The 57,671-nt window shown below is 42.0% G+C and carries 42 protein-coding genes (1 of these 42 running past the window's edge); 16 read left to right on the forward strand and 26 right to left on the reverse strand.

Going from position 1 to position 57,671, the window contains the following annotated elements; all coding sequences use genetic code 11:
* Positions 1-331: 331 nt before the first annotated feature.
* Positions 332-889, forward strand: a complete 558-nt coding sequence (locus K1M91_RS21310; protein WP_348983256.1) for an acyltransferase — start codon at positions 332-334, stop codon at positions 887-889.
* 502 nt (positions 890-1,391) lie between these two features.
* Here K1M91_RS21310 and K1M91_RS01385 read toward each other — a convergent pair.
* From K1M91_RS01385 to K1M91_RS01475, 19 genes are all read right to left on the reverse strand, one after another.
* Complete coding sequence (locus K1M91_RS01385; protein ID WP_232799767.1) at positions 1,392-4,538, reverse strand: heparin lyase I family protein; 3,147 nt, start codon at positions 4,536-4,538, stop codon at positions 1,392-1,394.
* Between the two features lie 59 nt (positions 4,539-4,597).
* The gene (locus tag K1M91_RS01390) at positions 4,598-5,533 is read right to left on the reverse strand and encodes a hypothetical protein (RefSeq protein WP_232799768.1); all 936 of its coding nucleotides are present in this window, start codon (positions 5,531-5,533) and stop codon (positions 4,598-4,600) included.
* Between the two features lie 132 nt (positions 5,534-5,665).
* A complete protein-coding gene (locus tag K1M91_RS01395) occupies positions 5,666-6,082 on the reverse strand; it encodes a VanZ family protein (protein WP_232799769.1) in 417 nt (138 codons plus the stop codon).
* A 21-nt stretch (positions 6,083-6,103) separates the two neighbouring features.
* On the reverse strand, positions 6,104-6,832 hold the full coding sequence (locus K1M91_RS01400) for a WecB/TagA/CpsF family glycosyltransferase (RefSeq protein WP_232799770.1): 729 nt from the start codon (positions 6,830-6,832) through the stop codon (positions 6,104-6,106).
* A complete protein-coding gene (locus tag K1M91_RS01405) occupies positions 6,819-8,027 on the reverse strand; it encodes an aspartate-semialdehyde dehydrogenase (RefSeq protein ID WP_232799771.1) in 1,209 nt (402 codons plus the stop codon). The genes K1M91_RS01400 and K1M91_RS01405 overlap by 14 nt, the downstream gene beginning before the upstream one ends.
* Positions 8,028-8,528: 501 nt before the next feature.
* A complete protein-coding gene (locus K1M91_RS01410; protein WP_232799772.1) occupies positions 8,529-9,872 on the reverse strand; it encodes a phenylacetate--CoA ligase family protein in 1,344 nt (447 codons plus the stop codon).
* Between the two features lie 25 nt (positions 9,873-9,897).
* Entirely contained in the window at positions 9,898-10,950 is a 1,053-nt protein-coding gene (locus K1M91_RS01415) for a glycosyltransferase (RefSeq protein ID WP_232799773.1), read from the reverse strand.
* A 9-nt stretch (positions 10,951-10,959) separates the two neighbouring features.
* Positions 10,960-12,297, reverse strand: a complete 1,338-nt coding sequence (locus K1M91_RS01420) for a hypothetical protein (protein WP_232799774.1) — start codon at positions 12,295-12,297, stop codon at positions 10,960-10,962.
* Positions 12,291-13,544 carry a hypothetical protein gene (locus tag K1M91_RS01425; RefSeq protein ID WP_232799775.1) on the reverse strand — a complete coding sequence of 418 codons (1,254 nt, stop codon included), beginning with the start codon at positions 13,542-13,544 and terminating at the stop codon, positions 12,291-12,293. The genes K1M91_RS01420 and K1M91_RS01425 overlap by 7 nt, the downstream gene beginning before the upstream one ends.
* Positions 13,545-13,606: 62 nt before the next feature.
* On the reverse strand, positions 13,607-14,848 hold the full coding sequence (gene wecC, locus K1M91_RS01430; protein WP_232799776.1) for a UDP-N-acetyl-D-mannosamine dehydrogenase: 1,242 nt from the start codon (positions 14,846-14,848) through the stop codon (positions 13,607-13,609).
* Between the two features lie 136 nt (positions 14,849-14,984).
* Positions 14,985-16,115 (reverse strand): UDP-N-acetylglucosamine 2-epimerase (non-hydrolyzing), encoded by a 1,131-nt coding sequence (wecB, locus tag K1M91_RS01435; RefSeq protein ID WP_232799777.1) that lies wholly within the window; start codon positions 16,113-16,115, stop codon positions 14,985-14,987.
* A gap of 388 nt (positions 16,116-16,503) precedes the next feature.
* A complete protein-coding gene (locus tag K1M91_RS01440) occupies positions 16,504-17,835 on the reverse strand; it encodes a UDP-glucose/GDP-mannose dehydrogenase family protein (protein WP_232799778.1) in 1,332 nt (443 codons plus the stop codon).
* A 359-nt stretch (positions 17,836-18,194) separates the two neighbouring features.
* The gene (locus K1M91_RS01445) at positions 18,195-21,146 is read right to left on the reverse strand and encodes a glycosyl hydrolase family 18 protein (protein WP_232799779.1); all 2,952 of its coding nucleotides are present in this window, start codon (positions 21,144-21,146) and stop codon (positions 18,195-18,197) included.
* 340 nt (positions 21,147-21,486) lie between these two features.
* Entirely contained in the window at positions 21,487-24,825 is a 3,339-nt protein-coding gene (locus K1M91_RS01450; protein ID WP_232799780.1) for a glycosyl hydrolase family 18 protein, read from the reverse strand.
* 367 nt (positions 24,826-25,192) lie between these two features.
* Positions 25,193-26,830, reverse strand: a complete 1,638-nt coding sequence (gene groL / locus K1M91_RS01455; protein ID WP_232799781.1) for a chaperonin GroEL — start codon at positions 26,828-26,830, stop codon at positions 25,193-25,195.
* A 59-nt stretch (positions 26,831-26,889) separates the two neighbouring features.
* Positions 26,890-27,183 (reverse strand): co-chaperone GroES, encoded by a 294-nt coding sequence (locus K1M91_RS01460; protein ID WP_232799782.1) that lies wholly within the window; start codon positions 27,181-27,183, stop codon positions 26,890-26,892.
* A 229-nt stretch (positions 27,184-27,412) separates the two neighbouring features.
* Positions 27,413-27,646, reverse strand: coding sequence for a DUF1107 domain-containing protein (locus K1M91_RS01465; protein ID WP_232799783.1), 234 nt, complete (start codon positions 27,644-27,646; stop codon positions 27,413-27,415).
* Positions 27,647-28,072: 426 nt separating this feature from the next.
* The gene (locus K1M91_RS01470) at positions 28,073-28,582 is read right to left on the reverse strand and encodes an FxsA family protein (protein ID WP_232799784.1); all 510 of its coding nucleotides are present in this window, start codon (positions 28,580-28,582) and stop codon (positions 28,073-28,075) included.
* Positions 28,583-28,974: 392 nt separating this feature from the next.
* A complete protein-coding gene (locus K1M91_RS01475) occupies positions 28,975-30,276 on the reverse strand; it encodes an anaerobic C4-dicarboxylate transporter (protein WP_232799785.1) in 1,302 nt (433 codons plus the stop codon).
* A 173-nt stretch (positions 30,277-30,449) separates the two neighbouring features.
* On the opposite strand from K1M91_RS01475, the gene cutA reads away from it, so the two are divergent.
* The 6 genes from cutA (at position 30,450) to K1M91_RS01505 (ending at position 36,006) form a co-directional block, all read left to right on the forward strand.
* Positions 30,450-30,770, forward strand: a complete 321-nt coding sequence (gene cutA / locus K1M91_RS01480) for a divalent-cation tolerance protein CutA (RefSeq protein WP_232800036.1) — start codon at positions 30,450-30,452, stop codon at positions 30,768-30,770.
* An 80-nt stretch (positions 30,771-30,850) separates the two neighbouring features.
* Complete coding sequence (locus K1M91_RS01485; RefSeq protein ID WP_232799786.1) at positions 30,851-32,644, forward strand: protein-disulfide reductase DsbD; 1,794 nt, start codon at positions 30,851-30,853, stop codon at positions 32,642-32,644.
* 14 nt (positions 32,645-32,658) lie between these two features.
* Positions 32,659-33,582 carry a LysR family transcriptional regulator gene (locus K1M91_RS01490; protein WP_232799787.1) on the forward strand — a complete coding sequence of 308 codons (924 nt, stop codon included), beginning with the start codon at positions 32,659-32,661 and terminating at the stop codon, positions 33,580-33,582.
* 116 nt (positions 33,583-33,698) lie between these two features.
* Positions 33,699-34,310, forward strand: coding sequence for a LysE family translocator (locus K1M91_RS01495; RefSeq protein WP_232799788.1), 612 nt, complete (start codon positions 33,699-33,701; stop codon positions 34,308-34,310).
* A 194-nt stretch (positions 34,311-34,504) separates the two neighbouring features.
* On the forward strand, positions 34,505-35,143 hold the full coding sequence (locus K1M91_RS01500) for a response regulator transcription factor (RefSeq protein ID WP_232799789.1): 639 nt from the start codon (positions 34,505-34,507) through the stop codon (positions 35,141-35,143).
* Positions 35,144-35,208: 65 nt separating this feature from the next.
* Positions 35,209-36,006 carry a hydratase gene (locus K1M91_RS01505; protein WP_232799790.1) on the forward strand — a complete coding sequence of 266 codons (798 nt, stop codon included), beginning with the start codon at positions 35,209-35,211 and terminating at the stop codon, positions 36,004-36,006.
* Between the two features lie 127 nt (positions 36,007-36,133).
* Here the strand turns inward: K1M91_RS01505 and K1M91_RS01510 are convergent, their stop codons facing one another.
* Positions 36,134-36,916, reverse strand: a complete 783-nt coding sequence (locus K1M91_RS01510; RefSeq protein WP_232799791.1) for a helix-turn-helix transcriptional regulator — start codon at positions 36,914-36,916, stop codon at positions 36,134-36,136.
* A 384-nt stretch (positions 36,917-37,300) separates the two neighbouring features.
* Here K1M91_RS01510 and K1M91_RS01515 point away from each other — a divergent pair, with 384 nt between their 5' ends.
* The 4 genes from K1M91_RS01515 to K1M91_RS01530 are packed head-to-tail and all read left to right on the forward strand — an operon-like array spanning position 37,301 to position 42,544.
* Positions 37,301-38,377, forward strand: a complete 1,077-nt coding sequence (locus K1M91_RS01515) for a substrate-binding domain-containing protein (protein WP_232799792.1) — start codon at positions 37,301-37,303, stop codon at positions 38,375-38,377.
* Between the two features lie 28 nt (positions 38,378-38,405).
* Positions 38,406-39,896 carry a sugar ABC transporter ATP-binding protein gene (locus K1M91_RS01520; RefSeq protein ID WP_232799793.1) on the forward strand — a complete coding sequence of 497 codons (1,491 nt, stop codon included), beginning with the start codon at positions 38,406-38,408 and terminating at the stop codon, positions 39,894-39,896.
* A gap of 26 nt (positions 39,897-39,922) precedes the next feature.
* Complete coding sequence (locus K1M91_RS01525) at positions 39,923-40,906, forward strand: ABC transporter permease (protein WP_232799794.1); 984 nt, start codon at positions 39,923-39,925, stop codon at positions 40,904-40,906.
* A 27-nt stretch (positions 40,907-40,933) separates the two neighbouring features.
* Positions 40,934-42,544, forward strand: a complete 1,611-nt coding sequence (locus K1M91_RS01530) for a glycoside hydrolase family 3 N-terminal domain-containing protein (protein WP_232799795.1) — start codon at positions 40,934-40,936, stop codon at positions 42,542-42,544.
* A gap of 53 nt (positions 42,545-42,597) precedes the next feature.
* Here the strand turns inward: K1M91_RS01530 and K1M91_RS01535 are convergent, their stop codons facing one another.
* The 6 genes from K1M91_RS01535 to K1M91_RS01560 form a co-directional block, all read right to left on the reverse strand.
* A complete protein-coding gene (locus K1M91_RS01535; protein WP_232799796.1) occupies positions 42,598-46,062 on the reverse strand; it encodes a hybrid sensor histidine kinase/response regulator in 3,465 nt (1,154 codons plus the stop codon).
* Positions 46,063-46,136: 74 nt separating this feature from the next.
* On the reverse strand, positions 46,137-47,276 hold the full coding sequence (locus K1M91_RS01540) for a 3-phenylpropionate MFS transporter (protein WP_232799797.1): 1,140 nt from the start codon (positions 47,274-47,276) through the stop codon (positions 46,137-46,139).
* A 64-nt stretch (positions 47,277-47,340) separates the two neighbouring features.
* Complete coding sequence (locus tag K1M91_RS01545; RefSeq protein WP_232800037.1) at positions 47,341-48,048, reverse strand: prepilin-type N-terminal cleavage/methylation domain-containing protein; 708 nt, start codon at positions 48,046-48,048, stop codon at positions 47,341-47,343.
* On the reverse strand, positions 48,041-49,156 hold the full coding sequence (locus K1M91_RS01550) for a pilus assembly PilX N-terminal domain-containing protein (RefSeq protein ID WP_232799798.1): 1,116 nt from the start codon (positions 49,154-49,156) through the stop codon (positions 48,041-48,043). Before K1M91_RS01550 ends, K1M91_RS01545 begins: the two co-directional genes overlap by 8 nt.
* Positions 49,153-49,854, reverse strand: coding sequence for a prepilin-type N-terminal cleavage/methylation domain-containing protein (locus K1M91_RS01555; protein ID WP_232799799.1), 702 nt, complete (start codon positions 49,852-49,854; stop codon positions 49,153-49,155). The genes K1M91_RS01550 and K1M91_RS01555 overlap by 4 nt, the downstream gene beginning before the upstream one ends.
* On the reverse strand, positions 49,845-50,411 hold the full coding sequence (locus K1M91_RS01560) for a GspH/FimT family pseudopilin (protein ID WP_232799800.1): 567 nt from the start codon (positions 50,409-50,411) through the stop codon (positions 49,845-49,847). The genes K1M91_RS01555 and K1M91_RS01560 overlap by 10 nt, the downstream gene beginning before the upstream one ends.
* Positions 50,412-50,631: 220 nt before the next feature.
* Here K1M91_RS01560 and K1M91_RS01565 point away from each other — a divergent pair, with 220 nt between their 5' ends.
* The 5 genes from K1M91_RS01565 to K1M91_RS01585 form a co-directional block, all read left to right on the forward strand.
* Positions 50,632-52,437: a DUF294 nucleotidyltransferase-like domain-containing protein gene (locus K1M91_RS01565; RefSeq protein WP_232799801.1), complete on the forward strand. Its 1,806-nt coding sequence runs from the start codon at positions 50,632-50,634 to the stop codon at positions 52,435-52,437.
* A 2-nt stretch (positions 52,438-52,439) separates the two neighbouring features.
* Positions 52,440-53,063 (forward strand): 3'-5' exonuclease, encoded by a 624-nt coding sequence (locus K1M91_RS01570; protein ID WP_232799802.1) that lies wholly within the window; start codon positions 52,440-52,442, stop codon positions 53,061-53,063.
* A gap of 311 nt (positions 53,064-53,374) precedes the next feature.
* Positions 53,375-55,324, forward strand: a complete 1,950-nt coding sequence (gene acs / locus K1M91_RS01575; protein ID WP_232799803.1) for an acetate--CoA ligase — start codon at positions 53,375-53,377, stop codon at positions 55,322-55,324.
* 243 nt (positions 55,325-55,567) lie between these two features.
* Entirely contained in the window at positions 55,568-56,020 is a 453-nt protein-coding gene (gene aroQ / locus K1M91_RS01580) for a type II 3-dehydroquinate dehydratase (RefSeq protein WP_232799804.1), read from the forward strand.
* A 202-nt stretch (positions 56,021-56,222) separates the two neighbouring features.
* Positions 56,223-57,671, forward strand: partial view of a hybrid sensor histidine kinase/response regulator gene (locus K1M91_RS01585; RefSeq protein ID WP_232799805.1) — the 5' portion only. The gene runs 357 nt beyond the window's last position; the window shows 1,449 of its 1,806 coding nt (coding positions 1-1,449); it begins with the start codon at positions 56,223-56,225; its stop codon lies beyond the right edge, outside the window.

Here is a 57,671-nt window from a genome sequence, read left to right on the forward strand (position 1 = left end):
TCAGGCTCATATCATTTCCTTAATCTATTGACGTTATTGTCTCAAAATTAAGTGTCCGATGGGATTAGACCAGAACAGTTGCGATTCTAGCGCAGCCAAGATTCATACTTTATTCACAAGCCCCCTTTAACAATTTGATGTTATAGTTTACGAAGTTTACGTATCTTGATTTTTCGATATCAAGTTACTCCTCAGCATAATGTGAGCTTGCGTTACTACCCTACGATTCAAGAAGTTAGCTAGCAGCAATGAGTTATAAATAGAGCTAATCAAAATTAAGCAAGTGTATTAGAAGTAATACAATAGGATGCTAGATATATAAGGAATATATGTGATATTGAAAAAATTTTTTAAATTACCAGGGATACTACTTTTGAGAGTAAGGCTTAGTTTACATGGAGTGACTTACGGCTCAAAATTGAAAGGTAAATCAGTCATTATTTCGAATATTGGTAACATTAAAATTGGCAACAATGTTAACTTGAACTCTTTCCCTGATGGGGAACCCTTTAAAACAGGCTTACAGGCACACTGTAAGGATTCAAAAATATCTATAGGTAATAATTGCCTTCTAAATGGAACTAGGATTCATTGTCGAACTCAGGTTTCAATTGAAGATAACTGTATGTTTGGCCCAGGCTGTAAAATAGTTGATAACGATTCTCACCGTACATCAATTGATGTTATGAAGAGAAGAGAGCCACCTGAGAGCTCACCAATTATTATTAGAAATAATGTATGGGTTGGAATGAACTCCCTTATACTCAAGGGGGTAGAAATTGGTGAAAATTCTATAGTGGCAGCCAATTCAGTTGTCACAAAGTCCGTTCCTAAAAATACTCTTGTCGCGGGAAATCCTGCTCGTATTATTAAAAAGCTAGATGTATAAAACCAACAAATAAAAATAGGTGTCGCGATACCGGCACCCATGACCTCTCGATCGATAATCTAAACCTTCCTCGCCAACGCCCCCGTCTGGCGTAAGCGTTCAATTAACCACACAATACGCCCCACATTTTCCATAGTACTTATTTCTAAGGAGCGACTATCTGGTGTTACGAAGAAATTAAATTTACTTTGTAGCAGAGCAAGGGTGACTCACCTCATTCCCACAACGCACAAAATACGTATCATGGATACAAGAGGTGAGTCAGTTTGGAGCGACAATATTTTCCTACATCAGATACTTACATGTTGAAGCACATTGATGTTATATCACGTGCAGTGAAAATAGACGGAAAATTCGCGATTAGTTAGCCAGACGATAACACTTTTCCTGTCGAAAACTGTAGATAAAATGACTTATTTGTAGCATAAAAATCGAACAAGTCTTGCTACAATAAATAAGGTTACCTATCTGGCTAATAATAGTTCTACCAATAATAGATATACTAATTATTAAAGCTTGAAGTCATTATTTCATATGAAGCCTCTTTACCTCCCACTTTTATTTCATCAATAAATAGTGTTCTCGATTTAATCTCTGGATTCAACACCCAATCCCAGCGATATAATCCCCACTTAGGATAAGTATTATGGTTATAAGAGTCTACCGAATAGCCAACAGGCCCAGAATAATTAACAACTAAATTTCCGTTTTGCCATATTTTAACAAATCCATTTACTGGGTGGTGATAAACATTAAATACCCAATCAACCCAGACCAACCTCTCGTAATCAGAAATAATAAAAAGAGTCTTCTTCACTAATGGAATGGGTACTTTATCAGAACCCGCAACTTTAAAGCGATACTTGCCCTCAGCTGTAATCAAAGCGTACGGGGTAGATATATCTCTTTCCCAATTGCCGTCAGAAGGTGATGTGTGGACCTGAAAAATACTTTCAGCCCCTTTACTATAATCATAATCTCCACTCAGCATTGTAGAAAACGAAAACCATCGCTCAGCATACTCTTCAGAGATCAAGTCTCCCACTATTTCGGCCCTATGTGAGCCATGTACAAGAGGGTCTGAAATACTATTAAGTTTAAATTTGGCCGCGGCAAGTCCTCGCCTCACATATGAGGGAGCAGTTATTTTTTCGATGGAATAGCCTATATTGTCAGGGTATGCGACTTCATACTCATGCTGCGACGGGAAGAAATGATCCCAATTTACAACTTTAGTTACTACTGGCAATGGAGGCTGATAATTATTGTTAAGCTCATCACCTTTGAATAAAAAAGGTGCTGTTTTTATATTAATGTTTCCTTTAATAAATTGATTGAGCGTTGTTAACCTTAAAAATTCTTCGTTGTATAGCTCTCCACCATCAGGTTCAGAAATATCAAAATAACGGTTATTTTCTAGTACAAAGTTATCAATCATCCCCTCTGTGTATGGGTTTAAACGAATCACTTGGTAATATTTTGATGTATTATTACCTCCCATTAGCGTGTCGTGGTAAATGCCTTCAAAGTAATTATCGCGAATATTAACTTCGCCTACTGGTACATTTATAGGATTGTTAACTAAGTTTTGGTCAAATGGTTTTAGTCTAATACCATAGCGACTATTTTTAATAAAATTATTAACTATAAAAATGCTATCTATAACTTTTTCATCGAAATATTTTGCTGGCGTTACATTTACCGAAAAGCCTCTTATGCCTGAAAAGCCATTGTTTTTCACAGTGATAGAGCGATAAGTATTAAATAGAATTGCATCAGATTTCGAGTCAATAAATTTGTTACTCAATACTGTTACATCTGTTGATGGTTCATCTGATACTAACTTCAATCCATAAATGACATCATAAAAATTATTATTCGTAATCGATATTGAGTCAGTTGAAGTATATCCTTTTAAATAATTGGCGGTTGAAACGCCAACGCACTCGGAAAAATTATTACTGTCAATTCTTGTGTTAATTGAAGCTCTACCAGGTGGTGGGAGATTGGTTGAAGATGTAACTCTAATGCATGCATCGCCAAAGCCATGGAAAGAGCTGTTTTTTATGATGGTCCCGTTAGATGAACTGATCAGGAGCCCATCATTTTTATCTATAATCTCACTGTTAGTCGTGTAAATCCCTTTAAAATTTATATTATCTATCGTAAATTGCTCTATTGCTTCTAAGTTCCATAATGCGTTGCCACTAAATTTCCCTTTGTTCGGAGAGATTAGTTTCGTGACAAAAGTAGAATCAGTACCAACAAAAGTCACATTCTTAGGAAAGTTATCCGGAAAAATAATTTCCGACTCAAAATGGTATTCTCCGGATGGGAAATAGATAATATCATTAGTTTCAGCTGATTCTAGCAATCTTATCATTGCGCCACTATCGTCGGTTAAGTCATCACTAATGAAGCCGTAATCTAAAACATTCTTAGTGTATTTGAAATCAGGTGCACCTGTTGGAGCTATAGTTGGCTCTAAAGTAGGGGCTGTAGTGGGTAAAATTGGTGGCTCTGTTGGTATAGGTGTTGGTACCACCGTAGGCACAGGTGTTGGTACCACTGTAGGCACAGGTGTTGGTACCACTGTAGGCACAGGTGTTGGTACCACTGTAGGCACAACAGGTGGGACTGGTGTTGGTGCCGTAGTAGGTACGACAGATGGCACAGATGTTGGTAAAACAGTCGGAACCGCTGTGGGTATTGCTGTTGGGGTAACAGTTGGGCCAGTATAGTCTTGGCTAGGCTCAATCCACTCGTTAATCGGATAAGTTAACACTGGTTGAATAGAAGGATCCGCGGAATAATTTTGAACATACTGAAATAAAGTGTCCAGCCAAGGTTCTAAATTTTCACCATCACCAATGTATGCTCTAGCATTGCGAGTATTGAATTTATTTTGAAAATTTGTATTTGGTACAGAATCAATAAATGGATCATCTTTCAAAGATATTTGGAGTGCTGTTTCGATTTTTGAAACGGCATCAGCTTTCGATAAAACGCCATCGCTACTATCAATATACTTCACAATCAAAGTTGAAAGAGGGGTGACATGACAACGATGGCGCTCTGTTAAATTGTCACAAACAGCCGTCATATTCGCTTGAAAAACTCGTCCATCAGAAAACGACCCAGAGAGCGCGTCAATTTTAACTCTATAGGTATCTAATTCTAGAGAATTAGTAAATTGGTATTTCCCTTGATTATCTGTTTTTGTATTCGCGAATTCTTCATCTCCATTTGCTGATAATAACCTGACTGTTGCACCAACGATCGGGTCGTCAACAACAAAACCACTAATTGTAGCACTGACTTTTACATTAAATACTTGCTTTTCTACTCTACCATTAGAATTTTTGGATGTAGCGCTAAAGCCAAGAGGAACATTGGTTGAGGGAGCTAAGAACATTAAGCGACTACGTTTCTCAACAAAGTGAACTTTTTGCCCTTGTGTTTGCTGCCATTTTATATCTGTCGCTTGAGCATCATCTAACTCGAGACTAACGGGTGTTAATTCTTCAACTTGTAGATCAACAGATTTACTGATAGCGATATCGGGATTGGAGCTTTGTACCTGCGACTCATTATTACAGCCTGCTAATAATGCAATAGATAGTAAGCAAAAAAGGGAAATTCTAAGCATTTAATCCTCTCAGTCAATTCATTTAACGAGAAAAGTTTTAACAAAATCCAAGTACCAACTCATCTATCCAAAGCGGTACTTTGATATCCATCCCGAACAAAAACCTTAATATTACTGGTCTTGTTCTGGTCGTAAACGTCAAGCAGAATTGCTAATGTGTCTTTTGTGTCTTGAACATTTAGGTCTTCAGCTGTCTCTGAACCAGAGCGGTAAAGATTATAATTCAACAATTGTATCAAGATAGAAGAAGAGTTATCGAAAACAGATGTAAAAATGCTACTTAGCTCATCTTTAGGTAAAAAATGAGAACTGGCACGATATAATCCAGCTTCAAGATCATTGCTTAACTCGAGTCCACCGTCATCCACTAAACGACATAATTGCTCTAAATGAGGTAAGCTTATCTTACTGCTATCAATAAACAGCAAATTAGGAAAATGATGTCGAGTAAAAACTCTTTCTGCTTGGTTTTCTTCAAAACCAATATCTGTGCGTAACTTTTTTTGCCCAGCACAATAAGCCTGCTGCTCGATTGACCCCTGCTCTAAACAATCTCGATATTCAAGGGGAACTTGAATAGGATAAGTTTCAACAAGATAGCCTTTATTAAGTTTTTGTTGTTTACCTTGCACTAGCAAATTCAACAGCATATAGGCATCAGTGGGAACAATACGGTTATACGGTTTGCGTAACGAGGCCTTACCTAGCTCAGGACTCATTGCACCTTCTGTATAAAGTAATGTAGCCGATTGAACATTGGGGTTCTGCTCAAAGTTTTCATACATAAAACTGCCAAATGCTATATTGGTACACCCTAAACAAGAGAAATATTTTTGGTCTATATATAAAATTTTTTCCGATTTTATAGAGGTATACAAAAGACCCAACAACCCTGCTGACGTAGTTAAATTATTGAACTTATTTTGATGTTCGGTTAAGTTTTCACAATGGCTAACTGCCAACGAGTGAGAGCTCATTATAACCAAAATCAACATTATCAATTGCCGACAAATTTTCATAAAAACCCCACTCACTTAAAAAAACAATATTGAATCTATCTTCTATTGCTAAAATGGGTATATGCATGATGAGTAATGTCATAATTCGTAATACTGAATAATGCCATTTTACTCTCGCTTCCTGAAAGAAAAATAAAAAGGTATGCTAACTAGAACTACACCTAAGGCGCTTGCCGATAAATCAGCTAAATCAAACTGACGTGATGGAAAAAAAATTTGCGCTATTTCTTCTAGGGAAAAAACTGACAAAATAAAAAGCAAGCAAATTAAGAAGTGAGTCCTACGCTGGTATGCATTATACAAAAACCAATGAAATGAGAAGGTAATCAATCCGGAAGATAGCATATGCAACGATTTATCTCCGCCAATAATCCATTGAAAGTAGTAAAAAAACCTAACCCCCACACCTGAACTTTTGCTAAAAGTTAATAAAAAAACAAAACTACAAGCAAACAACAAAAAGAAAAAGCTAATAATATTTCTTTGCGTGTAAGCGATCAGGTCTTTTCTATTGATAAATTTCATTACTTTCACTTATAAAAAGGCTTAAGAAAATTTTGCTTTCATCAACAACCAAAAAAACTTACTATTCGTCACTAAGTAGCGTTTCCACATTCTTCCTGGCTCTTGTAATACACGATAAAACCACTCTAGGCCGTATTTTTGCATCCACAATGGCGCTCGATTTACTTTCCCAGCTACGACATCAAATGTACCACCTACGCCCATCACAAAATCGACACCTAATTTATCTTTCCATTTATTAATGAAGTTTTCTTTTTTTGGTGAGGTAATTGCAACAAACAATAATCTAGCGCCTGACTTAGAAATTTTATCAACAACAGCTTCCTCATTGTCCCAAAAATATCCATTATGGTAACCAGCCACTTTTAGATTAGGATATAATTGCTGAACTTTATCAGCTGTTTTCTGAACAACCTCATCTGTGGCTCCAAGTAAAAAAATCGGGAATTCATTTTCTTGGCTCATATTGAGTAAATTATGAAACAAATCGACACCAGCAACGCGTTCAGGTATATCTAAACCTAATAAACGACCTCCCCAAACAACCCCCATCCCGTCTATGTTAATAATATCGCACTGTTCAACAGACTCCGCTAATTGCAGATCCTTTTTCATATTAACCAATTTAGCAACGTTAACTACAACATGTTGAGTGAAGCCACCGGCTAATATCTTTTCCCTAATATGTGAAACCGTTTCAGACATAGTTGACGCATGCATTTTAACGCCCAACATATTAATTGTTTTCATTTATTGCGTTCCTTTGATTACTAAAGTAAGAAAATGAATAAAAAACCCAAGCCTGAGTCCATCTGATATAGTTTGTGCTATTTGTGAAGAGTGGTGTTTTCTGATAAATAAATTTATTCTTGTTATTCAAATATAATTTATCAATTGACCAATTTATTGTTTTTTCAACTTGCTTGATATCTTCAGCAGTTCCGCCCACTTTTAATAAAGTAAAAATAGCTTGTGAAACTGAGTGCATATCTAAAGGGTATTGATTATTATTATAATATTTTGCGGCCCCCTCCTCAGAAAAGAATGATTTACGATAATAATCAAGGCCTTTTGCAATGCTTTCATCGAAAATATCTGTGTTTAGCGATTCCTTTATCAAATGAAGCGCTTCTAAGTTATAACCAGAATGAAAACCATCAATAAATTGATGATGCTCCCTATGACCATAAACCCAAGAACCATCCTCTCCTTGCTCATCAACGGACAGTTTAGCGACATCTAAGGCAATGGTAGCAAGCTCAGAATCTTGATTTATTGTTGAAACTTTTGCTAGCCATGCCGCTCCCCATAAACTGGCATTATGAACAAATGCCTTCTCGCCAGGGATATAAGCAATAAATGGTTTGCCATCAACTTCTGAGAGTAAACTTTTCTTTATAAAATATGCGGCATCGATGGCTGCATTTTTATATTCATTGTTATTTGTTAATTCACTTAGAGCCAAAAGTGCCTGACTAACATATATAGTAGTAATTACGTTTGGCTTTCCTTTAGGAACAAAAAACGCCCTTGCATTCCAGTCAAAATGATAACCCCAGCAAGCATGCCCCCATTCCTTCACATCGCTTTTCACAGTTAACAACCAATCAGCTAACTCAATAGCTTCATTTAAATAGTCACTTGAATTCGTTTTTTTATACTGCTCTATCAAACCAAGAATAAAAAGCCCGATGCCTTTTGGGTTACGGCCTTTTGGAATAAAAAACAAATCTCTAAAATTGACAACCGAACGTTTATGAAACTGAATCCAAGCAAGGCCGAAGTAGCCTTTTTTCAAACTAGGAAAGAGATTAAAAAATTTACTATTAAGGCCATCAAATGGATCTGCTCCTTTGTATTCATTCTTCTGGGATGAAGATAAAATATCTTTCGAAATAGCGTTAACTCTATCTTGTAATGTCATTTTTTCTTTTATTAATTGCATATCTTCTACCTAAAAATTCCACCTGTTATCTCACATAACAAAGATATTCACGAGAATCTAAATTCATGATCTATATTGGAGAAAGTAGGAATAGCTATTTCGTCATAAAATTATTACTAAACGTCAACTTTACTCTATTCACCAAAACATTTTAATATTTTTCAACCCCAACCCCATGGAGATGAAGCAATGTCTGTGGATTAAAATTTTTAACAATTTTAATAATTAGTGCTTACGAGTAGAGCATTATCTTGCAGTAACAGATGTGTGACAAAACCCAAAAAATTAAATTCCAAATAGTAGAAAAAATTTAAAACTTCGTCAATAAATGTAAGTTTATTCAATAAAAATCACACCTTTTTCTTCATACACCTTAAAAACTTTACATTTTATTTTAAAAAACTTGAACTATTAAAATTTAAAACTTTAACTATAACTCCAATATCGTTTAAGCCACCCGTTACAACTAAGTTAAATTCTTTTCATTATCAATCCTAAAAGTCAAAACTCTTCTATATTGCATATGGCATGCTTAACTTTTCCGTTCTGCGTTCTTGGAATGCTATCGACAATAAATGTAACAACATCGATGCTATTACCCAGCTTTCTTTTAATATTGGATATTAGTAAAGAACGGCTAAAAGCATTATATTCACTAGCATCAACAACTAGTAAAACGTCAAGCTTTCTAATACTTTCTTGAATAAATTGGGCTGCATAAATCCCATTAATGTTCTTATACAATTGGCTAACCATTGTTAGCCTTTTTCCTCTATCTGTAATTAAATAATCTCGACTACGCCCCTCAACATTATCAACCACAGGATAATGTCGACCACAGGGACATTGCTTATTAGATAAGGTTACAAAATCATTTGTTTTATATCTTAGAAAGGGAAACAAGTTATTGTTAAAATTAGTTCCAACTATCTCATGTAAACCACCATCTCTCTCATGGAATTCAACATAGCTATAGTCAGTTAATTGATGGTAACGCCCATATTCACAAGTCCCAATAGCAGCCACTCGTTCAAATAGTCCATACCAATCAAAAACGGCACATTGAAATGTGCTTTCCAACAACTTTCTATCCCATATACTCAATGTTTCCGATGATGTAATGATCGCTTTTATCTTTCCAGGGTAATTCATCTTCCTATGTCGCAAATATTTTGCAATTGCAACAATAGACGAAGGATACGCCTGTATAATATTTGTGCCGAAATCAACCATTGCTTTTATATACAATGATATAGTTTTTTCTTCGAGGTGAAACGATGAGAAAAGTAGCATATTTTCAAAATATGAATATCGCCAAAATGGCGCTGTTAAGCTATCGACTGGCACAATCATGTCACCTCGCAACCAAGCTCTTTTATCACCGGGCTGATAGCCTGCCCACTTCAGCTGGCGCCAAACGAAAGCACTCTCCCTAATTACCGACTCTAGCGATTGGGGAACAGATAAAGGGACACCTGTTGTACCACTGCTAGCCCCCTTAATAGTGAAACCTTTATAGTTTTGATTTAAGAATAAATCGCCTCTTGTTAAATAGGTCGACTTTTCCATCAATGGTAGCAGTTTTAGCACGTCAACATAATTATCGACATTATCAATGCTAAAATCTAACCTAGAATAATAAGGTGTATTTTCAAATGCATTTGTTACTTGCAAGCGTAACTGCTTATGAATAAAGTCATTGGCGCGATTTTTATCATATTCTAGCTGTTCAATCTCATCCTGAACCAGCCTCATAGCACGTCCTTCACGAATAAATGAGCGAAAAACGGAACGAGAAGAAAGCAATAAGCTTTGCAAATAATGAGGTTGATTTTTATAAAACAACGACCTGAACATCTATATAATTGTCCTATGATAAAACATCACTGTCTAATTTTTTTGAAATAGAACTCCAACTCATATCCTTTACAGCCATAGTCTGATGAGAAGAATTAAAACTTCCTTTTCTATCAACCAGTTTAGCTATACCGCGCGCAAAGTCATCTTCACTATCATTAACTAATACACCTAGATCATCTGTTAATATTTTCATCTGCGCGGATGTTCTTGTTCCTATAACAGCCATGCCCGCAGCAAGATATTCCAGTGTTTTTGTCACAGGCTGTACATCAAAATGTTCCGTCATAGGTACGAATGAAATACCAACATTCGCTTTTTCATAATAAGGGTTTAACTTGTTAAATGGGATCCTCCCATGAACGTTTACAATAGCTTCCAAACCAAGACTTTTCACCAATGCTTTAAGCTCGTCAACTTCATTTGCGTAGCCATCGCCGATAATGTCGTAAGAAACAATGGAGCCGTCGGATGAACTTTTCAAATATGTAGCTAGACCTGTTACTGTTTTATGGATATCCCTACAAGATAAAGTACCTACGTAAAGCAAAGATAAAGAATTAAAAGCTTTATCCTCTAATTGAAATTCGGGGCAACCAAGTGGAATAATGCTATATTTTGAAATATTTAAAAAATCAGCAACAGATTTTGATATTACGGTTATTTTTTTAAAAAACAAAGATTCAAGCTTAAGCGTTTCATTGAATACTAAACGATATAAATAACTATTATCTATAGCTACCGTTCTTATATCCATAATATAATCATTTTTACCACCAAACAGTTTGACCAAGCTACATAGCCTAAAGTATTTCACAAATACTGTTGCATTTTTATCTTTAACCACTGATGCACAAAACCTAGCAAATCCAAACCATCGCTTAAAACCTTTATCATTACATTTATACTCTATAACATCTACACCACTTTCTGATATGGCCTCCATTCCATAATAGAAAGAGATATATACGACGTCATAATCATTTTTTAAATTTTTAGCATATTGATAAGTATCAATTAGATAACCAAACTGATTGGGGCAAATAATGTATAACTTTTTTTTCATAAAATAGACCTAATTTTTATGCATTCTAAAGCTTAAACTGATGCAGATAGCAAAAGCTAGCAAAGTAAAAGAAACTACATTAACCTGCATAACCAAAGAGTATACAGGATATAAAAACATAGTTAAAAAAATAAATACAGAACCAGATGAGAATATAGATACGTATACATTTTCATTTCGCCTCTCTATCAACGAATCTCTTAATAAACTAACCAGAAAAGCTAGCAGTATCATTACCCCTATGATCCCTACATCCCATAAATAAGCAGTAAACTGAGTACTAGCAAAAAGCAAAGGTGACCCAAACACAACTGCTTCGGGAACAGTATCATTAGAACCTTTAGAAGAGGTTAGCCCATATCCGATATAAGCCTCAGCTGGCCAATATTTAGTTTGTTTTTCAAACCACATTTGAATTGCAAGGCCCCTACTAACTTCTGTGCTATCAAAATCCCCCCCCTCTTGTTCTACAAAATACTCCTCATAAATGTTAACCACATATTCATCCATCCCCCTTCCTTCTCTTGCTCCTGTACTATAATTTTGGTTATAGTTATATAATACGAGAAACAAAAAACCAAAAACCAAGAAAAGAGATGAAAAGATAACTTTAGGCCTTTTTATGTCTTTTAATTCCAAAACTGAGATCATAATAAAAAACACTAAAGCGAGAACGATTTTAACTTCGATAAAAAATATTGTTCCAGCAGATAAGAATAGTGCTATATAATCAAACATCCCAGCTATATTTTTTCTCATCCTAGCAATACAAAGAGTAATGAAATAACATTGAAACAGTAGAAAGCCAGCACTATTTCCCCCTGCGCCTTCTGGGTTAAAGCCAAAGGTACCAACTATTAAATCCCAATCCATCTCACGACCAGAAAGAGAGTTATGGGCAACAAATAGGAATTGGTGAACAACAAATGGAATTTGTATAATTGATATCCATCTAATCTGCTTATAAAATAGCTCTAGACTTACTTCATTAAAACGTACATAAGAAAGACAATACAAAAGAACTGTTGGAATGAGATAGTCTTTAAAGGCAACTTTTTGCAGCTCAAACACTTCAGTTAAAAATAAAAAACTAACAAACAAATAAAACAACCAAACCAATAAAATAGAAGAAGATAATGTATGCTTTATGCCCTGATTTAACGCAAATAGAAACAACCAGAAAGCTAATGCCAAAAAAGCTATATTCCCCAACCAATAAAGCTCTGGAACTCCTAAATAACTGGCAAAAACACCGATAAAAACAAGATTTAATGTAACAACTAATGACAAAAACATATTTTCGCCAAAACCATTAAACAGCACATTTAGAGAGTTTCTACTTAGCATGCAATAGCCTTAGAATTTTTAATTAATCGATAGCAAATACAGAATGAAACAATCATCATTATCATGGAAATAATTGAATAAACTTGTACCGCAAATAAAAAACCGAAATTAATACTAAAAAAAACACCAATAGTAATTGCGACTGAATTAGAAATCTGCCAATAAAAATCAATATCTTGCCTACCCAGCACTAAGTATGAATGTGTTAATGGGCTCAAAATTAAAATAGCTAAAAAATTTGGCAGCAAAGCTATTGCATAATCTGATACAGGTAACCATTCATCCCCAAGAAAGAAGCTAGATAAATAGCCGGAGAAAAAAACAACTACTACTGAAATAGCAATACCGATCAGACAAGTGAATATTGATATTCTTTTAAAGTTTTTTAAAGCGGCAATAGGGTTAACCAGTACTTCCCGTTTAATAACATCAGATGTAGCACTGGTTATAATATTTGCAGGCGCAATAAGAAACTTTATAGCGATGGCATACATGCCGATTTGAGCTGCATTATCGCTTATCAGCAATCCTGAAAGTAGAATAATCGCCCCACTAGTATAGCCCCTTAAAAAATGCGCTGGCGTTAAGTAAAGGACAGTTCTTCTAACTTTGGGCCAAAGTTGCTGTATCGATTTTTTATTAACTACATTATCTTCTTGGCTCTGAACGTTAGTATTGCGCATAAATAAAATATCAGAAAGCAGGTTGGCACAAGCAAAAGATGCAAAAATAGACGTAAAGCTAACGTAGCCAAAATAGTATAGAGCTAAAAATAAAATTGGAAAAATAGCAGCACGACTGACTCTGGCTTTAGCGTTGTTCATAAAATTGCCAAAGCGAATATTTTTTTGAACCCTAAATTCAAAGCAACACATACTATAAAGTGATAAGAAAAAGACAAGAGTCGTCACCCACCAAGATAGTTCATTTGAACCATAAATAAAGAGCAACCCCACTGCAGTAATTGAAGAAGAGATTAGCAGATAGCGATTAAAAATTTTTTCGAGAATTTCGATTTGTTTATCTTCAATATTAAAAACTGAAAACTCCAGTTTTAATGTACAGAAAACACACAACACAGTTAACAAAGAAAAATAATATGTATACTCACCAAAAACGTCAGGACCAGATAGCCTTGCAATAAGAGGGACGCTAGCAAATGAAATTAGCTGTGCAGCAGCAACTCCCCCTCCAGTCGTAAGATACGCGCCAAGATTATCAATTTTTAAACGTTTCATTACAGCCATTCACACAAACCTTAGATTTATAAAATAAAAAAGGCCCTGCGTAGTATTGCAGGGCCAAACACTTATCCCATAATTCCGCGAGTATCAATAACCACCTTGGTAGCGAACTGCGTTTTATCTGCTGCTTTAAACTGTTTATGGTCAACCAGTACAACGATTATATTAGCTTTCTCTAAAGCTGTTTCTAGCGTTACCTGCTCAACACCAGCCTTAATTAGCTTTTCTGGTAAACTATGCACGTTTGGCTCAACAGCAAGTAGTTGCCCAACATTTTTTGCTGCTAGCTCTTCAACAATTTGTAGTGCTGGACTTTCACGTAAATCATCAATGTCAGCTTTAAAAGCTAAACCAAGGCAAGCAATAACTGGTCGCTTAAATTCATCAGCTGCTTTTTCAATTTGCGAGATCACATAGTAAGGTTTTTCATCATTAGTTAAACGCGCCTGACGAATAATTTTTGCTTCTTCTGGGCAGCTATCGACAATAAACCATGGGTCGACTGCGATACAATGACCACCAACACCTGGGCCAGGGCTTAAGATATTTACACGTGGGTGGCGATTGGCAAGCTTAATCAACTCCCACACATTAATTTTTAGCTTGTCACTAATAACAGAAAGCTCGTTGGCAAAAGCAATGTTGACATCACGGAATGAGTTTTCCGTTAGTTTGGCCATTTCAGCAGTACGAGCGTTGGTGATAATACATTCACCGCGTACAAAAGTTTTGTATAGATCTACCGCTCGCTCACTACAAGCTTTAGACATACCACCAATAACACGGTCATTTGCAACTAGCTCTTGCAGTACATAGCCAGGTAGAACTCGCTCAGGGCAATGAGCAACTTTAATGTCGGCAATATCACCTGCGTCTTGTGGGAAACTTAAATCCGGACGCGCTTCTTTTAACCAACCAGCTAGTTTTTCTGTAGCGCCAACCGGAGAGGTTGATTCAAGGATAACAAGGTTGCCCTTTTCTAATACTGGAGCAATGGCCTTAGCCGCTGCTTCAATATATTTAAGATCAGGTGCATTGCCTTCTTTAAAAGGTGTTGGCACAGCGATCATAAACGCTTCAGCTGGCTCTGGAGTCGTTGTTGCGCGTAAGTTACCCGTTGTAACAACACCACGAACAACAATGTCTAAATCGGGCTCAACAATGTGGATATTACCTTGATTAATGGTATCGACTGCGGCTTGGTTGACGTCAACGCCAACTACTTCAATACCACGAGAAGCAACAACAGCTGCAGTTGGTAAGCCAATGTACCCTAGGCCGATTACGGAGACTTTCTTAAATGACATGGTTATTCCTTTACAATTTTGGTGTCTTTAGACGAATTTAAATTTTTGTTTTTTGCGGTATCAATACCGCTCCTACTGATTTTCTTTTCACATGCTATCGCGCGTAAATGCAGCTACTACAGAGCGGCATTCGATACTATTTAGCGAAGTGCTGTTTAATTTTGTTGATGATGCGTTCACATGCTTTGCCGTCACCGTATGGGTTATGGGCTCGGCTCATGGCTTCATATTCCGCTTCATTAGTTAATAGGCTTTCAACTGCGCTAATAATAGCTTGCTTGTCGGTGCCGACTAATTTCACCGTCCCCGCTTCTACCGCTTCAGGGCGTTCAGTGGTGTCACGCATAACTAATACAGGCTTGCCTAGTGATGGCGCTTCTTCTTGAATACCGCCTGAGTCTGTTAAGATGATGTTCGCCTGGTTCATCAGGTAAACAAACGGCAGATAATCTTGTGGCTCAATTAGGTGAACATTATTTACATCTTTAAGGATGCGGTTGACTGGCTCACGAACATTTGGGTTCAAATGCACTGGGTATAGCACTTGGCTTTCAGGGTATTTTTGGGCAATTTCAACTAACGCTTCACAGATACGCTCAAACCCACCACCGAAACTTTCACGGCGATGACCAGTAACTAAGATCAACTTTTTAGTTGAGTCTAGTTCAGGGAATTTTGCCGCTAGGGTTGCATTTAAGTCTGTATCTTGTGCTAGCTTCTCTTTTATTAAAAATAATGCATCAATAACGGTATTACCCGTGGTAGCAATACCGCTTGCAGCAATACCTTCTTGAAGTAAGTTTTGCTCAGAAGTACTGGTAGGTGCAAAGTGTAACGTGGCTATTGCACCAGTTAGCTTTCGGTTACCTTCTTCTGGCCAAGGCGAATATATGTTGCCAGTACGCAAACCAGCTTCAACATGACCCACAGCAATTTGTTGATAGTAAGCAGCTAAGCTAGTTGAAAGCGTTGTCGCCGTGTCACCATGGACAAGCACAATATGAGGTTTGAATTCTTCTAAAACTGGCTTTAAGCCCATTAGTATGTTAGATGTAACGTCATATAATGATTGACCTGGCTTCATTATATTCAGGTCATATTCTGGCTCAATTTCAAATAAGTTAAGCACTTGGTCAAGCATTTCACGATGCTGTGCCGTTACACAGACTTTAGCCTCGATACCTTCAGCTTTAGATAATGCATGTACTAATGGCGCCATTTTAATGGCTTCCGGGCGCGTACCAAATACAGATAAAACCTTGATCATACTAAAACATCCCTAACTATAAATTGATGGCGTTAAAAGGCTCAGCATCATGTTACAAATGCTGGTTAAACCTCGATGACTCTTAGCTGGGTGATGTGGATATTAAAGGCTGATTCCCTTCGTTGTATTCCACACATCCATGCGTGAGACTATTTTGATCATTAAATAAATAATAAAAAGTGAGAGCTTGATCTAATTAATTGCTCGCACATTGTATGCATTACAATTAGTTTATCAAGTGTTCAAAGACACTTTAATGACAGGGTATCAGAGGGTTTGATGTTAAAACAATGATTTACAAGTGATAGTCTATTTACATTTTTGGATCAAATTTTATTTCTAGGCAAAAGACTGATACTCAAGCTCACCCTTTTGCCTGAGAAAATATTTACCTCTTTACCTGACGGCCAATCGAGTAATACGTTATTCCTCTCTTGCGCATATTTTCTGGTAAATAAAGGTTACGTCCGTCGAAAATAACGGGAGTAGACAACTCTTCTTTAATCAGGTCGTAATCAGGCGCTCTAAAGCTTTGCCACTCAGTACAGATAACCAGCGCATCAGCTCTTCTAAGAGCAGCTTCTTTTGTCCCCATTAAGGTGAAATCATCACGTGTGCCATAAATGCGCTGCGCTTCTTCCATCGCTTCAGGATCGTAAGCTTGCACGCTGGCACCTGCTTGCCATAACGCTTCTATTAACACTCGGCTCGCAGCTTCACGCATATCATCTGTATTCGGCTTAAATGAAAGGCCCCATAGCGCGATAGTTTTCCCCTTAACATCTCCATTAAAGTGCTGAGAGATATATTCAAATAACTTTTGTTTTTGACGCGCATTTACAGACTCAACAGACTTTAAAACTTGCGGGTCATAGCCAATGTTCTCTGCGGTTTTGATTAAAGCTTGTACATCTTTCGGGAAACAAGATCCGCCATAGCCACAGCCGGGGTAAATAAAGTGGTAGCCAATGCGTTCATCTGAGCCAATGCCCTTACGCACCATCTCAATATCTGCCCCTAACCTTTCTGATAAGTTGGCGATTTCATTCATAAAGCTAATTTTGGTTGCTAGCATACAGTTAGCCGCATATTTGGTTAGCTCGGCGCTGCGCACATCCATTACTATGATGCGATCATGGCTACGGTTAAATGGGGCATATAGCTCGCGCATCAACTCTTCGGCCTCTTTATCAGCGGTGCCAATAATAATGCGGTCAGGTTTTTTACAATCGTTAACTGCCGCTCCTTCTTTTAAAAACTCAGGATTAGAGATTACTGAAAAATTAACATCCTGGTTTCTTGCTGAAAGAACACTTTCAACTTTAGCTTTTACCTTATCGGCGGTGCCAACCGGCACTGTCGATTTATTGATAATGACTTTAGGGCTTTGCATGTGTGTTGCGATAGTTTCTGCAACAGCGAGAACGTATTTTAAATCGGCCGAACCATCTTCATCGGGCGGTGTGCCAACTGCGATAAATTGCAGCTGACCAAATTCAACACCTGCTTTAGCATCAGTAGTAAAGTTCAACCGACCTGCTTGGTAGTTAAATTCTACTAATGGTGTTAAACCTGGCTCGTAGATAGGGATTATGCCTTTCTTAAGCGCTTCTATTTTATTTTCATCTATATCCACACAGCAAACACTGTGACCAGCATCCGCCAATACAGCCGCTTGAACTAAACCAACATAACCAATGCCAAAAACGGTAATTTTCATATTATTGCTCTGTAAGTTACACAGTTAAGCGATATGCTCACCTGTCTTTATAACTAAATATCTCTAGTGTTCATAATTACAATCTGAGTTGCAAGTATCCTAGCCTTTTGGCTGATGTTTTTGCCTGATTTACAGCAATTGTTATCGATTTTTTTTCATTCCCAACGGTTATTCCCTAAGCAAGCTCAGCTTCGGGTGTGGTGAATACTGTGAATGCTTTGGTTATGGCGCGTAGGCTTTCGCAGCATAAATGCTGCTCCTTCGATCCATTTTTATACCACAAAAAAAGGCCAACTTACGTTGGCCTTTTTGCTTCATGCATTAATTAGCATGCTATGTCATTTGTGTTTAGTTGCCAATTAAGGACAAGTAACCACGTCCCAGAACCAGTTACCACCGGCTGCTGGTGTTTCCCATGCACCTGGGTTGTTTTTAGCTTTGTAACAAGCACCGTTGTAGCTTACTACTGCGCCGTTTTGTACTGCAGTACCAGGAACGAATGGTGTTACATCGCTTGGTACAGTTGGCTCACCAGATGGTGCTGGAGTAGGCTCACCAGATGGCGTTGGTGTAGTACCGTTGTCACCGCCTGCTACAGGAACATTTGGTTGCTCAGCTGTACGACCATATGTTTTACCGCCCACTTCAAATGTGAAGTTAGTTGGTACTGGCATTGGCATGTAGATACGTAGTGCCACGTCAATTGTTTGACCTGGTTTCCATTCTACAGAGCCCCAACCGTCAGCTTTAAGCTGCACAGCGAAACGGTGGAAGTCGTCAGATAGACCGCCCGCGTTACCTGAAGTTAGACCAGAAGTCGCGATTTTCTCTACCGACCATGTAGCACCTGAGTACATATCAACTAGGTTAGTGATACCTGGGCCTGCTGGAACAGCGTAAGGCTTAAGTGTATCGCTAATTTGTGCGTTCATTGGCACTGCTGGTGATGCGTTAAACGCAATTTTCGCACCAGATAGGTCAACGTTCGAGTTGTTAGTTAGTTTCAGAGCGATTTGGATTGGGTAGTTATCTTCACCTTTTGGTAGGTAACCCACTAGATCCACATCTACGTCAACTGTTTCAGTTGCTGCTGGGAAGTTCTCATCACCTGCTTCGATGCCGTAAGGCGCAGCAGTTTTGATCATTTCGTAAGCTTTATCAGTTAGGGTGCTACCGAAGTAGTAGTGACCTAGACCGTTTTGCTCAGGCGTTGAATAGTCACCAGCCATTTCCCAGAACATGATACCACCCGCACCTTGGTCAATTGCGTATTGAACTTTAGCTTGGTAAGACTTCATGTTTTCAGTAGATAGGAACACGCCCTTATCTTCATTCCACAACCAAGAAGCTTGTGCAACGTCGTCGTAATGCTCAACGTAGTTACCAATTGCTTGGCCTTCAGGCTTGCTAGTGTCGTGACCGTAAATGCTTACGTACGGTGTTGGTAGACCTTGCTTCAAGTTCTCTACGTGCCAGATTGGGTTTACACCCGCAAACATTTCTTTGCCATCTGGACCTAAGTCGTACCATAAGTTCTCAATACCTTGAGCACCTAGACCACATGGCGCGCCAGCTTTTGGAGATAGTGCGTCAGGACCTAAGTTACCACCCGTACCTAGGTAACATTCTTTTTGGTTAGCCAGTGCAGCTAGACCGTTGTAACCGTTAGTACCGCCTTGAACTTGCTGCCAACCACGAGTGTAGTATGGTAGACCGATGTTGATACGGCCGCCCGCTAGTGCAGTACGGAAGTATTTGTAAGACCAGTCAATGTTTAGGTAGCCTTGGCTGTTGTAGTATTTAGCATCGTTACCAGAGTAAATACCTGCATCAGCGATTTCGTTATCTACGCCATTGTCATACAGTGCCGCGTTGTGACCCACAAAGTGGTTCCATGCGCCGTGTAAGTCGTAAGACATGATGTTTACGTAATCTAGGTATTTAAGTGCTTGGAAGCCTTCAAAACCACGTAGTAGGTAACCTGAAGATGGTGATGCGATAGTCAACAGGTAGTGCTGTGCATCTTTTTCACCTTGCTTGTCTAGCTCGTTACGTAGTGCTTCCATTAGCGCCATGTAACCGCCCCATAGCTTGCCACGGTGCTGGTTAGAGATCGCCCAATCTTCTGGGTGACCGGCATCTGACATAGATGATGGGTATTCGTAATCGATATCGATACCGTCAAAGTCGTAAGTTTCTACGAATTTAGCAGCAGATTTAGCAAATTTAGCAATTGCTTCATGGTTGATAGAACCGTCAGGCTTGATAGTTAGGCTGTAGAAACCACCATCCATGTAACGGCCTTTGTCATCAAAGTGTGCACCTGTTTCAGCCCAACCACCAACAGATAGAAGCAGTTTAACGTCATGCTTCTTAGCGTATTGGTTTAGTAGGTTGAAGTGACCTTTGTATGGTAGAGATGGGTCCATCGCATTTTCAGCGCCTTCCCATGTCATGCCTGTAGCTGGGTTGTTTGGATCGTTTACGTCACCAACAGAAACTTCGCCTTGCTTATTAATGTGAGCAAATGCGTAGTTGATGTGCGTTAGGCTATCCCATGGCACGTCAGATGCTAGGAATGATGGTTGACCATTTGCGCCATTACGCCATGAAGTGAAGTAACCGATGATACGACGTGGGTGATCTGCGCCCATGTCTTCACGACCGTCTGCATCATATACAGTACAGTAAGGTGTGTTAACACCTGGAGTTTGGTATAGACCTGCTGGCTTACAGTTGTCTGCAGTTGGTGGCAGTGTCGGCTCAGTAGTTGGTACTGGCGTTGGCTCAGCGGTTGGTACCGGAGTCGGCTCAGCTGTTGGTACCGGAGTCGGCTCAGCTGTTGGTACAGGAGTCGGCTCAGCGGTTGGTACAGGAGTCGGCTCAGCTGTTGGTACTGGCGTTGGCTCAGCTGTTGGTACTGGAGTCGGCTCAGCTGTTGGTACAGGAGTCGGCTCAGCTGTTGGTACTGGAGTCGGCTCAGCTGTTGGTACAGGAGTCGGCTCAGCTGTTGGCACTGGCGTTGGCTCAGCGGTCGGTTCAACCGTTGGAATTACGCCTTCACATTGACCAAGAAGTTTCCATTCTTGCCAAGAACCAGAGCGCTCTGCAGGGTTGTTGTTTTGTGTCCACCAGTTAGCTTGGTAAGCAGAACCTTCAAATTGAACTTGCGTTCCGCCAGTGAAAACACCTTGTGCGGTCCACTCTTCTAGGTTTGAACAATCGGCTGCTTGAGCGTTAAACGCCATTAAACATGCAGCGGAAAGGGTGCTAAGCGTAAAACCACGCTTCGCAAGAGGAGAAATGCTCATCTTGTTCTTCCTTAAACTAATCAATCTTATTGCAGGACGCGTCCTGCTTCCTGTGCTAGCTATCCTAACTAGTACAGTCAATATACGTTTAAAAATTGATTTGGAGAAATGGAATTAAACAAAACGTGATCAAATCGCACTTATTTCAGTCGAAATTGTTACATCGCTAGCCCTCATTGATAATTAATTTACTTTTAAAAACACTTTTTGAAGCCGATTTCACTAACCTTCTGCCTTTTAACCACAGAATAGATATGGCTATAGCTTTTTAATCGCTTTTAAAAGAGAGCTCACGCCGTTTTCAATCAAACGACGTGAACCCATGGTTATAGTCCATTCATTATTTTAACGTACACACCTTAGTCCATGACGAATCACTGGCAGAAGGCTCAGTGTTGGCTTGCCCCCAACTTGGTACCCAAATCGCGCCGTTATGAACCATTTTCTCGCCTTTTGCGTTATATGGTTTCCAGCCATCTTGATGTACGAAATCAGGATAAACAGGTAAACCTTCTGGACGGCAAAGATCCGCTAATGGTAGGTCTGGATGCTCTTGAGCAAGAGCATATTCCACTCCATCGATTTTCACTGTGTAATTAACCGGCCCTGTAATCGGTAAGTTATAAGTAAATTTGATCTTACCCGTTTCACCATCAGCAATCGCTTGGTACTTAGATACGCTAAAGCTAATGCGATGGAAATCTCCTTTCAGACCGCCGATATTGTCACCATCATGACCCGACACAATACTGACTGTATTAGCATTACCTGCAACCGCATTAGCCGGAGCCGATGTTGGGTAATCAAATGAAATTTCAACGAGGTCATCAATGGTCACACCCGCGTTATTTTCAATGATAAGATCCGTCGTAATCGGGTAGTCAGCACGCTGTTTGTCTAAAGTAATCTTCAGGTCAACAGCTTGTGCGGGTATATTGCCTTCAATGATCTTGTTGCCGTAAGGCGCCGCAGACTTGAACTCTTCGTAAATGGTCTCCGTCATGGTATTACCCATGTGATATTCACCATTACCCGAAGCACATGCTGCTTCCGATTTATCGGCCACATTTGAACGTTTGCCTTGTGCATCATATGGGTAACATGAGTAGTCGCCTGCTAGCTCCCAAAACATGATACCGCCGATACCTTGATCTTTGACGTAAGCAGCTTTAGTCAAGATTGACTTCTTATCTTCCATCGACAAGAAAGTTTGTGTCGTTGAGTTCCATAACCAAGGCGCGACGGCTTGCTCATCGTAATGATACTCATACTGACCTTGGATCTGGTCGTAAGCTGTTTTATCGCCGGTGTAATCCGGTGAGTTAACGTATGTGGTTAGGTAAGAGCCAAGCATGTTGTTTTGCAAGTTTTTCGCGTGCCACATTGGGTTTGAACCCGCTGGTACTTCTTGATCTTTTTCCAAGTCATGCCATAGGTTATCTAAACCTTTCGCCCCCGCGCCGCACTTACCGTGAGTACCTGCTGGACAATTGCTGCCTTTTGATTTGCCCCATAAGCCCGCTTCACCACCTGATACTTTTTCCCAACCACGGGTGTAATATGGAACACCTATATTGATACGCCCTGCTGGCATACCGCCGCGGTAATAATGAGCGGCCCAGTCCGTATTCAAGTAGCCCAGTTTGCCGTATTGCTGCGCCGCGTATACTTGCGCTAACTCGCCGTCTTTACCTGTATCGTAAAGTGCAGCATTGTGACCGACATACTCATTCCATGCACCATGTAAGTCGTAAGACATAATGTTGATGTAATCGAGGTAAGCGTTGGCTTCATAACGCTCCATACCACGTAAGAGCCAGCCAGAAGCAGGCGCCGCAACAGTTAATAGATAGTGTTGACCATCTTCAACCGAGGCTTTATCTAACTCTTCGCGCATGACCTTCATCAATTCAACATAGGAAGCCATTAAATGTGGGCGTAATTTATCAGAGATCCAAAAGTCTTCAGGATGGCCCGCTCCTTTCATCGCAGAGGCGTATTCGTAGTCGATGTCGATACCATCAATTTTGTGCTTGCGAATAAACTCAACTGACGATTTAGCAAACTTGGCAATGCCAGCATGATTAATTGAGCCGTCCATATTAGTGGTTAGCTTGTAGAAACCACCCGTTTGCTCACGGCCATCAGGGCCATTAATGCCACCCGTTTCAGCCCAACCACCAACAGAAATCAGTACTTTCACATCATGTTGCATTTTACGCTCAACTAAACGAGCTAACTGCTCTTGTTGCGCTTGGCCTAAACCTACGCCTTGATCTTTACCAACATGGGCAAAGGCATAGTTAATGTGGGTTAAGTTCTCCCAAGGAATATCATCAACCAAGTAGTCTTGATCAACATTTCCTTTATTACGCCAACTGGTAAAGTAACCAATCACGCGTCGAGGGTGATCGGCCCCCATTTTTTCGCGACCTTGATCATCGTAAACACTACAGTATGGAACTTTTACACCCGGTGTTTGATATAAACCATCTGGGCGACAATCATTGCTCACCACGCCATCGTTAACCGTTAAAAAAGCATGTTGCTGCATGCTCAAACCTTTCATATCTGTTGCTACTACAGTGATCTTAACGTCTTTAGTCACTACAAAATCAAAGGCATACTTGCCACTGAAAAAGTCTGAAACCGTGTCAGGCGTGAATCTAGCGATCGTTATCCCATCGCTCAAAAATTCAACTTGTTTTAAGCCATCGTCAGCATCACTAGCTGTTGCATTGATGGTAACGGTATCTCCCAATTTAGCCTGTGTAGCACTCAAGCTAACGCTAACTTCTGGCGGCATATTTAGCACTTCTTTACCGTTTACAGTTAAACTCTGCTCAACCACAGCCCCTTTATCATCCGTGGCTGTTACAACGATATTATTAACGCCTGTTTCAACGACGAAATTGGCAAGGTAAGTCACCTTGTTACTTGTGCCATTATTGGGACCTGGAATAAGGTCGATGACTTGACCGTTAACCATGACTTCAACGGCAGCAACTTGACCATCTTTATCTTCAGCCGTAACTTGCAACTGCACTTGTTCACCAATCATAATTTCGGCGCCATCGGCCACACCCGCAACCGACATCGTCGGGGCTATATTATCAATGGTGCCAGTTTCAACTTGAATGGTTTGGCTCGCAACATTACTGGCTGCATCTTGGTCATCATAAGCAATTGCAGTTAATACATGAGTACCAGCAAGTGCTATCCAGCTTGCTTGGAACGGAGCGCTCATTGCTACACCTATGGGTTGACCATCAATGAAAAATTCGACCTTTTTCACTTGACCATCTTCATCTACAGCACTGGCATTAAATGTAGTTAAAGTACCAGCAACAAGGGGAGTAACAGTATCAAGAGTGACCGTTGGTGGCACATTAATTACAGTGTCGCCACATTCACCTTTAAATTGCCAGTTAGCCCAATCAGAAGCACCAACAGCGGGTTGATCCCAGCTGCCCGCATACCATTTATTTTCAAATACCGATCCTTGGTGTTGAACCATTGTTCCTTTTGTAGCGTAGGTGCTTGAAGCATCCCAAACAGGGATATCAGCACAATCATATAACGAGGCAGCTTGAGTATTAAAAGCCAATAAACAGGCGGATGTAATAGTACTGAGCGCAAAAGCGCCCTTGGCCAATGAGGCCTTAGTCGATTTGTTCATTGCGTTTATCCTTAAACGAGCGAATGTATTATGATTCGACTTTTCCCAAGTCGAGCTAAAAACATAAAACATACATCAAGCAAAAATAACAACGCAGATCACACTAAATTAATTGTTTAAAAAAACCACACTTAGTACAAATTAAAATTTAATATTAAAGTATTAAACACATCGCCAGCTGATTTAAAAACTGCCAAGCCGCTAATAAAACAACCTAAACATCAATATCTATAGATCTAGGTTCGAGCTAAGTTTTACAAGTTCACTATAAAATAGATACAAAAAAGGCCAGCAGTGCTGGCCTTTCTATGTGCAAAAATAAAATCATAACATCATGATCTATCTCAGCTATTAGACTGGAACTGCATTACATCATGCCGCCCATTCCACCCATACCGCCCATATCTGGCATAGCTGGTGCGTCTTTTTGTGGCTTGTCTGTGATCATCGCTTCAGTGGTGATCATTAGACCCGCAACAGACGATGCAAACTGAATCGCACTACGTGTTACTTTAGTTGGATCTAGGATACCCATTGCAATCATATCGCCGTACTCTTCAGTTGCAGCGTTGTAACCGTAGCTACCTTCACCTGCGCGAACGTTATTAGCAACCACTGACGCTTCTTCACCCGCATTCGTTACGATTTGACGCAGTGGCGCTTCCATCGCACGTAGTGCTACGCGAATACCTACATTTTGGTCTTCGTTGTCGCCAGTTAAATCAGCAAGTTTTGCAGCAACGCGTACTAGTGCAACACCACCACCCGCAACTACACCTTCTTCAACAGCGGCACGTGTTGCATGTAATGCATCTTCAACGCGTGCTTTTTTCTCTTTCATTTCAACTTCAGTTGCAGCGCCAACTTTGATTACCGCTACACCGCCAGCTAGTTTAGCTACGCGCTCTTGCAGTTTTTCTTTATCGTAGTCAGAAGAAGACTCTTCAATTTGGCCACGAATTTGCGCTACGCGCCCTTCAATTTGTGCTTGCTCACCAATACCATCGATAATAGTTGTTTCATCTTTATTGATGATGATGCGTTTCGCTTGACCGAGATCTTCAAGTTGTACTTTTTCAAGATCTAAACCCACTTCTTCAGAAATCACAGTACCTGCAGTTAGGATAGCAATGTCTTGTAGCATGGCTTTACGACGGTCACCAAACCCAGGCGCTTTAACCGCTGCAACTTTAACAATACCGCGCATGTTGTTAACAACTAATGTCGCTAGTGCTTCACCTTCAACATCTTCAGCAATGATAAGCAGTGGCTTACCCGCTTTCGCTACACCTTCAAGGGTAGGAAGTAATTCACGGATGTTAGAGATTTTCTTATCAACCAATAGAATGTATGGGCTTTCTAGCTCAACTGTGCCCGCTTCTTGGTTGTTAATGAAGTAAGGAGATAGGTAACCGCGGTCAAACTGCATACCTTCTACTACATCTAATTCGTTTTGTAGGCCTTGACCTTCTTCAACAGTGATAACGCCTTCTTTGCCTACTTTGCCCATGGCTTCAGCAATGATGTCGCCAACTGCGCTGTCAGAGTTAGCAGAAATCGTACCCACTTGAGCGATAGCATTCGCATCCGCACAAGGTACTGATAAGGCTTTTAGCTCTTCCACTGCAGCAATTACTGCTTTGTCGATACCACGCTTAAGGTCCATTGGGTTCATACCCGCAGCAACAGCTTTTAGACCTTCGGTGATAATTGATTGTGCCAGTACGGTTGCAGTTGTTGTACCGTCACCCGCTGCATCGTTGGCTTGAGAAGCAACTTCTTTCACCATTTGCGCGCCCATGTTCTCGAACTTATCTTCTAGTTCGATTTCTTTAGCAACTGATACGCCATCTTTGGTGATGGTTGGAGCGCCAAAGCTTTTGTCTAGTACGACATTACGACCTTTAGGGCCTAACGTTACTTTTACTGCGTCAGCTAAAATATTTACACCCGCTAACATTTTTTCGCGAGCGTCACTACCAAACAATACGTCTTTTGCAGCCATTGTTGTTTCCTTAAATTCTTTAAATAATTGAGAAAGTTAAATTACATTCAATGCGTTAATTAAGCTTCAACCACGGCAAGGATGTCACCTTCGCTCATGATCAATACTTCTTCGCCGTTTAGTTTTTCTGTTTTAACGCCGTAACCTTCACTAAAAATGATTGTGTCGCCTACTTTTACATCCAATGCTTTAACGTCGCCATTTTCTAGAATGCGGCCATTACCCACTGCGATAATCTCACCGCGAGTTGACTTGGTTGCAGCTGAGCCAGTTAAAACGATACCGCCAGCAGACTTAGATTCTTGTTCTTGACGTCTAACGATAACGCGATCGTGTAAAGGACGAATATTCATTGAAGTTCTCCTGAGAGTTTAAGTTTATGTTGTTGCTATAAAAGACCTTGAGCAAAATGCTTTTGGTCAAATCCATGCTCACTAGATGGGGTTGCTACAGATTTTCTCAAGGGGAAAGATAAAAAAAATCAGAAAATTTCTGTGTTTTTTACAGGGTTGTGGGCTTTCTTACACTCAGATACAAAAAAAGGAGCTAAATGCTCCTTTTTTACGTCGTCAAAACTGGATGCTAAGCAGCAACACTTTGCTGTATTTGCATCTCTTTGATGATGCGATTGACTTCACTCATGACTGAAAGCGCTTTTCTGTCAGCATCTTTATAGGCCACTAATTTGCCATTAACTACACGAAAGCGACCGACTCCGACAATATAGATTCGGCCATTGAAAAAGGCTTTTATATGTTTAGCGACTTGACGAGGATGGTACTTTTTAAACGTTTTTAAAGATACAGCAACATTCATTTGGAAAATCTCCCTTGATGATGCCCCTAACATTACAGTTCAAAGTAATGAAGAGGACCAAACTAGCTGATTGTTCAGCTAAATCGCAAGCTCCATGCCACCAATGCTTTATTTAGAATTAAACCTATCCTTGGGTTTAACCCATACTTCAATAAGGCCCACCAAGCTGGTGAAAATTAATTATTGTGTCGAGTTTTACTCTGGTTAGACGCATTTGGTTCACCAAAGTTCATATTTTTTTGTTTGAATTTCGACGCGAAGTAAAATACAGGGTTATTTTTTGCTTTTCAAGACACATCAGAATGAATCATAAAATAGTGTGATAACTGGCGGTTTGCTAAAAAAGTAATCAATAGCAGAAACAAAAACAGCACGTGTTACCGTGCTGTTTTGATGAGTAAAGTATTGGGTGCGTGATATTGGCAATTATTCTTTGCGCTCGTATTCACCTTCAATGGTGTTGCCGTCGTTCACTTTGTTGTCGGCTGACCCTTGTTGGTTTGGCCCTTGAGGTGGCGGTGTAAAAGGCTGGCCACCGGTAAATCCACCATGAAAACCGCCATGGCTACCTGCCACCATTTGCAGCTGAAATTTATTCATCGCCGCTTTCGCTAACTTGGCTCTAATGCCTGGTTGCAACAACATTAAGCCGCAAAAATCAGTAACAAAACCAGGGGTCACTAATAATACCCCGGCGATAACTAGCATCATGCCCTCAATCAGTTGTTGGCCTGGCATTTCACCTTGGTTTACACGCGCTTGCACTTTGAACATGGTTTGTATGCCTTGGCTACGCACTAACGCAGAGCCGACGAATGCAGTAACGACCACCAAGCCAACGGTTGGCCAAGCCCCTAAGAATCCACCGACTTTAACAAGAATGAATATTTCTAATAACGATGTGGCAGTAAACAATAAAAACAGTCTGGCAAACATAATAACCTCAGCCTTGAGTTCCATTTCATAAGCATAACAAGCATGCCGTAAATCACTATACCTAAATGCCTTTATCGGGCTTAGGGTTAACAATGCTATTTCGCGATATAAATATCACTCCTACCAAAGCCTGTATCGCCAACTGTAGGAGCTAAGCTTGCTCAGCAAACATTGCAAATTCCCTGAGCAAGCTCAGGTCCTACAAAAAAACACGAATCAGCAAATTTAACATACAAGGAGCGGAATTTATTCCGCGAAAAAATGTTTTTGCGAAAAAGCCTGCCTAGCTTACCTGAACTCTTACTTCGCCACAAAAACAGCATTCGCTGTATATACCGAACTCATAGCCAAGTATTACCGAACTCGAGATAAAATTTATAAGCCTTAATCACTTACAAAACCAAATTTGCCACCACAAAGCCCAGCGCCACAGAAGACGAAATGGTTACCACGCCTGGAATGACAAACGGATGATTGAATACGGCCTTACCAATGCGGGTTGAACCTGTGTCATCCATTTCGACTGCGGCAAGTAAAGTAGGATAAGTGGGCAGCACAAATAAAGCGCTCACGGCAGCAAAAGAGGCTATCGCCGCTGCAGGGCTCACTCCAAGCATCAGTGCCGATGGGATCAACGCGGCAGTCGTTGCCGCTTGTGAATACAACAGCATGCTGGCAAAAAACAACACCACTGACAGCATCCATGGGTGATCCGTTAGCACCACTCCTGAGATTTCTTTAATGCCTTCAATATGGTTTGATACAAAAGTATCCCCCAACCATGCAACGCCTAGCACACAAATACACGCGCTCATGCCCGATTTAAAAGTGGCAGCATTGAGCACTTCTGAGGTATCTATTTTAGTGATGAATGCAATAAGGGTGGCTGCTGTTAGCATAAACACCATAATGGCTTCGTTGCGGGGCAATACAGGGGCATCTATCCAAGCAACCGTGTCACTAATGGCGGTGGCATAAGTAACCACAGCAACAATAGCGAACAAGAAAATCATGACTGACAGCTTAGCCCCAGACTTAAGCTCTCTCGCTTGTCCTTGATGCAACGAAACCAAGCCTTTGGCTAAGCGATCTTGATAAACCTCATCATCCGCTAAATCTTTCCCCATAAACTGCGCCACAAATGCCCCTATCATGCAGGCAATAAACGTGGTTGGAATGCAAATAAGTAAAATTTGTAAGTAGCTCACGTTGTATTTTTCTAGCATGCCGCTCATTAACACTAACGCCGCAGAAATAGGTGACGCCGTAATCGCAATTTGCGAGGCGACCACGGCAATGCTTAGAGGACGCGAAGGCCTAATGCCCTGCTCCTTGGCCACTTCGGCAATCACAGGTAAAGTAGAAAAAGCGGTGTGGCCGGTGCCAGCAAACAAGGTCATCACGTAGGTTACTATCGGGGCTAAAAAAGTGACCTGTTTCGGATTTTTACGCAGTACACGCTCAGCTAACGAAACCAAATAATCTAACCCGCCTGCAACTTGCATTGCTGCTATCGCGGCGATCACCGACATAATAATAAGAATAACATCAATAGGAATCGTGCCCGGTGTCATGCCAAAACCTAACGTCAGTATCAATACACCTAGGCCACCAGCAAAGCCGATACCTATACTACCTAGCCGAGCACCTAAAAAAATGGCGCTTAATACAACCAAGAGTTCTACTACTATCATGATCTTGTTCCTATCGAGTTTCGTTATAAATCCGTACTCAATCATTAGCATGATTGGTTGAGAACTAATGCGAGTTTACTGGCGCAGTCCACACTACAAAAAATATCTATTCGTTTATATATCGAGATACCCTTATCATTGAACCTTAAGTCTAATCCAAGGAGTGTGTATTGATGCAACAAACATACATTATGGTGCTGTGCTCTGCACCCGATAGCACGGAAGCCGATAAAATTGCAGGTGAAATTTTACGTGAAAAACTTGCGGCTTGTATTACCATGCAACCTAACGTGTATTCCTTGTATCATTGGCAAGGTGAGATACAGCAAGATCGTGAAGTGCTAATGATGATAAAAACCACGGCCAGCTTGTTTGATAAGCTGTCTGAAGCTATTAAAAATCTGCACAGCTATGATACGCCGGAGATTATCGCGCTGCCGATAACACAAGGTGAACCACGATACTTAAACTGGATCGATCAAGTAACACAATAGAAAACCACGTTAACCATTTAATCGCTGGGCAACTTTCATGCGCCCAGTAGCTTTACTTAACGCATTTTCAAGGTAGTAAAATGACTCGTTTTTTGGCATGTATTCTTAGTTTATTCTTGATTAGCACTACGATAGCAGCAGGCGATCCACCTTTTAGTCAAACTAGCGTTAATTCAAGTAGCCCATTTAGCCAGCAGCCGAGTTTTTTACCAGTCGATCGGGCTTTTCAGTTTGCTTACCAACAGCAAGACGATGAAGTCTATTTAAACTGGGCGGTTACACCTGAATATTACCTCTATCAGCATCAATTTAGCTTTCAGGCGCAAGGCGTTGAGATATTGCTCCCTACCTTGCCTGAAGGCATTGCTTATCACGATGACTACTTTGGTGATGTGGTGATTTATCGCCAAGACACAGAAATTGTATTAAATGTGCAAAACATCGCCAACGATGCGCAAATCAGCGTGACTTATCAAGGCTGCGCCGATGCGGGTTTATGCTACCCACCTGAAACCAAAGTAATTTATCTTAGCCCGCTAGAGGGGCAAACGAGTACAGCAAGTCAAAGCGACACGCCAGCACAGAGCAATGGTATCGTACAGCAAAAATTAGATCAGCAAAGCTCCAGCGGTCTAGCCGATATATTGTCCGAGCAAAGCTTACTCATTAGTTTGGGGTTATTTTTTCTCCTTGGTATTGGCCTTGCCTTTACTCCGTGTGTGTTTCCAATGTACCCGATTTTGTCTGGCATTATTGTTGGGCAACAATCCTTAAGCACAAAACGTAGCTTTTTACTGTCGTTTACTTATGTGCAAGGCATGGCGCTAACTTACACCTTACTTGGTCTCGTGGTGGCGATGGCAGGACTGAAATACCAAGCTGCGTTGCAACATCCGGTGATCCTGATTTCATTGGCGGTGCTTTTTACGGTGCTCTCTTTGTCGATGTTTGGCTTGTTTAACCTGCAATTACCCAGCTTTATCAGTGAGCGTTTAAATAAGGTCAGCAATCAGCAGCAAGGTGGCAGCGTCAAAGGCGTGTTTTTAATGGGCTTGATCTCAGGCTTAGTTTGCTCACCTTGTACCACTGCGCCTTTATCAGGCGCTTTATTGTACGTAGCAGGCACCGGCGATTTAGCACTTGGCGGCGCGGTACTTTATGCCCTTAGCCTTGGCATGGGCTTACCTTTACTTGTTCTAGGCACCTCTGGCGGTAAATTTTTACCGAAAGCAGGCATGTGGATGGTGCACATTAAAGTGATATTTGGCTTTTTATTATTGAGTGTTGCCGTGGTGATGTTAGAGCGCTTTATTAGCGCTACAATAAGCAGCGTGTTATTTGCTCTTCTAGGTTTAGCTTTACTGGCATATTTAGCCCATGCACTCTGGCGCAGCGCACATCATTTAAAAACATTGGGGCTGGTTTGTATTGCATTAGCGGGCACAGCCGTGATTGGCTCAACCGCTGCACAGATCAGCGAGCAACAAAATACTAAGCAAGGTTTAAAGTCTCGCTTTATTTATGTCACTGATTTATCTGAGTTACAAAATCAATTGGCTATTGCTAAACAAAATAATCAGGCCGTGATGGTCGATTTTTATGCGGATTGGTGCGTGGCCTGTAAGGATTTTGAAAAAGCCACTTTTACTCATAATGGTGTCATTGATCAGCTTGAAAATGTGGTCTTGATCCAAGCCGATGTCACTAAAAACAATGCCGATGATCAAGGCATGCTCAGTGAACTAAATATTTTGGGCCTGCCCAGCATTTTGTTTTATAACCAGCAAGGTGAGCGTTTAACCCAAGCGCGTGTCACAGGCTTTATGGCTGGCGAGCAATTTTTACAACACTTGCAGCGCCATGAAATCCAATGAGTGAGAGCGTCTAGATGATTGAAAAAATCAGTCGGATTAATTTAAACCTGATTGTGAGTTTACATTTGCTGCTGCAAGAGCTGAGCGTAACCAAAGCCGCTCAGCGACAATTTATTAGTCAGTCGGCCATGAGTAAAAACTTAGCGAAGCTGCGCGAGTTGTTTAATGATCCGCTGTTAATTAAAGCGGGCCCTGAGTTAACCCCGACCAATAAAGCCATGCAACTGGCACCTGAAGTCGCCAAATTAGTGCAAGCCATGGATGGGCTATTTAGCTCGCAAGAGTTTGACCCGATGAAATGTCGCAAAGAGTTCACCATCGCCTCAACGGATTATGTCAGTGAATACATTCTGCCCAAGGCGCTGGCTGACATTTATCGCGCGGCGCCACATATTAGTATCAACGTCCAAAACTGGGATAAGCAAACCTATCAACTGTTAAAAGAAGGTAAGGTGGATTTAGGTACTACGATCCAAGATCCCAACGCCAAAGACATGCACGCCAGCTTAATCAATCGTGACTATTTTGTTTGTATCATGCGCCAAGAGCATCCTTTAAGCGCAAAAACCAGTTTGTCACTGCAAGATTTTGCTGACTATCATCATGCCGTGATCACCGTTGGCACAGACAAAACCACCGCTATCGACCGAGCCCTTGCCGACAAAGGCGTGACGCGAAAGGTACGGTTACGAGTCAGCTCTTATCCATCGGCTGTTAATATGGTGGCGCAATCTAATTTATTACTGACTTTGCCATCGCATATCGCCAAGCGCTTGTCAGAAGATCACCCTGTAACCATTAAACCCTTACCCATCGAAATCGACGAATTTGATTGCACCTTACAGTGGCATCATCGCAACCATCAAGATCCGGCCCATCGCTGGTTTAGAACGCGTTTGGCGGAACTGATCCAAGCCCAAGAGCTGGATCCGATTTAATCTTTTAAATACACATTCCATTTTGGAATACTGTAAATTCTTAAAAGTCACTAAAGTAATAACCGATTCGGCACTACACTAAACAAATATTAATATTTGTTTAGATTCTTACCGTTATGACTGAAGTCTTGTTCACGTTACTGGTGATTAATTTACTGGGCATGTTAAGCCCAGGTCCCGATATGATCATGGTGATCCGCTATGGCAGCACAGGCGCTAAACGCACCACATTATGTTGTATTCTTGGCATCATGACCGGATTTTGTGCTCATTTGTTATTGGCTATTTTTGGCGTATCAATGCTGATAGCTCAAGCCCCCATGGTGTTTACCACGGTGAAATACCTCGGCGCGGCTTATCTAGTTTATTTGGGCATAAAAGCATGGCGCAGTAATAAAAAAAGCCTTGAGTCTACCTGTAAGGGCCCGATCAAAGCACGTTATGCTTACTTAGAGGGACTACTTTGTAATTTGCTTAACCCTAAAGTGTTAATGTTCTTAGTTGCGACTTTTACGCAAATTGTGTCGCCAGAAACCTCCACCAGCAATAAACTCTTTTTTGCCGCAACCATCGCCATTGAAGCCATTGTGGTTTGGGCACTGCTAGTCCGCTTTATCTATTCGGGCTGGCTTAATACCTGGCTCCAAAAAAACCAACAACGAATTAACAAACTCTCAGGTGTTATTTTAGTCGGTTTGGGCAGCATCATTGGCATTCAAATGTCTTAACCGATTCAAAAGATATCCTGAAAACCCCGTTGCACTGGCAACGGGGATCGAATTTTCACAATAACATCCGCCCATTTGTGTGAGCTGGGATCTATACTAAAGTCTTACTAAGGGGGCATCAATTGACCGAAAGTCATGTTGGTGTTAGCTTGAGGTAAAAAATTAGCCCCATCTATTAACATGGATATGATCCCATGGACACGCCCTACACTATTGTTATAGCCGATGATCACCCCCTATTTAGAAACGCTTTATACCAAGCGGTACATATGGCGGTGAACAACGCAAATTTACTTGAAGCCGATACCATTGATGGCTTATTGGCTTTACTAGAACAAACCGAAGACGTCGATTTACTGTTACTCGATTTAAAAATGCCTGGCGCTAATGGCTTTTCTGGCTTGACCCATTTACGAGGTTTATACCCTGATTTGCCTATAGTTGTCGTGTCTGCCAGTGAAGATGAAGCAGTGATCCGCAAGGCGATAAAATTAGGTGCGATGGGATTTATTCCAAAATCGTCACCGATGAAGCAACTGGTCAGCGCCTTAAACCAAACCTTAGCTGGCGACCCTTGGTTACCTGAAGGTATCGATTTAGATTACGTTGATCCTGAGCAGTCTGACTTTGCCGATAAACTCGCATTACTCACCCCGCAGCAATACCGAGTATTAGTGATGCTTAATGAGGGCCTGCTGAATAAACAAATTGCTTACGAACTCGGTGTTTCTGAAGCCACAGTAAAAGCTCACGTTACTGCAATATTTCGTAAATTAGATGTCAGCAACCGCACTCAGGCGGTGATCGCACTGCAACAAATGGAAGTTGATTAATCACAGAGCCCTGCCCAAGGGCTCGGCATTTCCTCAATTATTGTCACTCGTTTTTAAGGTCTTCTATGCTAAATCCAGATATTGAGCAAGCCGCTCAAGTACTCGCATCACGTCGTTTTCACCAGCAAGTTGGCCCTTTTCTCCCTCAAGCGCAACGGCCAAACAACTTTAATCAAGCATTTGCCATTCAACAAGCCTGCGCCAAACATTACAGCCAACTAGCGAGCACGCCACAAATTGGCTGGAAATGCGCGCAACCCAATGGCGATAAAACCATTATTGGCGCCTTGTTTGAAAGTGAAATACAACACCAAACAACCATCTGCCCATTAGCAAGCACAGACGGCAAGGCGCTGATTGAACCCGAGTTATGTTTTACCCTCAAAAGCGATTTACCGCCGCGCGCTGGCGCCTATAGCCAAACCGAAATTGATGATGCAATTGGCAGTACTCGCTTAGCTCTTGAGTTAATTCAAAGTCGCTTTGAGGCGCCTAAGCAAGCGAGCTTTTTTGACGCCTTAGCCGATGGTTTATTAAATCAAGGAGTATGGTTAGGGCCTGAGATCAAAGCTGCCACCGATCTAAGTTACAGCGAGTTTGAACTCACTATTGCAGTACAAGGTGAGCCCAATCAAGTACTAGTGGGTAAACATCAAGATGGCCACGCTCGTGCCGGTTTATATTGGCTGGTGAATTTTTTATCGCAGCGAGGCATAGGCCTAAGCAAAGGCCAACAAGTGATCACCGGCTCATATGCGGGTGTCATCAGCTTACCATTCGACAAAATTATCCATTTTCAATATGGCAAGTTAGGGGAGTTTCAGTTGGAATTTCGCGATATAAATATCAATCCTACTAATTAAATCATACACTTAGTGTAGAATCAGAATTTATTCTGCGATACATCGCGCGCCATTTTCGCGCCATGAATTGCGCTCTCACTTGTTTCACCGCATAGCTGCGGCTTCTATATAATTGATGCCGCGGCTATTACTTTTGCTGCAATCCCAGTAGATAGTTCTTGAGATTAACACCACGATTAGTAATACCGAGTTTATTGCGTAAACTATTGCGATGGTTTTCAACTGTTTTTCGCGCCACATTCAAGGTGCTAGCAATATCCTTACTCGACATCCCCCCACGAATGAACTCAGCCACTTGCAACTCTGATGGGGTAAGCACTTGCAGCAACTGAGCGTTCATACTCGGCGCATCGTTAATTAATGATGTCATGCTCGATTTGACAATTTCTAAGCACATTCTCAGCATCGGATCTTGCAGTTGTTGCAACCGCTTTTCTACCTCAGGCAAGTGTTTATTACGCACCTCTTGTTGCAGCGACTCTGGCATTTGACTTTGCGGAGCGGACGTTAGCATGCTCAACGAACTCGCCAGTTCATTAATAATTTTATAATCCTGCTCAATCACTGAAAGTTTCGGCTCATCCGCTAACGCATCGCGTGACTGAATTTGCAGTGCAAACACAGCAGGCTCCTGCGGATCACTCAGCCTTATTACCTCAAACACTAAATTAGCCACGGTAAAGGATAACGCACTGGTGGGATTTAAAATATACGCACGAAGCCCTTCAATGTTGGTGTGACCAATTAAAAAAACCAAATCATCCAAGCATTTAAGCTGTAGCGAAGAAACCGGATAATTAGTCGCTAATATTTGTTCTGCTTGATCAAAAGCAACAAAATAAATGTCATTATTGGCTAATAACTGCTGATACATTTGCGCCGTAACTATCGGGTGTTGATGATGAATCATTAACCTCTTTATCTCCTCGCTGTGTTCGCTATCAATAAGCCAACACTCAGCCTGTATAATACCTATATTTTACCTGTTTATCACTTTATCCCCCGTAACAAACGGTGGTGAACTTCGCACTTAGGTAAAATGACAACGTGATGGTTTTACATCATAGCGCCACTATCTCATCAAAATATTGCTCATTTAAAAGTCAAACTGTGATTGTTATCACCTTGTTAAAATGGTGGGATGCGATCCCGATCGCACAAAACACCTATAAAACACCTAGAATAAATACCTATTAAATACTCAACCCATAGCTAACGTGAAACAAATTTTACAACAGGGCGTTTCTTGCACCGAGAGAAATACACCTCACTATTAAGACAGAAGGTATGCATGATGAAAACAATACGATCTATTTGCCAATCTTTAAGCTTAACCGCATTGCTAACACTGAGTGCATTTACACAAGCAGAATCGAGTGCGACGCTGGGGCCAAATGGTGAAACAGCCACTCCCTTTACCGATATCAAGCTAACCACTGAACAACAAGAGAGCCTAAAAACGAAAGCTTATACCGCTGCAATCTTGATGCATAGCACCTCAGACTGGTCCAGTGCATTAATTGCAGGCGCAAAAGATAGCTTTGGGCAACTTAATATAGAAGTCGTCGCTGTTACCGATGCCGAGTTTGATGCCAACAAACAGCGAACCGATGTTGAAACGATTATGGCCATGAAGCCCGATATATTAATAGCTTTAGTTGTTGATCCTGTTTCCGGTGCCGCAGCCTTTAAACCCGCGGTAGAGCAAGGCAGCAAGTTAGTGCTGATCAGTAATCTACCAAAAGGCTTTGTGCATGGTAAAGACTACGCAGGCATTGTCACTGATGACTTATTTCAAATGGGCAAAATTGCCGCCGACCTGATTGCTAAATCCGTAGGAGGGAAAGGAAAAATAGGCTTTATTTACCACGAGGCTAACTACTACGTCACCAACCAAAGAGACCAAGCGGTACTGACTCACCTAGCCAAAAATTATCCTGATATTGAGATAGTCGCGAAACGAGGCATTGCAAACGCCAACGATGGTGAGGTGATCGCATCGGCATTAATCACCCAGTTTAACGACATTAAAGCCATTTATGCGCCATGGGACAGCATTGCAGAAGGCGTGGTGTCGGCCACTCGCGCAGCAGGACGCAGTGATATCAAGGTGGTGACCATGGATCTCGGCGCAGCGAATGCCTTAGACATGGCGAAGCAGCGTAATGTTGCCGGCATTGTGACGGATTTACCCTATGACCTAGGCCAAACTCTGGCTCATATGGGCGCCCTTGCTAAATTAGGTGAGCCAACACCACCGTTTGTGACTGTCAGCGCCAGTGGCGTTACCCGCGAAAATTTAGCTCAAGCTTGGCAACATGCGCTGCGTAGAGAGCTACCAAAAGCGGTCAGTAAAGCCCTTAATAATTAAACGAGCTGCAATTAGGCAAGGAGGTAATATGGCTCAGCACGTCATTGAAGCACGTAATTTACAAAAAGGGTTTGATAACAACCCGGTATTAAAAGGGGTTAATTTCACCCTAAAAGCGGGCGAAGTGCATGCGCTTGTCGGTCAAAACGGTGCGGGGAAGTCAACCTTAGTCAAGCTGCTCAACGGTTATCATCAACGCGATGGCGGCACGGTTCACTTATTTGGCGAGCCTTGTCATTTTTCTAGCCCTCGCGAAGCCCAAGCAAAAGGCATCGCGATGGTGTACCAAGATCTCAGCCTGATCCCTAGCTTAAGTATTGCTGATAATATTTTTTTAACCCAAAACGAGCAGACTACACCGTTAATTTCAAATCGAGAGCGTGAACGCCAAGCCGCTCCTTTTTTGGCTGCTTTAGGCGTAAACATCGACCCAAGGCAAAAGGTCGAAAGTCTCAGTGTTGGCGAACAACAATTTGTTGAAATCGCTAAGGCCTTGGCCATGAAAGCCAAAATACTCGTGCTTGATGAGCCAACGGCTTCGCTATCAAACAATGAAATTAACGAGCTGTTTAAGGTGGTCAATAAACTCAAGTCACAAGGTATTGCCATTATTTATATCACCCATTATCTCAGTGACATCATGAGAATTTGTGATGCAGTAACGGTGCTGCGTGATGGTTATACCGTACTCGAAACAGCCACAGCCGATACGTCCATTGATGTATTAGTTGAGGCGATGCTTGGTCAAAAAGCAAACACTCAACTGACATGGGCTCGCCAAATTGTGCCCGATAACTCCGCGTCAGTTCCTTTGTTGGAGTTGCGTGACGTGAGCACCGCGATGCTTAGCCATGTTTCACTTAAAGTGATGCCTGGTCAAGTAATAGGTTTAGCCGGATTACTCGGTAGCGGGCGCACCGAAATTCTGGAAGCCATATATGGGCTTACGCCGCTGACAGGCGGTGAAATTTTCGTTAACGGAAAACCAGTTTCCATCGCTTCTCCTCGGTCTGCCATCGAGAAGGGCATCAATATGGTACCCGAAGAACGACGATCACAAGGACTCGTGCTGGATTTTTCTGTGTCAGATAACGTGTTAATGGCTTCGTTTGAAAGAATATCTAACTCATTGTTTTTAAATAAATCAAAAGGTGAGTCCATTGTTAACGATACGATTAAAAAGTTAGGCGTCAAAACCACGGGAATGGATCAATCGGTTCGTTTCTTATCCGGCGGTAATCAACAAAAAGTGGTGATTGGTAAGTGCCTTTCTACTGATGCCAAAGTGTTACTGCTGGACGATCCCACTTTTGGTATTGATATCAATGCCAAATACGAAATTATGAAAATTGTAAATCAATATGTCGCGCAAGGTAACGGGGTTATTTTTGTGTCGAGTGAGTACGCTGAAGTTGGTAGTTTTTGCGATGTCATTTATGTGGTTAATAAAGGACGTATTGTGCGGCAATTTAGCGAACAGCCCATGAGCGAAGAGCAGTTACTGGCGGCAGTGCAATAGCCGAACAAATAAAAAGGATATTAAGCATGAATGAAAAAACACTGGTGGCAAGCAGCCAACCTAAGTTCAACATCGCCTGGCGTGATTATATTATTTACTTTGTTTTTATTGGTATTTTTGTCTTTTTCTCGGTAGCACTCCACGATAAAGGCTTTTTATCATCCACTAACTTAATGAATATCGCCCGCCAAACCGCCACCATCGCAATCATGGCGGTGGGCATGACCTTTGTGTTAAGCGCGGCCGAAATAGATCTTTCCTTCGGCGCCACTTTAGCACTGGCCGCAATAGTGGCCGCGCTGACATTACAAGAAACCGACAGTATTTTCCTTGCGGTGTCTGCGGCGTTATTAGTAGGCACCATGATTGGTTTTATCAATGGTATTTTTGTCACTATGGTTGGCATTCCCTCCTTTCTCGTGACCTTAGGCACCACAGGCATTATCACGGGGATCGCACGTTGGTCTACATCTTTGCAGTCGATTCCCATTGATAACGACACTTATGCGTTTATTTTTGGCTCTGGCGATATCGGCCCCTTTTCTATCTTATTTGTATGGATTTTAGTGGTGACTGTGATTGGCGCATTTGTACTGCGTAATACCACCTTTGGTAAGCATGTTTTAGCCACGGGCGGTAATAAAGTCTCGGCCATGTATTCTGGGATCAATATTAATCGCATAAAGCTTTATGTATTGATGATTAATGGCTTTCTCGCGGCATTAGCAGGCATTTTATATTCAGGCCGTCTCTACAGCGCACGCTACACCTTGGGCGAAAACGACCTGATGTTAGTGATTGCAGCGGTAATCATTGGCGGCACTAGCTTATTCGGTGGTAAAGGCACTGTTGTCGGCTCTGTGATCGGCGCACTGATTATGGGCATGGTTAATAACGGCTTGATTTTAATGGGGCTGAATGTAGACCAACAGCTGATATTGCGCGGCATCATCGTCATTGTCGCTGTGACTTTTACCATGGGTCAGCTACGCCAATTACGCAAAAAATAATTAAATATATTAACTTAGGAGAAAATCATGATTGCCGATAGCCAAATCAGCGCCATCATCAAGCAATGGTCGTTAAAAGAAAAAATAGGTCAGCTCTTTATCTTAGCGTTTCCCGGTAAAGACGCAGAGCAAGCCAGAAACATGATTGCCGAATACAACTTAGGTGGCTGCTATTTAAGTCAAGACAACGCGACGACGTTTGCCGAAGCTCATCAGCTTAATAAAGGGCTAGAGGGAATATTACATCAACATCAGCGCCTGCCGCTGTTACTGGGTGTAGACCAAGAAGGTGCCTGGGGCGTGCTGGTGGGAGAATCAAGCACAGGCCCAGGTAACTTAGCCCTTGGCGTGGCCGACTCGGTAAAAAACACCGAACAAATGTATCATATATTTGGCGACGAAATGCGCTATGCCGGTTTTAACTGCATATTGGGGCCGTGCTGTGATGTGAACTTTAACTTAGCTTCTCCTATTATTGATACTCGCTCGTTTGGCGATCAAGTTCATAAAGTGAGTGCCCATGCGGCTGGAGCCGTAAGAGGCTTACATCAAGGCAACATTATTGCTTGTGCCAAACATTTTCCAGGCCACGGTGACACCCAAGGTGATACCCACCGAGATATTCCACAGGTTAATAAGTCATATGACGAGTTAAAAGCTAACGATTTGGCTCCATTTCAAGCCGCGATCAACGCAGGCGTTGATGTGGTAATGACCAGCCATATCCTTTATCCCAAGCTAGATACTCAACATCCAGCTACGTTGTCACCCACCATACTGCAGCAGGTGTTACGTCATGATATGGGCTTTGATGGCATTATCATTTCAGACAGTATGAATATGGGAGCCATTGTTCATCACTATCATCCGGTCGAAGCGGCCATTAAGGCCATGCAAGCCGGGATCACTATGATCATGCTATCTGAAGAGCATTACGATCATAGCCACGCCTACTTGGATAAACAGTTAGCAATGATCCACGGCCTAGTTGAAGCGGTGGAGTCTGGCGAGCTTGCAGAAAGTATTATTGAACAAGCACTACGCCGCGTGGTGCGCTTAAAACTGGAGAAGCTAACGCCAATGGCGCTATATCAAGAAGCGGATTTTTCGCAAGGATCATTGGTCGCCAAGCAAGCAGCGCAAGGGGGGGTAACTTGGATCCGAGGAGGCATCAATGGACAAGAGCAACCCCTCTACGTAATCAATGCAACGCCAGCATCCAGTTACAGCAATTTAATCAACCCAAGAGGGATTGGCCCCAATCAAGCACAATCCGCATACTCGCACTTTATCAACGCGCTGAAACACACTCAGCTGAATTGGCAAGAAACCAGCTTAGAACAACTTTCTGAACAGGCAAAGCAAGGCTATATTGTGCTGGTTACAGAGAACCACCCCCTTCCCGGAGAAGATTTTGAACAACAAGCTGCGCAGCAGCTAGTGCAACAATGCAGTCGCGATTTTGACAATTTAGTGGTGGTGGCACTGCGTAGTCCTTACGATTTATGCCAATATCCAGATCTTAAACACTACTTATGCGCCCATTCGGCACGGCCAGAGAGTGCAACTGCTGCAGCGCAAGTATTAGCCAATGAAGTAACTGCCGCACAAGGCTGCGCCGTCAGTCTCGTGAGGTAAAGAAAACCGCTCACGGTATTCATGCCGTGAGCCTCCCTTGCGTTTAGCTCACTCTAATTATCCAATAAAGAACGGATCAAAGCTTTGAGTTTTAACGGCTTCACTGGCTTGCTCAAATAATGGTAACCGTGCTGTTTGATTTTTTGCATCATCTCATCTTGGCGATCGGCGCTGATCACCACGCCGGGAATATCGCCATATTGCAAACGTAACATGTGCAGGGCTTGCAGACCGGTTTTGCCGCCACCAAGATGGTAGTCACTTAATATAATTTGTGGCAACCAGCCTTTTGACAGTTTTTCTATCGCAATATCAAGACTTTCAGCCACTACCACTTCACAGCCCCAGCGGCTTAGCAAATCACTCATGCCTGAGAGAATATCCACTTCATTATCGATACATAAAATTCGTGTGCCCGCCACGCCAACACTTGGCTGAGTCACTGGGTTAACCACCTGCACTTGCTGCGGTGCTGAGCGCTCAATCAACACACTAAATACCGTGCCTTTATTGGGCCAAGATCGCACTAACAACTGATGCCCTAACAATTTGGCGAGTCCTTTAGCAATGGCAAGCCCTAAACCTAAGCCTTGCTCTTGCGCGGTTTTAGAATGGTCTAAACGCAAAAACTCTTCAAAAATGTCAGCCAGTTTATGCTCTGGAATGCCCGGCCCATTATCCCAAACTTGAATTTCAACATGTCTCTTCGTGCGGCGCACACCCAATAGCACCTTGCCTTTTGGATTATAGCGAAAGGCATTAGTAAGAAAGTTCTGTAAGATCCGGCGCAGTAACTTAGGGTCGGAATACACCGGAATATTGGCGAGCAAGGTATGAAAGCTAACCCCATATTCTTTACCGAGCACACTAAACTCAGCATCGAGTTGATTGAGCACGTCGGTAATATAAAAATGCTTAAGTTTCGGTGTCAACTTACCAGCTTCTAGACGCGACATATCCAGTAAATCGCCAATTAATTCTTCTGCCGAGGTCAGTGAATCATCAATGTGCTTAGCCAGAGTGGATGTTTCTGGCGTGTTCGCCATTTCTCTTAATGATGAGGTAAACAGCTTAGCTGCATTTAATGGCTGCATTAAGTCGTGGCTGACCGCCGCTAAAAAACGGGTTTTAGAGTGATTCGCCATTTCTGAAAGTTCAGTGGCATACATTAATTGCGCATTTAAGTGGGATAAGGCTTCGGTGCGCTCTGCGACTCGTGCTTCAAGGTTTTCATTTGCTTCTTTAAGGGCTTTTTCGGCTTCACGAAAGGGCGTAATGTCATAAAAGGTCATGACAAAGCCACCGCCCGGCATCGGGTTACCCTGCATTTGAATTTCTCGCCCATCGAGCCGAGTACGCGATGATTCATGGGGCGTACCATTGCGCATATGTTCAAGACGCCGCTGGATCTGTGACTCAATATCACCCAATCCTAATAAGCCTTGCTCAGCATTGTAGCGCATAATATCTTCTATCGGCCGCCCCACTTGGATCAGCTCTTTGGGAAAAGAAAATAACTCAATATAACGGCGATTCCATGCCACTAATTGTAACTGGCTGTCGACCACCGAAATCCCTTGGTTGATGTGCTCAATCGCCCCTTGTAGTAGGCCGCGGTTAAATTGAAACAGCTCGGAGGCTTCATCCACTATGGTGGCCAATTCGTCCAGCTGCATATCGCGGCCTTGCAAGGCAGAAGACAACACCAACCGCGCTGAAGATGCGCCAAACACCCCAGCCAATAGGCGCTCGGTCAGCTCTATCAGTGACCCCGGCGCTTGCATCTCGGGCTTCAGCTCTAAATCATTAATGCGTGAATAACGGGTGTAATGTAACTTGACGCGACGACGGCCTAAAAACCGTGTAGCTAGCATTTCTAACTCTTCTACCCGCACTTTCGCTTGGTAAAATGCCACCGGATCTTTATCTATATTGCCAACAAAGCCTGATGCTTGCATACGCTCACTTAGGGCTGATGAGGTTAAGCTTGAGCCAATTAAGTAGCCCAGTAAATTAGACACAATACTGAGTAAAATACCCCAATAAGCTGGGCTGAGATCGGTAAATAAACCAAACTGTGGCGGCGTGATTAACCAAATCAACGAGTTGCTATTTATATCACCGGGTAACCAATTTAGTTCATGGCATAAGGTTAACAGCCAAAAACCAAACCCTAAGGTTAACCCTATGTAAACCCCCTTGCGATTACCGCTGCGCCAAAACAGCCCTAAAATTAACGCTGGCGCAAACAGGGCAATGGCGGCAAATGACAACACGCCAATTGCCGCTAACGACTCGAGCTGACTAAACAGTAAGTGCGCGCCCCACGCCAGCAATAAAATAATGATGATCGCGGTGCGACGAACCTTGATCAGCAGATCTTTAAACTCAACAAAGCTGTTCTTTTCAAAATTTTGTCGGCGTAGCAACAAGGGTAAGACAATGTCGTTACTGATCATAATAGACAAAGCTATAGTGGAAACTATCACCATGCCACTGGCCGCTGACATACCACCAAGGTAAGCGGCAATGGCAAGATAAGAGTGGTCAAAAGCCATTGGCAAACTGATCACATAATGATCGGGACTCACGTGTTCGCCTAGCCATAAGTCTCCAGCCATCGCCAGAGGCAATACAAACGCGCCCATGGCTAATAGGTAAAACGGAAACAACCAGCGCGCCCAGTGCAAATCTTGGCCTTGATTATTCTCTACCACAGTGACATGAAATTGGCGCGGCAGACAAATCATCGCACAGGCCGAAAGCAAAGTAAGCACTAACATCTCTAGCCCTTGTGCCCAATTAAACGCCCCCGCTCTGGCACTGAATTTATCTGCAATGGGCGCGGTGATAGCATCAGGTGCAGTATAAAAAACGTATAAAGCAAACACCCCCACCGCAACAAAGGCTATCAACTTAAGTAAGGATTCAAACGCCACGGCGATCATCATGCCGCGATGATGTTCGGTAATATCAATTTTACGAGTACCAAACAAGATAGTGAACATGGCAAGAGCAAGACTCACCAACAGCGCCATCAAGCCAGCATTATCTGCATTTTGCACCGCCGCCACAGTCGGGGTGCCGAGTAACTCAAGCCCCATTACAATGGCGCGCAGCTGCAGCGCGATGTAAGGCAAAATACCAATAATGGCGATAAGAGTGATCACCATCGCCAGCTTTTGTGATTTACCATAGCGCGCGGCAATAAAGTCGGCAATGGAGGTAATATGCTCACGCTTGGAAATGAGGATGATCCGGCCAAGTAACTTCCAGCCAAGGGTAAATACGAGAATAGGGCCAAGATAGATGGGAATGAACGACCAAAAGTCGGTGCTGGCCTGCCCCACGGTGCCAAAGAATGACCAGGAAGTGCAGTACACGCCAATAGAAAGGCTGTACACCAAAGGCTGCCATTTTAAACGCTTAGCTTTGATTCGATCGCCCAACCAAGCAATCAAAAACAATACACTAAGATAAACAACTGATACCGGCGCGACTAACCAGCCAAGATCCATGGCAAACCCAGATTAAGACATTTTCGCTATTGTTATTAAAGCGTTAAATCAACACAAGCAAAAACATCACAGAGTTAGATCTGGCGCTGCCGTGCCAAGTAAAACACAGGTAAAGCCAGCACCGCCATCAGCCAAAATATATTGGCTTGCCAAGTCGGGTAAAAATAGCCTGACATTAAGGTAAGTACCGCGGTAGTTAAACCTAAAGCAATCGCGGCATACAGGGCTTGCAGTTGAATGGCATATTCCGCAGAGGCTTCTTCTGAAATGTAACGAATGGCGGCAATTTGCGCAGCGGCAAAGGTAATTGCGTGCATGGCTTGCGCCAGCACAATAACGCTAATTTCGGTGGTACTTGCCAGTAAACTCCAGCGCACCGCAACCCCCACTGCCGCTAATAAAAACAGTTGGCTAGCACGCCATTGGCCAAACCATTTACTGGCAAAAGCCATAAAGCACACCTCGGCCAATACCGAAAAGCCCCATAGATAACCGATACTGGTTTCGCTATAGCCCACGCTTTTCCAATAGATAGAGCTAAAACTATAATACGCCGCGTGACTGCCTTGAATACAGCTGGTGATAATAATAAAACGGATCACACTTGGTTTTTTTAGCACTTGCCACAGCGGCGTGCGAACGGTGTTTTGTACTTGAGTATCTTTAGGCAGGGTAGCGGGCTTGATTAAGCTCATTAGCACTAATGCCAATAGACTCGCCAACATGGCATAGAGAATAATGTTGTGGTCAAAACGGGTGATCAGCCCGCCCATAATACTGGATGATACGATAAAGCTCACCGAGCCCCATAAGCGCACCTTGCCATAATCAAGGCGAATTTGACTAACCCATTTTGATGCCAACGCATCGCCAAGTGGCATTAACGGCGAGATAATAAAGTTGGCGAGTAAGGTACCCAGCGCCAGTAACACAAAGCCTTGTAGAAATAGAAATACTGCAAAACAAGCTAATGTAAGGAAACACAAATAGCGGATCACAGGTAGCAGCTGGCTTTCTTTTTTTACCCGCGGCACAATCAATAAGCTAGCAATACAGCGCAAAAAAAGCCCTGTGCCTAACACCAAACCGATTTGCCCTGCGGTTAACCCCTCACCTTCCAGCCATAACGCCCAAAAAGGCAGGAAAATACCCCAAGCAAAGAAAAATAAGGAGAAAAAGCTGGCAAGCCAAAGGGGAGAAGATAAAAAAGGCACTTAGTGAACTCCTTGGAGAATAAGTGCCTATTGTAGCGAATAATAAATGATAATGTTATAAAAGTTATGGATAAGGAGGCTGCGGACAGACACCACCAGTACATTTAGCCCACGTTAATTCAAAATTTGTGTCATTTCCTGGTTTGGGTCCCCAAGTATTATGATTCCTACACTGGGACATAACCTTGCATACGTACTTATCCGCACCAAATTTCATTTGGTCGCCTTGATAATATGGAGCATTCTCAACATAGCTTGGAGGTATATGTAATGGGTTTGAGGGATCTTGCACTAGTTTTAGAGGTGCTCCAGTACCAGAGCCGCCGCCATTAATAGAATCAAAAAACTCATCTGACTTAAACGTGGTAACAGGGGATAGATCTGAGGCCAAAGTTATACTTCTAGAATCACCTGAGTCTAACGAATTCCAGCTGACATCAATAGTCAATTTTTTCAATTGCTTGCCTGTAGCAATCCCACTGCTTGGTACAATTGTTATATCTGTTGGAGATGATTTAGTCACGGTGAACGTAGTGCCATTATATGCCTGAGAAACTGCTCCGCTCACCACAACTGTAGAAAAATTACTTTCATCAAATACACGTATCTTTTCAAACGATTCCTGAGCCAAGCGAGCAGCAATCATATGTTCTTCTGCTTCAGCACTTTTCTTTCTCATGTGCTTTTGTAACCCAATAATTCCCATTACCCCTACTGAAATCACCAGTAAAGAGATTAAGACTTCTAATAATCCAAACCCTTTATTACGCATCAAAATCACTCCATCCACCTGGAACCCAATATGCCGACGCAGCATCTCCATTTAGACGGCTGGTTAAATAATCTGAGCGATAAACTATGTGCAGGGTGTTTTGATAGCCGAATGTATATTTGTAATCAAAAATAGCCGCCCCATGTATCTGCCCATTTAAATCAAAAGCGAAACTTGCCTGTGAGACACCTTCAGCAGAACCACCTGTCACATTGGTCGAATCAAAGGCATACAACAAACCGTAAATATTCGCAACTCCTGATAAACTACCATCCTGAACAATCAATGTAGTAGGGTCTCCATCTACACCAACATCAGCGGTCAACACACAGTCACCCTGAACCCAAAGGGCAACAGGCTTAGGTATAAGTGCTAAAGCAGTATCTATAGTCGTTTCATTACAATCAGCAATGACCGCAACCTCATCACTATCTCGAACATCAGTCCAATCTTTTTCTGGGACTCCCATATACGCTAAAAAGTTATCTCCACGAAGAGAGTCTACGCCCGTTTCATCTGAACCTGCAGGATATAAAGCAACAGAGGCGCCCGATTTATCAAAAACAGGACCACCTGTTTGGATTGCATGTTCGGCATAGACGGGGCTATGGTTATATTCGCCGTTAATATTTATTGACCCAACGACTGTAGAAGAGCCAGCAGCCAATAATGGTGAATCAATAGTTTTCACACCATATCTAGCATCAGCTATACGACTTATAGTCTTAGTATTATTTCCGCTATCGCCTTTTCCTTTAGATGTGACTCGTACTGTGCTGCAATCGACACACATTTCTTCAATTTCAACGGTATATCTGTTAGCGTCTGTCACTGTATAAAGCTTCCTCCCCGATCCTAAATCTGTACTAGGCAAAGCTGAAGCTTCTTTCCACCCCTTACTATTCATTAAGCTAAAGGCATAATCCATTCCCGCCTCAGCATTAATAAACGCTTCTCGATAGCGATAATCATTTGCTGCAATTTTACTTTCCATCACCCGCGATTTAACACTAAAAAAAGTAAAACTGGTTGCAGAGATAAGCAATAATAAAGTAACGGTTAGCATGGCTAACCCGGATTGCTTGCTTGAAAGTTGTGTTATTTTCATTGTCTATATAACTCCAAATTTCGAATTTGTATTTCTGATGACATGGTTTCTGTTGCTGTTTTTTGCGCTATTGATACTTCGCCAGTTAAGTCAATTTTAATCAAACGCATTCTGGTTCTATCGCTATCAATCGTTCTGGGAGTAAATTTCAGTGATTTAATAGTGATTAAATTCGGGTCCGTTATTTTTTCCCATGTACCAGAAGAGGTGCAATCGGCAGGATTGGCATCAATTGAGTGGCCAAGCTGAACGGCATTATCTTTTAGGCGATAGCCAAAGCGCTCTTCCGCCTCTGGAATACCACCTGTTTTATTAAAATCGTACATAAACACTATACAGCTATCAGGGACACTATTGTGGGCAAAAATTTTCGTTGCCACGCCAGCAGAAGCAGCGCTCACAACGCCGCCAATGGTAATAGTTGCGTCCTCTTCCCACATAAAATTATTAGCACCGGATACCGTGCCCATCGCATAAGAAATGGTATCCCCTCTATACCCTGCACGGCGAATATCAGATTCCATCAGGTGCATCACTGCCTGAAGGTCGGTTTTCATACGGGAGTATTTGATACTGTTGATGTTATTAACCACACCACTGACGTATAGGCTGGAGATCATGGCGATCACTAAGGTGCCTAGTACTAGGGATATCATTAATTCGACAAGTGAGAAGCCGTGTTGTTTTTTTAGATACATTCCTTGTAACCTAATCCTACATCGCCTACTTGGCAGATTCTGACCCTGCCGCGTGGGCTAGTGATCACATTTAATTGTTTATGCTGCGCATTTTCTAGCCGAATTGTACCGCCATTTGCAGTTAAACGCACGGATGAAAATTGTACTTTATTATCACTAAAGGTAACTGGTTCTACTGTTGCTAAAGTGATCTTCTCACCGTCAACCCAATCAGCACTGGTGTCTAGGCCATCTAATGTACAGGAGTTTGCCGTAAAACAATCGCAACTCGCTAAGTCAGTTAAACCCGTTTTCCATTTGTTACCTTGTTGGCAAAAATGAAGGTAGATGTTTTGATTACGCTTTAGCGCTTCGCTCTTGGCATGCATTAACCGGCTATAGGTAGATTCTGCAATACCTTTTAAGTTTTGATCTTGCGTTAAGCTTTGATAGGAAGGTAAACCAATGCCAAGGATAATTCCCATGACCACTAACGCTATCATTAACTCTATTAAGGTAAATCCTTGGGTAAATTTACGGTTAAATCCGTAACTAAACCCCCTCACCTTTTTTAACATATTCCCTTCTTAGCCACTGGCATTTTAACATGAACAAAAAATAACCTCGATACTCAGATCACAGTTTAGTCAACTAAACGATAGATTTATCACTTAGAAGCAGTTAAGTGATGTTTTTATTAATAGTGTGATCAGACTAAAGTCTGGCTAGTTAATCTTTGCTAGTTCGCTAAGCTCAAAAGAAGCGCTGAACAATTTCAAACCGTTAGAGGAGTTAATTGTGGCGGAGCACTTTACCTTTACCCATGCACCATTTGATTTGTTAACCAAAAATCAGCAGAAACTCTTTTTGGATCATTTAGATATTGTCTATTTCCCCGAACAAGCTCACTTCATAAAGCAAGGTGAGACCGCTAGCTTGCTTTATATTGTGCTAAAAGGATTGGTGGAAGAGTTCAGCGAGGCAAACCAATCCATTTTCGCTCACTACACTAATAACGACTTCTTTGATATTCGCAGCCAATTTGGCAGCCCATGCAAACACGATTATCGAACAATAGAAGAAACCATTTGCCATACTCTGCCAAGCGATGTATTTCGTGATTTGCTCAACAGCAACGCTGCCTTTGCCGATTATTTTCAACGGGATTTAGCACAAAAATATGCACAACTTGAAGCGCGTGAAGGTAATAAAAACTTAGCTGAGTTTATTCTGACCCGTATTGATGACTCTAACGTGCAACCTGCCATAGTTATTGGCAGCGATGTGAGCTTAAAAACCGCCACTAAAATGATGCTAGAACAAAAGTTGGAAACCTTAATTGTTGAGCAAGACGGGCTTTACGGCATGCTCACTGGTACCGATTTGTTGCGCGCGGCAGTATTAGACGAGCAAACGTTAGATTCCGCCGTCGCCCACTACGCCAATTACCGTTTAATTAGTATTGAGCAAGGTGACTTTTTGTTTAACGCCATGTTGGCCATGACCCAGCATCAAATAGAACGGGTGGTGGTAAAAAACGGCGACAGCATCGTTGGTATTATGGAAATGGCTCATGTGCTGAGTTTATTTTCCACCCACTCCCATGTGATTGCGCTACGTATTGCACGTGCGAAGAATATTGAAGAGCTAAAAAAAGCCGCGCAAACTTTAAATAATCTGGTCGAAAACCTCACCAACAACGGCATTAAAATTGTGTTCATTATGGAGCTACTGGCCACCATGAATGGTCAGATAATGAAGAAGCTGTTTGAACTATTAGTCCCAGAGTCGGTGCAAAACCAAGTTTGTTTGATAGTCATGGGCAGTGAAGGACGTGGCGAACAAATATTAAAAACCGACCAAGATAACGGTTTAATTTTAGGCGAGCATCTTATTTGGCCTGAGCAACGAGCTACATTAGCAGCGTTTAGTCAGCACTTACTTAGCTTTGGTTATCCGCCCTGCCCCGGTCAAGTGATGGTTAACAACCCGTTTTGGGTAAAAACCAGCAATCAATGGCATGAGCAAATTGAACAGTGGTTATTACACGGACAATCGGGTGACAGCGAAAGCTTGATGCAATTAGCCATTATTAATGATGCCCATGCCGTCGCAGGTGATAAAACGCTTTTGCCCCCGTTAAAACAACAAATAATAGATGGCTGTAAAGGTAAAGAAGTCATGCTGTCACAGTTTGCCCGCATCGCCTTACAGTTTGGCTCACCTTTGAATTTTTTTGGCCATATCAAATCTAATGATGCTGGGCTTGATATTAAAAAAGGCGGCATATTTACTATTGTTCATGGCATTCGCTCATTGGCGATTGAACAAGGCATTGCTACAACCAATACTTTGGCGCGCATTAGAGAGCTAGCCAAATTACGGGTGTTAGAGCAAAAACAGTCACAAGATCTGCAAGAAACGCTGCAACTGTTTTTTTGGCTACGATTAGAGCAACATTTAACACCTCACCAGCAAGGTATGAACTTACTCGATATTACTCAACTTACCCCCAACGAACGCGATCTATTACGCCACGGTCTACATGTAGTGAAAAAATTTAAAAGCTTTTTAGCCCACCACTTTATGATTCGAGATTATTAACCATGCTTTTTCAACGGTTACTAAGACCATTTGATAAGATGCGTGCAGCAAAGGGACCATTTGCAGGGTTATTTACGCCATGTAGCGTAGATGAAGTCGTTTCAATTGATTGCGAAACCACCAGTTTAGATCCACAAAGCGCAGACATTTTAACCATAGGTGCAGTTAAAATTCGTGGTAACCAAGTGCTTACCTCACAAAAACTGAGTTTAAAAATCCAGCCTCCTAAACCTATTAATCAAGACTCAATTCCAGTTCATCACATAAGAAATCAAGATATAGCTGGCGCCATGAGCCTAGAGCAAGCTTTGCCAATATTACTCACCTTCATTGGTAACCGCCCCATTTTGGGTTACTTTGTGAAATTTGATATCACCTTAATTAACCGTTATACCGAGCTGTATTACGGCTTTCATTTACCGAATAAACCCATCGAGCTATGCCATGTGTACTATAAAAAGGTAAACACTTATTACCCAGACGCATGGCTTGATCACAAATTTGAAACCTTAGCTGACACCCTAGGTGTTCCCATTATTGGTCGTCACAGCGCCCTTGGGGATGCGATCACCGTCGCGTTAATGTATTTACAGTTACAACAAGGTAAACGCCCGAAACTAATGTAAGAAGTAATAAAAATACTTTTATATCAAAAACTAAAAATAATTTTTTCGCCACCTCCCCATTATTCACGGGTTAGTCAGATACACCACATGTTACAAAAATTAATATTTAGGTGAAGCGGTTCACATTACTTTAACCTTTACCCGTCTATGATGTTCACCAAAATATTAAGTCTCAGTTTTATATAGTGTTAGCCAAAGGTCTAATTGTTAAAACTCATGTTTTATTCGAGTTTAATTATATATTTCAGGCTAGCGCCAGCCTGCAACAGTGGCATAGCAAAACTGATAGTGATTCCCTTCAAGGAGTGATAATGAGTGATATAAAGGTTTATCCAGTACAAGAAAACATCGCAAAGAATGCATTAATTGATGATGCGGGCTACCAAAAGATGTACCAACAATCGGTTGTTAACCCAGAAGGTTTCTGGCGTGAACAAGGTAACATTGTTGATTGGATCACCCCTTATACCAAGGTAAAAAATACTTCTTACGACCCAGGCCATGTCAACATCAAATGGTTTGAAGATGGTGAACTAAACGTTTCAGCCAACTGTATTGACCGTCACTTAGCAACTCGTGGCGATGATGTAGCTATCATTTGGGAAGGTGACAACCCTGCCGAAGACAAAAAATTAACCTTCAAAGAATTGCACCAAGAAGTGTGTCAATTTGCTAACGCATTAAAAGCGCAGGGCGTGAAAAAAGGCGACGTGGTGTGCTTATACATGCCAATGGTGCCTGAAGCGGCTATTGCCATGTTAGCTTGTACCCGCATCGGCGCGGTTCACTCTATTGTATTTGGTGGTTTCTCACCGGATGCATTAGCAGGTCGTATTGTTGACTCTAACTCTAAGATAGTCATTACTTCTGATGAAGGTCTACGTGGCGGCCGTGCGGTACCGTTGAAGAAAAACGTTGATGAAGCCCTCGCAAACCCTGCTGTTACTTGCATTGAAAAAGTGATTGTACTCAAACGTACCGGCGGTGATGTTGCTTGGAATGATAGCCGCGATGTGTGGTGGCATGAAATTACTGAAAATCAATCGCTAGAATGTGAGCCTGAAGCAATGAATGCGGAAGACCCATTATTCATTCTTTACACTTCTGGTTCAACGGGTCAACCAAAGGGCGTTCTGCACACTACAGGTGGTTACCTAGTGTACGCGGCCATGACCTTCAAATACATTTTTGATTACCAACCTGGTGATGTTTACTGGTGTACAGCTGATGTAGGTTGGATCACTGGCCACACTTATTTGGTTTACGGCCCATTGGCAAATGGCGCAACCACCATTTTATTTGAAGGTGTGCCGAACTACCCTTCAACGGCTCGTATGAGTGAAGTAGTTGATAAACATCAAGTAACTATTCTTTACACTGCGCCAACTGCAATCCGCGCATTAATGGCGAAAGGTGATGAAGCAACCGCTGGTACTAAACGTACTTCACTACGTGTGATGGGCTCTGTGGGTGAGCCAATCAACCCTGAAGCGTGGGAGTGGTACTACCGTGCTATTGGTAATGCAAGCTGTCCAATTATGGATACTTGGTGGCAAACAGAAACGGGTGGCATTTTAATCACGCCACTGCCTGGCGCCACGGCACTTAAACCCGGCTCAGCCACACGTCCGTTCTTTGGCGTGCAACCTGCGCTAGTAGATAATGAAGGCTTGATCTTAGATGGCGCAACCGAAGGTAACTTGGTAATGCTAGACAGCTGGCCGGGCCAAATGCGTACCGTTTATGGCGATCATGAACGCTTTGAACAAACTTACTTCTCAACCTTTAAAGGCATGTACTTTACCGGTGATGGCGCACGCCGTGATGAAGATGGTTACTACTGGATCACAGGTCGCGTTGATGACGTATTAAACGTGTCTGGCCACCGCATGGGTACCGCTGAAATTGAAAGTGCACTAGTTGCGCACCCAATGATAGCTGAAGCGGCCGTAGTGGGTGTACCACACGAAATTAAAGGTCAAGGTATCTATGCCTATGTCACCCTAAACGCAGGCGAAGAGCCAACGCCTGAGCTACACGCTGAAGTGAAGCAATGGGTACGTAAAGAGATAGGTCCAATCGCTACACCTGATGTTTTACATTGGGCAGAAGCGCTACCAAAAACCCGTTCAGGCAAGATTATGCGCCGGATCCTACGTAAGATCGCAACGGGCGACACCGGTACATTAGGCGATACTTCAACACTGGCGGATCCTTCTGTGGTTGATAAACTGATTGAAGAAAAATCCAAGGTAGTATAAAAGGGTTATTGAAAGCATAAGAAAAAATTCCATTCTACACTCGCTTGCCGGCTTTTTAGCCGGCTTTTTTTTTAACTAAAAAGTATAGAAAGCAGTGTAATAAACTGATTTAACTAGCTTTAACATCATAAAACCGATGCTTTCAAGTTTTGTTTCATCAATTCAAACATGTCTTGATCTTTGTCTAATTACCGCTTAATTTGGCAACATATCTGCAAAGATCTTGTTAAGAGAAATGGATCAATGTCAAAAAATTGCAAAGTTCTATTATTAAACGGCCCCAACCTTAATTTACTCGGCATGCGTGAACCAGAAATCTATGGTGCGCAGACCCTTGCCGATGTGGTTGAAGATCTCACTCGCTTAGCTGAGACGTTCGAACTGGATCTTGATCACCTGCAATCAAACCGTGAATACGAGTTAATCGAAAAGATCCACCAAGCTATGGGCCATGTTGACTATATTATTATCAACCCTGCCGCTTTCACCCACACCAGCGTTGCACTTCGCGATGCGCTACTAGGCGTTAACATTCCCTTCTTTGAAGTGCATATATCTAACGTCCACGCTCGGGAAAGTTTCCGCCACCACTCTTACTTAAGTGATAAGGCTACCGGCGTGATTTGCGGCTTTGGTACTCAAGGTTATGAATTGGCTTTAAGAGCAGTCGCCAATAAACTAAAAACGGCAGAGTAATTAACAATTGTGTAAAACTACCCATATGGGTAGTTACATTAACATCAAAAAGTTGTCATTATCTACCTCGTGCTTACGGTCTACATTTACACAACAGTGTGAGAGCGGTTGTGTAATCCGTTTTTTACGCCATTGACACGAGAGAGCTAATTGGCGATTGCCCGACTATGTCGGGCTTTTTTTTTACTAGTAGCCTTATGATATGCTAACGCTTCCCAGTATTTCAGAACTCAAATTATTGATGTCGCCGCAACCGAATAAACGTGATCGCATTTGTCCTTTTAGCGGTTATTTTGCCGATGAAGCAAAAGAGGCCCAAGCGCAACAACAGCTGTGGCCAAGCCAAGCCCAAACCATACGCGTTCCTCTGATTATTTTTAGTGTCCTAATTGTCTGTGCTAGCTATCTCGATTATGTTCAATATCAGTTCGAACCACACTACTTTGTATTTTTAAGTTTACGCTTACTATTAGCGGGATTAGCAGGCAGTATTTATTGGCAATCAACTAAAGCCAGTAAGCCACGCCACTTTAATGCGCTGGTAGGCGTCTTCCAACTTTATATATTGTGCTTTTTCTTTGCGATTTTTTATGATCGTTGGTTTCTCAACCCCTTACCTAGTATTTCAGAAACCTTTTATACGGTGTTGTTCATAAGCTACCCCCTCCTAGCTTGTTATGTATTTCCCAGTCGTTTGTGGATTTCTCTGTGGCATAGTTTGCTGGCCGTGTTGATGTATATCTTTATTATCAACATGATCCCTGAGACACGACTGGAGCATCACATTACCGAACTAATTACCTGCCTATTTTTTGTTTATTACTCATATCACTTAATGCGCACCCGCCACCGCGATCAACGCCAATTGCTACTTTATGAAGCGCAACAACAAAACGCCTTGTCACTGGCAATTAAAGTAAGCCAAGATAAATCACGCTTTATTGCTGCGACCAGCCACGATTTACGCCAACCCCTACACAGTTTAAATATTTACAACGAGCTATTAACGCAGCAGTTAAAAGCAACTCCAAGTATCAACTTACTCGAAAAATCTCGCCTTGCCATCGATTCTTTAAGCCAATATTTTGAAGCCCTGATTGATATTTCCCGATTAGATGCCGGTAATACGCCTTCTGAAAAGGTTCATTTTCAATTGCAAAGTGTATTAAAAAGCGTGGTTGACGAGCTGCAAGCATTAGCCCAGAAAAACCAAGTTAAGCTAGCACTCGTTAATACCCATTTTATCGCCTATAGCGACCCTATATTAGTGAGAAAAGTATTGGAGCAACTGGTTAAAAATGCACTGATACACAGCAGAAGTGACAAAGTACTAATTGGCATTCGTCGACAAAATGGTAAGGGACTAGTACAAGTTTGGGACCAAGGCCAAGGTATACCAGCCGATCAAATAGACAATATTTTTGATGAATTTAAACAGCTGGATAACCCTGAACGCAATCGTAACAAAGGCTTAGGCCTTGGCTTAGCCCTCGCTAAAAAAGTAAGCAATTTGTTAGCGCTCAATTTGACCGTCACCTCAACACCTAACCATTGCTGTGTTTTTAGCTTTGAGTTGCCAAAAGGTGACGCCAGTAAGCAGATTCTGTTGCAAAGGGATGAAGGCGAAAAAACAGAGCAAGCCAACCAAGCA

The sequence above is a fragment of the Motilimonas sp. E26 genome (genome assembly GCF_021278025.1).
Lineage (GTDB): Bacteria > Pseudomonadota > Gammaproteobacteria > Enterobacterales > CBDFNC01 > Motilimonas.

Excerpts from the sequence above, each read along its gene's own strand:
- cutA (WP_232800036.1), top strand. The coding sequence starts at position 30,450 with ATGCAACAAACATACATTATGGTGCTGTGCTCTGCACCCGATAGCACG.
- K1M91_RS01470 (WP_232799784.1), bottom strand. The coding sequence starts at position 28,582 with ATGTTTGCCAGACTGTTTTTATTGTTTACTGCCACATCGTTATTAGAA.
- wecC (WP_232799776.1), bottom strand. The coding sequence starts at position 14,848 with ATGTCATTTAAGAAAGTCTCCGTAATCGGCCTAGGGTACATTGGCTTA.
- K1M91_RS01390 (WP_232799768.1), bottom strand. The coding sequence starts at position 5,533 with ATGTTGATTTTGGTTATAATGAGCTCTCACTCGTTGGCAGTTAGCCAT.
- K1M91_RS01450 (WP_232799780.1), bottom strand. The coding sequence starts at position 24,825 with ATGAACAAATCGACTAAGGCCTCATTGGCCAAGGGCGCTTTTGCGCTC.
- K1M91_RS01490 (WP_232799787.1), top strand. The coding sequence starts at position 32,659 with ATGATTGAAAAAATCAGTCGGATTAATTTAAACCTGATTGTGAGTTTA.
- K1M91_RS01515 (WP_232799792.1), top strand. The coding sequence starts at position 37,301 with ATGAAAACAATACGATCTATTTGCCAATCTTTAAGCTTAACCGCATTG.
- K1M91_RS01530 (WP_232799795.1), top strand. The coding sequence starts at position 40,934 with ATGATTGCCGATAGCCAAATCAGCGCCATCATCAAGCAATGGTCGTTA.
- K1M91_RS01520 (WP_232799793.1), top strand. The coding sequence starts at position 38,406 with ATGGCTCAGCACGTCATTGAAGCACGTAATTTACAAAAAGGGTTTGAT.
- K1M91_RS01510 (WP_232799791.1), bottom strand. The coding sequence starts at position 36,916 with ATGATTCATCATCAACACCCGATAGTTACGGCGCAAATGTATCAGCAG.
- K1M91_RS01465 (WP_232799783.1), bottom strand. The coding sequence starts at position 27,646 with ATGAATGTTGCTGTATCTTTAAAAACGTTTAAAAAGTACCATCCTCGT.
- K1M91_RS01560 (WP_232799800.1), bottom strand. The coding sequence starts at position 50,411 with ATGTTAAAAAAGGTGAGGGGGTTTAGTTACGGATTTAACCGTAAATTT.
- K1M91_RS01500 (WP_232799789.1), top strand. The coding sequence starts at position 34,505 with ATGGACACGCCCTACACTATTGTTATAGCCGATGATCACCCCCTATTT.
- wecB (WP_232799777.1), bottom strand. The coding sequence starts at position 16,115 with ATGATCAAGGTTTTATCTGTATTTGGTACGCGCCCGGAAGCCATTAAA.
- K1M91_RS01395 (WP_232799769.1), bottom strand. The coding sequence starts at position 6,082 with ATGAAATTTATCAATAGAAAAGACCTGATCGCTTACACGCAAAGAAAT.
- K1M91_RS01475 (WP_232799785.1), bottom strand. The coding sequence starts at position 30,276 with ATGATAGTAGTAGAACTCTTGGTTGTATTAAGCGCCATTTTTTTAGGT.
- K1M91_RS01425 (WP_232799775.1), bottom strand. The coding sequence starts at position 13,544 with ATGGCTGTAATGAAACGTTTAAAAATTGATAATCTTGGCGCGTATCTT.
- K1M91_RS01460 (WP_232799782.1), bottom strand. The coding sequence starts at position 27,183 with ATGAATATTCGTCCTTTACACGATCGCGTTATCGTTAGACGTCAAGAA.
- K1M91_RS01440 (WP_232799778.1), bottom strand. The coding sequence starts at position 17,835 with ATGAAAATTACCGTTTTTGGCATTGGTTATGTTGGTTTAGTTCAAGCG.
- K1M91_RS01385 (WP_232799767.1), bottom strand. The coding sequence starts at position 4,538 with ATGCTTAGAATTTCCCTTTTTTGCTTACTATCTATTGCATTATTAGCA.
- K1M91_RS01555 (WP_232799799.1), bottom strand. The coding sequence starts at position 49,854 with ATGTATCTAAAAAAACAACACGGCTTCTCACTTGTCGAATTAATGATA.
- K1M91_RS01405 (WP_232799771.1), bottom strand. The coding sequence starts at position 8,027 with ATGCAATTAATAAAAGAAAAAATGACATTACAAGATAGAGTTAACGCT.
- acs (WP_232799803.1), top strand. The coding sequence starts at position 53,375 with ATGAGTGATATAAAGGTTTATCCAGTACAAGAAAACATCGCAAAGAAT.
- K1M91_RS01445 (WP_232799779.1), bottom strand. The coding sequence starts at position 21,146 with ATGAGCATTTCTCCTCTTGCGAAGCGTGGTTTTACGCTTAGCACCCTT.
- K1M91_RS01495 (WP_232799788.1), top strand. The coding sequence starts at position 33,699 with ATGACTGAAGTCTTGTTCACGTTACTGGTGATTAATTTACTGGGCATG.
- K1M91_RS01570 (WP_232799802.1), top strand. The coding sequence starts at position 52,440 with ATGCTTTTTCAACGGTTACTAAGACCATTTGATAAGATGCGTGCAGCA.
- K1M91_RS01505 (WP_232799790.1), top strand. The coding sequence starts at position 35,209 with ATGCTAAATCCAGATATTGAGCAAGCCGCTCAAGTACTCGCATCACGT.
- K1M91_RS01485 (WP_232799786.1), top strand. The coding sequence starts at position 30,851 with ATGACTCGTTTTTTGGCATGTATTCTTAGTTTATTCTTGATTAGCACT.
- aroQ (WP_232799804.1), top strand. The coding sequence starts at position 55,568 with ATGTCAAAAAATTGCAAAGTTCTATTATTAAACGGCCCCAACCTTAAT.
- groL (WP_232799781.1), bottom strand. The coding sequence starts at position 26,830 with ATGGCTGCAAAAGACGTATTGTTTGGTAGTGACGCTCGCGAAAAAATG.
- K1M91_RS01545 (WP_232800037.1), bottom strand. The coding sequence starts at position 48,048 with ATGCGTAATAAAGGGTTTGGATTATTAGAAGTCTTAATCTCTTTACTG.
- K1M91_RS01550 (WP_232799798.1), bottom strand. The coding sequence starts at position 49,156 with ATGAAAATAACACAACTTTCAAGCAAGCAATCCGGGTTAGCCATGCTA.
- K1M91_RS01415 (WP_232799773.1), bottom strand. The coding sequence starts at position 10,950 with ATGAAAAAAAAGTTATACATTATTTGCCCCAATCAGTTTGGTTATCTA.
- K1M91_RS01420 (WP_232799774.1), bottom strand. The coding sequence starts at position 12,297 with ATGCTAAGTAGAAACTCTCTAAATGTGCTGTTTAATGGTTTTGGCGAA.
- K1M91_RS01535 (WP_232799796.1), bottom strand. The coding sequence starts at position 46,062 with ATGGATCTTGGCTGGTTAGTCGCGCCGGTATCAGTTGTTTATCTTAGT.
- K1M91_RS01525 (WP_232799794.1), top strand. The coding sequence starts at position 39,923 with ATGAATGAAAAAACACTGGTGGCAAGCAGCCAACCTAAGTTCAACATC.
- K1M91_RS01400 (WP_232799770.1), bottom strand. The coding sequence starts at position 6,832 with ATGAAAACAATTAATATGTTGGGCGTTAAAATGCATGCGTCAACTATG.